The organism is Flagellimonas sediminis (assembly GCF_010500845.1).
Taxonomy (GTDB): Bacteria; Bacteroidota; Bacteroidia; order Flavobacteriales; family Flavobacteriaceae; genus Flagellimonas; species Flagellimonas sediminis.
Genome location: NZ_JAAAMI010000001.1, coordinates 1 through 57671, shown reverse-complemented (window position 1 = coordinate 57671; position 57671 = coordinate 1). Strand labels below are relative to the sequence as shown.

Here is a 57671-nt window from a genome sequence, read left to right as displayed (position 1 = left end):
TGATGCCCAAGGAAATGTAATTGCTTTGACCCAGTCCTTGGGCCCTATCATGGGGTCAAAAGTGGCCACAGAAGGACTTGGATTTGTATATGCCGCCACTTTGGGAGGCTATCTGGGCGATATGAAACCTGGCGAACGGGCAAGTTCGCACATTAGCCCATTCATCATTACCAAAAAAGGAAAACCATTTCTGGTATTGGGTGCTGCTGGCGGAAGCAGGATCGTGACTGCTGTGGCCCAGGTGACCAGTAGGGTTTTGGATCAAAAAATGCCCTTGAACAAGGCCTTGGGCGCCGCCCGCGTGCATACAGGAGATACATTGATATTGGCCGAAACCCATCCCGGTACGTGGACGTTGGATGATATCAAACAGTTTAAGGAAGATGGTTTCATGGTAGAAGAAGTGGATCAACCAGGTCGTTTCGGTAGGGTTCATGCCGTGATGATGGATACCCTTACCGGAAAATGGATCGGAGCTGCAGACCCGGATTGGGAGGGTACGGCAGAAAGTCCGACTACTTTGGGAAAAGTAGAATAAAGGACAATAGGGGGAAGCGGTTATTCTTCTTCCTTGATAATTATAAGACTGGCCTTGGATCCTGTGGAAAGGTTCCATCGGTTGTTGTGGATTACCTCTCCTTTATCATCCGTAACCACCACTTGGGCAGTATTGGGGCCTGATGAACCTTGGTTCAAGGCTTCAAACTCAATCCGGTTAAAACCTTGTGTCAAATCAATATTGATTCCTTTAAAAGCTCCTGTCAGCAGTAGGTTGTATTCCACCACTTCACCATTCAAATAGATTTTGATGCGGTCACCATCAACATATTCATGGTCTCTACAAACGATACCCACAAACTTGGCATTGGTCTTAAAATCGCCAAGATATTGGTCGCCAAAATGCTCCTTGGAACCCTTTTTTTCCTTTTCACCCACTTTCGGGTCAATATCCATGTCGTAACCAGCCTGTAACAACTCTTTATCCGGCAACATTTTAACACCGGGCTTATTGTTTTTGGAGGCAAAGTTCTCATCTATTACGGATGGCATCCGAAGGGAAGTGCCTTGATTGCTCGCCTTAATGTCTAAGTTGTTGTTCTTGCCAATCTCTAGTGGCTTTGTCGTGGGTAGGTCCGATTGTGCCCATAAAGTGGAAATCCCCAAAATGAATCCCATTAAAACAAAAACATACTTTTTCATGGCAAGATTGAGCTATTTACAAAAATAAAAGTAGCAAATACCTTGCCATGAAGTATATAAATTGAAGTTAAATCGTTAACCTGCAGGCGTTTTCTTCTTTCCCTTCAACCCAAATAAAGGATGTAGAAATGGAATCCTTAAAATAATAAGATCATAGATCAACCAACTGATTCCGAATGTGCCCACTATTAAAATGAAGGCTTTGGGCACAAATCCCCAATCGAGGTTCATGAGGTAATAACCAATTCCCACGGTTATAGTCTGGTGTAAAATATAAAAGGGATACACCGCACGGTTTGCATAGGCAATGCCCTTGCTAGGTCTGTTCAGGTATTGGGCAGCATAGGCGAAAAGGACCAAGATCCACGACCAAATGTTCACCACCTTGAGCATGGCTTCGGTAAAATGGATTACATAACCATCTTCAAAAAATAACCAGATGATCAATTGTCCCGTAAAGCCAATGATACCCAAGGCCAAGGCCTTGTATTTTATTCGGGCCAATGTTTCCCAAAAAGCCTCTCCTGTGGCAATCAACACAAAGCCATAGAAAAATAGGATGATACTAAAAATGAAGTTGAACCAATCATCCACCAAGGCATGGGTTATAGGAAAAAAAGGTTCCACCAAGGATTCCACAAAATATAAGGGAATCACAAACATGTAGATGCCCCAGGTTTTTTGGATCATTCTTTTGACCCAATCGATAAAACGGGTATTGTGTTTTCTGAGGTAGAAGAAAATGGGCGACAAGATCCATGAAAAAACCAACAAATAGGGCAAGAACCATAGATGGTGCCAGCTAATGTTCCCTTCAGGGTAGACACCTTTGAAAGCAATGGTGGTAAAGTATTGATAGTAGGATCCACTGAATTCGCCATCGGCCAATCGTTCAAAATAAACCTGTGGTGGAACGATCAAGATCATCCCGACAACCAATGGAATACCTAATCGGAGAAATCGCTCCAAAACGAATTTTCCCCAAGATCTTTTCCCGAGGGCATAGTACGTGCCCATTCCTGAAATTACAAATAGAATAGGAAGACGCCACTGGTTCAAGAACATCATCGGCCAACGGAGCCAGTCATAAATTACATTGTTTTTTACATGCCATCCCCAAGGCACAAAAAACATACCCACATGGTAAAAAATAAGTAAAGCAAAGACGATTACACGAAGCCAGTCTAGGTCATATCGGCGAATTGGTTTTTCCATCATTGAAAAGTTTTTGCCAAAATTGTAAAGAGCCTTTCAAAAACCGATATTTTTTGGAGAGGGAAACGTCCTGAATTACAATGTTGGAGAAATTAGAACCTTTTTGAGGTCTTTTTTTCTTTTACATAGGCGGATGGAGATTGCCCGACATGTTTTTTGAAGGCGTTGTAAAATGCTGATTTTGAATTAAATCCAACGGTTTGTCCAATGGCCTCCACGGTAAGATGGGAAAAATCATCATCCAATAACCGTTCTTTGGAAAGCAAGATCCTTTTTTGGTTGATGTAGTCGTTAAAATTCATTCCGGTGTTGGAATTGATCAATTTGGAAACCATATTGGCATTGGCATCCAATTTTTCGGCCACATTTTTTAAGGAAGCTTCTTGGTCCGCATAATACTGTGAGGAGTCCATAAAAGCTTCAATGGATTCAAATTGGAGAGAATCGGTGGCCATGGTCTCATATTTGTCCGAAATCCAGGATTTTTCAAAGAAACGGGATTCAGAAAGTATAAAAAAGGAGGTAATAAAAGTGGTAAGCGTCTCCAAAACGCCCAAATAGTGATCGCCTCCATCATCGTCAAAATTGGAAAAGACTATGAATAGGGCCAACCCTAATATCAAAAAAACGATAATGGTATGGCGTGAAAATTTATATCGGTCTACTTTAATATTCTTTGGGGAAACCAACCCCTTCTTACTAGCATGGTACACCAGTCGGGTGGTCAGAATAAAATAGAAGGTAAAGCTGGCCATTACCAACCAACGAAATCTATCCTTAATAAAATGGTAGGAATAGTTCAAGTCCTCGTGCACGTCCACAAAGCCCAAATTGTGGTGGTATGCGCCCAAATAGGCATTGAGTTTTACTGCTTCGGGACTAGTGTAATAATTGGTCTGGGAAATGAAATATAACACAGGTAACAACAAATGCGGCCAGTGTCTTTTGAGGGTAAATGCTTGCCTTTCCAACAAGGTGAACAGAAAAAAATAAAGACTTGGGGCAATCAAAAGCACCAAAAATTCGGTGGAATCATTTAAATGGATCACGTATTTCATCAATCCGGTATAGCAGAGATAAACATCTGCAAAAACAATGCACTGTATTAAAATGACCCAACCAAAAAGGTGTATAGCGGAGGTTCTTTTGGCCCGTAAAAAGATGACCAAAGTCAAAAACAATCCTTGAACAATCCCAAGCAGCATGATGTGTGATGCCCAATCGTAACGAATGGGAATTTGATCAATAATAACCTTTACATCATCCATACAAAGGGCTTAAGTTGTATCTTGGAGGCTAAGTGAAAATGAAATTACCATTCTTTTTTTAATCAACCGTTTACCCAAATGAAAAAGCGACAATTCTTGCAATATATGGGAACCGCTGCCATGGCCGCTCCCTTTTTTACTTTGCCCATGGAACCTGGTCAACCAAAGGTTGATATGCCATATCCGTCAGATAAGGATAGCGATGAATTTTGGGAACGGATTCGAGCCGATTTTAGGTTGAAACCGGATTACATCAACCTGGAAAGTGGTTATTACAATATTATGCCCACACCGATTCTTGAAAAATATGTGGAGCATATGAAAGAAGTAAATTATCAAGGATCCTACTACATGAGAACGGTTCAAGGGGAGAATAAAATGAAAGCCGCGGCAAGAGTGGCCAAATTGGTGAACTGTTCCGAAAAGGAGTTGGTCATTACTCGGAACACCACAGAGTCATTGGACTTGATCATTGGGGGCTATCCTTGGGAAAAAGGGGATGAAGCCATTTATGCCGTTCAGGATTATGGGGCAATGCAGGTCCATTTTGAGCAGATGGAAAAACGCTACGGCATTGTTTGTAAAAAGGTTTCCCTTCCCAATCATCCCAAGTCCGATGAGGAAATTGTTTCCCTATACGAATCGCGGATAACCCCAAAAACCAAATTGTTGATGGTTTGTCACATGGTAAATGTGACCGGACATATTCTACCTATCAAAAAAATATGCGACATGGCCCATTCGCATGGTGTTGAGGTGATGGTGGATGGTGCACATTGCGTGGGACATATTAAGGTGGACCTGGCCGAGTTGAACTGTGACTATTACGGTTCCAGTCTCCACAAATGGCTTTGTGTCCCTCTGGGTGCAGGCATGCTCTATGTAGCAGAAAAGCATATTCCAAAGATCTGGCCTCTGTTGGCAGAGCACGAGAACGATCTTGCCAAGATCAGAAGATTGAACCATACTGGTACCATTCCGGTACATACCGATTTAACCATCAACGATTCTGCAGATTACCTGGAAATGATTGGATTGGAACGCAAGGAAGAACGGATGCGTTACCTGCAACGGTACTGGAGCGATCAGTTAAGGGATGTAGAAAATGTGGTCATCAATACACCCATCGAGCCACACAGAAGTTGTGGGATTGCCAATGTGGGACTACAAAACATGAAACCTGGGGAAATGGCCAAAACCCTTTTGGATGAATTCAAGGTATGGACGGTGGCCATTGACTTTGAAAATGTGCATGGATGTAGGATCACCCCCAATGTTTTCACCACTACGTATGAACTGGATCAATTTGTGACGGCCATCAAAACCATGGCCAAACGGGCTTAAGGATTGATATAGTCTACCAATTTTTCAGGGCCTTCCAACAATACCCTTACAATTTGTAGCGTGCCATCGGGCTTGGTGGCAATGTGCCATTTGATCAAGGAGATTTCCCCGTTTTCGATTTCAATCCCGGTGATGCTTCGCGGGTGTACACAACTTCCGTCATTAAAAAGGGGAATCTCGCCCGGTTCTGGAAATCGTGGCCTGTGCGTATGCCCTACTATGGTGGGCAACAGGTTTTTACTTAAGATCCAACGTTTGGTCCGTTTTTCTATCCGGATGAGTTCCTTATAGTTTTTGGCCGGACTGGTCGGGTCGGCAATGCCTACCACCTGCAACGGTTTCCAAAGGACTCTTACCAAAAAACGACCAATGCGCCAGCAAACGTAATTCCACCAATCCGCTTGGTGGCCGTGGGTACAAAATATTTTCTGACCGGTTTCACTATGTTCCAAGATCAAGGCTTCATGATAGGTTATCCCTTTAAAAAGGGTCTTGTCCGATCCATCAATGGGTTCAAAATAGTGTGACAGGTGTTTTTTTACATAATCCTTATCCTTGTATACCATGTCATGGTTGCCCCAAAGCATGTACAACCGTTTTTCCAGATGAAACTGACGGAGCAATTGGAATACATTTTTATGGGCCTCGAAAATGGAATCAAAAGTGATATTTTCCCAAAGCTCATCACCATCTCCGAGTTCAAAGTAATGGAAACCTTCCCTATAGTAATGGTTCAGGGCATGGAAGTAAATATTCCGGTTATTGGCGAAATCGTCAGCAAAACTGTTGTCCCCTCTATGACAATCGCTGAAAAAGATGAACTTGGAGCTGTCATCAAAAGGGACGGTCTCGGCATTGGCATAGGCACGGTCTAGTCGGGTAGCTGAGGACATGTGTTTTGTTTGCTAAATATCCATAATAATGGCAATTTATCCATAAAGATATCCATAACAAAGCGCGCATTTCTACTTTTTGTAACTTTACCTATTCAATCTCGACTAATCCGTTCATGAAGCACAACTACGATAATGAATCCCCTATGATCCAATTGGTCAGTTTCAACAGTTTGTTGAAATATTATGATGGCCTTGTGGATAGCCCCAACACTTACTTGGCGGAACGTGCGAAGTTTGTTCTGGAGGCACAGGCCCCTTACCCAGAATTGAGGGAGGGTTTTTCAGATCTATCGCTTCTTGAAAAGCATAAGGATGTGATCAAGATCGTATTAGAGGATACGTTCGCTCCCGTGCTCACCCAAAACGAGATAAAAGCGGCTTCGACTCCATTTGAAAACTTGGTTTTCAATTCATCTGAGCGTTTTCAAAATATTTTGAAGGAGGCTGGTCAGGATTTTAATCTGGAAATCAGTAATATTCCTTCGGAGTTCAATTATATCATGCGGTGTACCGTGGTTTTGAAATTTCACTACGGGTACAACCTCGATTTTAAGCGACCTTTCTTTTACGATATTCCAGATGCCAATGGGGTAATGCACCGTTACCGCATTTTGTACAATGCGGATTTTATGGAAATCACGCCAACAGATAAGGCCAGGGAACTTACACAGGACGATGTGGACGAACTGCTGGACAATTTTGAAAATCCGGATATCTGGAAGGAGAAAATCCCACCCAATAGTTTTATCCTGAAAGGATTTGTGATTTCCAATATGTTCGATGTTACCGCGGAACATTCCATTTCGGAAATCAAGTCCACCCTGATTGGAAGGGCACAAAGGGGCAAGGATAATTTCATGGACAGTTTTGAGGATACCTTCAGGTCTTTGTTCAAATTGAGCGATATTCGGGTCGGTTTTGCAGGGTACGATGCCGGGGCCAACAACTTTTTTAGGATTTACGGAAAAGGTATGGAGAGCTTTATCCTCAATGGTAAGGAATTGGAATCCTGTGATACGATGCTCTGTGACCACTCACATTGTAAACTGTTCAATGAAGGAAAGTATTTTGCCATTTCCAACGTTGAAAAATATTTTAACAAGGTTGAAGGAAATGTACAACCTTATAAGAATTTACTGGAACAGGGCATTAAAAGTGCCATTTTGGCCCCTATTGCCGTGAATGGGAACCTATTGGGTGTGTTGGAATTGGTATCGGGGAAAGTCAACGAACTTAACAGCGTGAATGCCAATAAGCTCGATGATGTAATGCCATACTTGATTTCCGCGGTGCTCCGTACCATAGAGGAAGAAGAAAATTTGATCGATGCCGTGATCCAGCACGAGTGCACCTCAGTGCATCCATCGGTGTATTGGAAATTCCAGGAAGAGGCCAAGCGCTTTATGGCGGATGAACTGTCTGGCAACCAACCTGTGTTCCATGAGATTGTTTTCAAGGACGTTTATCCATTGTATGGACAAATCGATATTAAGGACTCTTCTAGGGAGAGGAATTTTTCCATCCAAAAGGATTTGATGATCCAGCTTTCAGAAATAAATGAAATCTTGGAAGTGGCCATCAAAAAATATGGCTTGCTGATTTATGAGGAATTGATGTTCCGTGTGGAAACCTATTTGGATGAGGTCAAGGAAGCTTTGTATACCCACACAGAACAAGCGGTATTTGACTTTGTAAAGGAGCAAGTGAACCCCGTTTTCCAACACCTTAAAAAAGAAGATGGGGAAATTGCAGCCCTGCTCCAAAGATATGAGGAGAAGATAGACCCTTCAACAGAATCCTATTACGATCATCGCAAGAATTACGATGAAAGCGTGATGGAAGCCAATATGCAATTGGCCTCGTTGTTGGACAAAAAGCAGGAAAAGGCACAAGAAATGTTTCCACACTATTTTGAAAGGTACAAGACCGATGGTGTGGAGCACAACATGTATATAGGGGCTTCCATTGTTAAAGACCGTGCGTTTGATCAGCTCTACCTAAGAAATTTGCGATTGTGGCAATTACAGGTCATGTGCGAGATGGAGAACAAATATTATGAATTAAAGTCCAAACTTCCGGTAAAACTGGATGTAGCTTCCCTCATTCTTGTCCATAGCAATTCTTTGGCCATCCGTTTCCGAATGGATGAAAAGAGATTTGATGTGGATGGCACCTACAATGCCAGATATGAAGTGATCAAAAAACGTATAGACAAGGCTTTTATCAAGGGCACCAATGAGCGACTAACCCAAAAAGGAAAACTTTCCATTGTATATAGCCAACGTAAGGACGAACGGGAATACCTTAGGTATATCCGATTCTTAAAGGCCAAAGGCTACTTTACGGATAACATTGAAATTGTGGAATTGGAAGGACTACAAGGGGTAACGGGATTAAAAGCGATAAGAGCCGAGATTCTTTACAAAAAGGATAAAAAATCCGAGCAGACCTACACTTACGATGATTTGATGGAAGAGCTAAGGTCTTGATCTAAAAAGGCACTCTGTCCGGTCCAAAAAAACGAAAGGCAATACCGAACGCTAGAACCGAAATGATCATACCCAGCATGAAAATGTTGTAAGTAATCCGCAGTATTTTGTATTTCTTGTTCAGTACCAAACCAAGGTAGTAAAGATCTTTAGTGAGCGATGCATAGACATAGTCCTTGTCCTTGGTTAGTTCGGACATGGCCCATTCATATTCTTCCAGTTTCATTTTATGAAAGTTGCCAAAGAACAACAGGTTCACCTTTTTTTGTTCCACATCTTCCTTGGTAAATTTTCCAGTGGTGATGTTGGGTCTAGTGGCAAGCACCGAAAGGATCATGGAAGTTATGCTGAAAAGGATCAAAATCAATGTTGGGTAAATCAGGTAGGTGTTGGACGGGTTGTCCAACTTGGTGAGCAAATTTGCCAATACCAATGATACAATGATGGCATTTACGGACAACAGGATATTGGCTTTTGTGTCCGCTATATCACTAAGTTTTAAATGGTTGTTCTGGGTTACCCGATAAAGTGTCTGAATGCTGCGATCTGGGCTGTCACTCTTGTATTTGGCCTTAAGGGCTTCTTTTTTGGCAATGGTTTTTTCGGTCTTCTTTTCCTTGAGCAGTTGGTTCAGGTTTTTCTCTTTGCCCTTTTCCCAATTTTCCTTGGCATAATCGGTATAAAATTTATGTTTGGTTCGAAACATTTGGATGTTCTTCTCACGCCATTCTTTTGAAGAATAATCCGCAATGCCCAATTCCTTCAGTTCATCCCTAAGGTAATCTGTGGTTTCCCAATAACTTTTTTGTGCAAAATGGGAAATATCGGCATCTTTCATAATCTGTTCTGGCAGGTTTTTCGGCTCATGGCTCATTTTGGTGGCCAAGATCAACTTGCAGACCTGTTGGATGTCGGATTCCCCATAACCATTTTCCTTTAGGAAGGTTGCCGCCATTTTTGCACTGGCCTCTTCGTGATCGGCTATTACTTCAACATATCCAATATCATGTAGCCATGCGGCGAGCAGTATTCGCTCATTTTCCGCAATGCCCATATCATAGAAGTTGAGCAATTCTTTAGTACTTTTAACAACGCGTTGGGTATGTCGTAGGTTGTGGTACAAAAACCTTGGATCAAGTTTTTCGGATAGTAGTTCAGTTACAAAACGTTCAGTTTTTTCAACAATTTCCGACATATCTGATATTTAAATATCCAAATTACAAAATTTTGGAGTCAACCTCATAGGATATGAAGAAACATTACTTTCTAGGTCTTTTACTTGTTTTGGGATATGGTTGTGCCACCTATGAGGCTAAGTATGCCGAATCCAATCCCGTCCAAATTACATCTTCTGAAAACAAGGAAGTTGATCATACCTTTTACTTGATTGGGGATGCTGGCATGTCCCCTGATGGAGGTCTGAATCCTACCCTACTAAAGTTCAAGTCAACCCTTGACAAAGCCGATAAAAATAGCACAGTCCTTTTTTTAGGCGACAATATTTATCCTGCCGGGTTTGTGGACAAGAATGATGATCCGGAAGCCAATGCACGTTCCAAACACTACTTGGATGCCCAATTGGCCACTTTGGAATCCTTTCAAGGCAAAGTCATGTTCATTCCTGGAAACCATGATTGGTATAGTAACGGTCTTGAAGGTTTGGAAAGGGAGGAAAAGTATCTTCAAAAAGCACTTGTTAATAAAAATGTTTTTAAACCTGAAAACGGCTGTCCAATCGAGGATATGGAAATCAATGATAATATTTTGGTTATCGCAATAGATACGGAATGGTACCTGACCAACTGGGACAAGCACCCGACCATGAACGATAAATGTGAGATCAAGGATCGGACAAGATTTTTTGAGGAGTTGGAGAGCTTGATCAAAAAGAACCTGGACAAGACCATCGTGATCGCCATGCACCACCCTATGTTCACTTATGGGGAGCATGGTGGGCAATTTTCATTTGAACAGGGGCTGTATCCAACAGGTGGTAAAATTCCGTTACCTATCTTGGGTTCTGCGGCAAACCTGTTGAGAAAGACCTCAGGGGCCTCTATTGAAGACCTATCCAACAAAAAATACAATGAGTTAAGAAAGCGTATCCTTACCCTTTCCCAATATTCGGACAAGGTAGTTTTTGTATCGGGCCACGAACATACCCTTCAATATATCGAAGAATCGGGAAAACCACAGATAGTAAGCGGGGCTGGGGCCAAAACAGGTTCCACACGACTGTTGAACGGTAGTAAGTTTTCCACAGGAAGAGGAGGTTATGCCATTTTAAAGGTATTAAGGGATGGTTCTTCCGAGGTGTCTTTTTATGGGGCGGATGCCACTTCCGAAGAACTTTTGTACCAAACCCAGGTATTGCCCCCGGATAGGTCAACAACGCAAGTTTCAATGGCCCGGGATTTTCCCCCCTTTAAAACGGCTTCCATTTACACCCAAGAGGAAATTTCCAAAAGCGGTTTTCATAAATGGCTTTGGGGAGAACGGTACCGCAAATATTATGGCACCGAGGTTAGGGCCCCCACCGTACTTTTGGATACCTTGTTCGGAGGTTTAAAAGTGGTTCGGAAGGGAGGTGGCAATCAGTCCAATTCCTTACGGTTGGCGGATAACAAAGGCAGGGAATATGTAATGCGGGACCTGAGAAAGAGTGCCGAGCGCTACCTTCAGGCCATTGCGTTCCAAGACCAATACATCATTGGACAATTTGAAGGAACCTACACCGAAAAACTTTTACTGGACCTGTATACCGGTGCCCATCCTTATGCGCCTTTTACGGTTAGTGAACTATCAGACGCCGTTGGCATATATCACACCAATCCTAAATTATATTATGTTCCAAAGCAATCGGTATTGGGCCAATATAATACTGATTTTGGCAATGGACTCTACATGATCGAGGAGCACGTTTCGGATGACCATGATGACTTGGCAAGTTTTGGCAAATCGAAAAAGATAGAAAGCACCTACGACCTGATCAATAAATTGAGGGAGGACGAGGAATACAGTATTGATCAAAAGGAATATGTGAAAGCACGGCTTTTTGATATTTTGTTGGGTGATTGGGACCGGCATGTGGACCAGTGGAGATGGGCAGAGTTCAAGACCGAGAGTGGCAAAAGAGTTTTCAAACCGATACCGAGGGATAGGGACCAAGTATTTTCGCAATGGGGAGATGGCCTTATCATGGGATTTGGTTCCAAAACCGTACCGGCTCTCCGTATTTTTGAAGGATTCCATGAAAAAATCAGAAGTGTAAAAGGCTTTACATCATCCCCAAGGACCTTTGCCCTAGATATGGCATTATTGTCCGAATCAGATCTGGATATGTGGATTGAGCAGGCGAAGTTCATCCAAGAACACATCAATGATCAGGTGATAGACGAAGCGTTTCTGAATTTCCCTGATGAAGTAAGGGATGGGACGGTTGATAAAATTAAGACGGTTTTGTTGGCCAGAAAGGACCATTTGGTGGAAACGGCCAAAACCTATTATGCCGTTCTAAATAGGTTCAGCGTGGTCACAGGTACAGACAAGGACGATTATTTTCAAATTGGTTCCCTTCCAAATGGTGGGGTCGAAGTGCGTGGTTATCGAATTAAGGGAGGGGAGAAAAAGGACCTTTTCTTCAAAAAAGAATACTATCCAGACATTACTAAAGAAGTTTGGATCTATGGTTTGGATGATGATGATGTTTTTGAGGCCAACACGGAAGCTTCAAAGGTCATTGTGCGATTGGTAGGAGGCCAGAACAATGATGTATACAAGATTTCTGAAAGGTCTAGGAACGTTTTTGCCTACGATTTCAAATCCAAGAAGAATACGTTGGATGAGGCCTATGGTGGAAACATTAACTTGGTCAATGATTATGATACCAATACCTACCAATTTTTAAAGATCAAGGCCAGTAACAATCAATTGTTGCCAACCATAGGGTTCAATCCGGATGATGGTTTCAGGATTGGCGTAACCGACACATATACCTTCAATGGTTTCAGACAAAATCCATTTACCCAACAACATGTGTTCAATGCCGCCTACTATTTTGCCACCAATGGTTTTGATTTGGGATACAAGGGGGAATTTGCCCATGTTTCCAATAAGGTCAATTTAGAGTTGAAAGCGAGGTTCACAAGCCCTAATTTCACCCTTAATTTCTTTGGTTTTGGTAATGAAACGATCAATGATGATGATGAACAGCCCCTTGGTTTGGATTATAACAGGGTTCGCATGAGGACCATCAGTTTGGCTCCATCTTTGATATGGAGGGGTTACTTGGGGTCTAAAGTTAGACTTGGCGTTTCTTATGAAAGCATTGAGGTAGAAGAAACCCAAGATCGCTTTATCAATCTATTTTATCTGGAAAATGGTGAGGAAAACCACCAGAGCTTTTTTGGAGTCGAAGGGGAGTACAGTTATTCGAATACCGATAATGAGGCATTTCCAACCTTGGGAATGGGTTTTGCCCTTAACGGGGGGTTCAAGACCAATGTGGAACAATCAGGGAGGTCTTTTGGATATTTGATACCTAGTTTTTCCATGGACCATAAACTAATGGCCAATGGCCGATTGGTGCTGGCAACCAAGGCAAAAGCACATTTTACCCTAGGCGATGAGTATGAATTTTACCAAGCAGCATCCATTGGTGGCAATAATGGATTGCGGGGTTACAGGTTCCAACGTTTTACGGGTAAAACAGCCTTTTACCAAAATACCGATCTACGATATAGTTTTAGGGGAAGACCTACAGGGGTGCTACCGGTTACGCCAGGGATCTATGGAGGGTTTGATTATGGTCGCGTTTGGTTTCCCGGGGATGCATCGGATAAGTGGCACAATTCATATGGTGGAGGATTTTTCTTGAACGGGGCAGATATACTCACTGCCAATTTTGGGCTTTTCAACAGTTCGGATGGTATGCGATTTGCCTTTCAGCTCGGTTTTGGATTCTAATCCAAGATGTACCGATACAATTGCCTTCCGCCAAATATATTCTGCTCATCTGCCACTAGCAAGGTTTTGTTATCCAAAAAACAAACGGATTCTATTTGGGTGGAACAAAACAGATCTATGACAATAATTTGTGCTTGGGCTAAAGTTGGAAGATCATATCCTGTCACCAAAAATACCTGGCCATAGCTTAACAGGGCAATGGTTTTTCCATCTGGTGAAATATCTGCGCTGGTAACGGAACAACGGTTTGGATCATCACAAAGAAAAAGGGAACCCAAAAATTCCGCCTCGTAAGAACCTTCCTTATCGAGAACTCTATAGACCAAGGTTTTACCGTCATACGGACGTGTTCGGTTTTTGGTGAAAATGTACAGGTGACCTTGCCAGTGAATGAGCCCTTCGGTATCAAAATATAGGCTGTCCTTTTCTGGTGGAAATCCCTGTTGTTCAGGATATCGGAAGGATATTTTTTCGGCCTTAGGTTCTTTTTTGCCCAGTTGTTTTTGTGAAATTTTATAAATGGTGAGGTCCTTTCTTAGATTACTGTTGTTGCCAAAATCCCCAATGTACAGATTACCATCAAGGTCGGTGGTCAAGTCTTCCCAATCCACATTTTTGGCGTGTGCAATTTTTTTGGATTGGATGGATTCTGCTTTTTGGTCCACCTCGTAGATTTTGTCCTCGTTCCCGCTGTCCTCAATTACCCAGAGATTTCCATTGGGGGTGGTTTCCATTCCTGATATTTCCTTGAGCTTGGATGAAAATTTCCCTAATGGTTGTAAATTACCATGGGGTTCCTTTTGTGCACATGCTTGTGAAATGATCAATAGGAATATTAGGGCTATTTTATTCATTGGACTCCTTTAAAGGCAGATATACTTCAGTCTTCCATTCCAGTTCATTGCCACCCATATTGGGATTGTTGTAGAAAACCTCAATCGGTTTTTCCTCTATAGGAATGTCATTCTTCTTGGCATGATCCAACAAAAAATACCAAGCTCTGTCCGATGTTATGTAGTTACCATTGTAAATGGTCTTCAAGGCCTTCTTTGGAAAAATACGCTTATAGGTAATACTTGGGTGATCTGGCAGTTTTTCGGAACGTATGATAGGATAACAGAAATTATAGGATAAACTATCTTTTTTCAGGTCCCAGTCCAATACTTCAACAAAAGGAGGACCGTTTAACTTTACTTCATTCTCGAACAAGATGGAATTCAAGAAAGGATAATTGGCCATGATTCCAGCGGCCTTTTGCTCAGGAGGGGTTTTTAGATTGACACAGGCACAAAAGGTGGTAAACGTTTCGGCTTGCACAACCTTGGAAAGCTTGAATTTTTTGAGGTGATCATTCAAAAAGTCATTGAACTTAATGAGTCTTTTCCTAGATCCCTTTTCAAAATCATTGTCGGAAAAGATTATGCCAATTTTGTTCTGAAGGGAATTTTGCTCATCCTTGATGTTCACGGTAACCCTGCTCAATGAATCATGAACTGGGGTTATTTCCCAATAGTATTGATGAACTGAATCATTTGCAAAGACTTTTTGGGTAAAATGTGTTGGACTTTCAAATTCTACAGGTGCAAAGCTATCCAAAGTCCGGTTCCAAGCTTTTACGCTTTCATATACGGTGCCAGGAAAGGTCCTTGCATTAAAACTGACTTGATAATCCTGCGGCTTTAAAAACAAGTACCAAATCATGGATACCAAAAAAAGCGCAATGATAATTGATAAAATCTTTCTCATACCAAAGGCCAAAAATAACCATTAGCCCTTTGTCATATCCAATTTGTCCACAATAAATTTTCCAAGGTTTCGGCCTTGTTTAATCCCTACCTCAATAGCTGCGCGGTAGTGGATACCACCATACATTCTGCTGATGGCTGCCTCATCCGCGGCCTGGTTGAAGGAGGTAAAGGAACGAACAGGTAGCCCGTAGGGAACCTCGGTATCGTCATCAAAGGCAAAGCCTTCACCAAAAACACTTGTCAACGCTGTGGAAGCAGCACCGGATACCACACTATGGCCACTGGTATATTCTGGAAATGGAGGTGTTTGAAGTACTGGCTCCCAACTGTCATCAATATACTCATTGATCACTGTTTCTGGGCGAATGAGGTTACTTCGGTATTTTTCGTCCCAACAACTGATAAAGGCATCTGCAATGGCGATGGACGTTTTGGTATAGGCATAAACGGTTTTGCTAAAATCGGCTTCTGTTTTTCGGCAAGCGATTTTGGCAATTCCGATCCAGTGCGCCCCCGGGGTTATTTTTTTGGTGGCAAACATCAAGTGGCCCCTGGTTACCGAAACATAAGGGTTACAATCCCAAAATTGGGCTATCGCAATCTCATCGGATTTATCCCCTTTGCCTACCATGGATTTTTTAACCTCGTACACTTCCATCACCTCTTTATAAAATTGGGAATCCTTGTCCATTGAAAAAGCAGGAGGTGGAATGGGCTTGAACTGTGCCGAGGAATCTATGGCAAAAGGGCGGATCTTGCTCCAGTGGGGTTCAATCCCGTTCATATAGGCCGGAGGGGTGGGTTGCCAACGAGTGGGATCATCGGAGTTTACGGTAAACTTGGGCATGGTACGTGTTTCCTTGTAGTTGTCCTTGTTCATCCAGTCGGCAATAAAACCCGCAACTTCCAAACCGTATTCCTTTGAGGCATTGAACTCCGTCTCGTTTTGGTTCATCCAAACATTGTACAGGCTGTCACGGTATGTTTCGATTCTTTCCTCGGAAAAAATCAGTCTTTTGCTCAGATCTATATGGGCAATGAGTGCTGCCAAATCGTAATTTACATTGTCCTTGTTTTTGGGATCGGGTATACTGGTCAACCCTGTAACTTGCCCTGCCAAGGATTTATAGGGGCCATCTTTTTTGGCAATGATTTCGTACGCGGCAATATTGGGATAGGCAAATATCCTACTAGCCACTGGTGGGGAGAAAATATCGTGGATCATCACTTCTACGACCTTGTCCACGGACTGATGAAATTCTTCCGAAGTGATCACAATGGGTTGTTCCTTCTTTTGACACGAGGTAAGTACCAATAGTACGAATGCGATTAAACTAACTTTTACTTTCATGGCCTCTTGATTAATTAATTTTATAGACTTGTGCTTTGTCGTTGTTGAATACTGCTAACAGATATTTTTGTCCATTCAGGGCAATGGTTTTTAGGTGACGTACGGATTTTTTAGTCAGATCCAGACCCAAAACATTACCAAGGACAACTTCTTTTTCATCCTTGATCAGGGCACCTGGAAAAGAGTCCAATCGTCCGTGATAGGGTTTCACACCAAAATAATTGCCCCCAACCAATGCTTCTTGTTTGCCATCCCCATCAAAATCGTCCACAAGGAACGCCATGATCGGCGCAACTTGAAGGTCATTTTTAAAGGGTACAAATACAAATGTACCGTTGTCATTTCTCAAATATCCAGACTGAAGGGTGTTGACCTCCAGTAAGGTTGAATTTTTCAGGACATCATTCCCAAAAAGGTCTTCCATGGTCTTTCCGGCAAAGGCTTTATAGCTATTGTATTTCTTTTTAAGGAAAACCAATTGCGAAGCAAGCCCGTCCAACGTCTCCAACGGATAGTATTTTCCATCCTTTTCCATGGCAGTTACGGTCTCGGTCTGGCCGTTCCCATCAAAATCATTGAAATAAAGCTTCATAGGGTATTCCTTTGATGCTTTGAACTTGGTATTCATTCCCCAATTACCCAGCAGGTAATCCATATCCCCATCCTGATCAATATCAAAAGCTTCGATAGTTTGCCAAAGCCCCTTTTGATTCATTTCGTTCACCAAAGAAAATTGGCCTTTGTTATTTTTAAGGAACTTGGGCGACATCCATTCCCCAATCAAAATAAGGTCTGTTTGGCCATCTTTGTCAAAATCGCTCCAAAGGGCATCTGTCACCATTCCTTGAGAATGTGCTTCAAATCCCTTAAAAATTTGGAAGGACCCCTTGACGTTTTCCAGAATATAGGATATTGCCGGGGCTCCGAACTTGCCAGTAATGGTGTATCCTCCCACAAAGACATCCAGGTCACCATCATTATCAAAATCAAAAGGTCGTACTACTGAAGAATTCTGGTAGAATTGTGGAAGGGCCAGAGAAACAAAGGTAGAGTCCTGCTGAACGAAAACATTGTCCAAAAGTGCATCCGATTTTCCGAAAAAGTCGCCCCCACCAGCAGTTACGAAGAGGTCGTTTTTACCATCTTTGTTGAAATCGGCAATGGTTGCGGAAATGTTTTCCTTAACCGAATCTTTTTGAATAACCGGGTAATTTTGCTGTACAAACATGGAATCCTGTTGTACGTAAATGCGTGACGGTTCAAATTTAGACCCTCCAAAATAAACATCTTCTTTTCCGTCTTGGTTGAGGTCGCCAATAGCCACGGCCGGACCTCTATCGGAAACTTGGTATGGGATGAGTTTTTCCCGGTTAAAGTCGGTATAGTTGTCCTCTACATGTGTAAAGTCCAATCCTAAATTGTTGGCAATAGGTGTAAAGCGTTGTTTTTTGGCTTTGTGCAGGGTGTTGTAGTCGAAAGGTTTGGCATTTTCAGGAGCTACGGTAAGGATTTGGTTCACTACAACATTTTTCATCACCTGGTAAGTTCTGTTGGGCCAAATAATTTTGATGGAATCTATTTTTTGGATGTTGCCGTAACCAAAATGGATCAAGGGTTCCGATGAGGCCTGAAATCCCCTGGTAGGGAACAATTCCTTGAACTGAAGCCCTCCATTTTGATAGGAGAAAACCTTGGTGCCAATACCCAAAGTGTTCTTTCCACTAAATTTGAACTTTAGTTCAAGATAGCTTCCCTTGTTATTTGCCTTGTTGATGTACAAAGATGCAGGTTGATTGATATTGTTGGTCACCAGGTCCATATCCCCATCACCATCCAAATCCGCCATGGCCGTGGCACCTGAAATCAGGGTGTCCTTCGTGATCCAGTTGCCGGACATGTCCTTGAAATTCAAATCCTCGTTTCCTCGGAACACATAATTGTGCACACTACCGGAAGGCATTAGGTCCAAGGCTTTTTCATCGACCAGTTTGGTATTGTCCAGTTTTTGTTGGATCTGATCATTGGAGGCAAAATTGATAAAGTCCAAATCGTTTGGCCTTTTTGGAATACCGTTGGATATGAAAACATCCTGAAGGCCATCCAGGTCATAATCTGCAAAAAGGGCACTCCAACTCCAATCAGTGGCTGCAATACCGCTCATCAAGGCGGTTTCCATGAAATTACCATCAGGTTGGTTCACAAAAAGCATGTTCCGTGTAAATTGGTAGTGGTAGCCAAATCGGTCGATCCGCATTTTTTGGGTTTGGATGTTATCGTCGCCTTCAGAAGATTTTAGCGCTACTTCATCTTCAGGGAGCATGTCCAGCGACATAAAATCTGGCCTACCATCGTTGTTGATATCGGCCACATCATTGCCCATGGAGAACCTGCTGGTGTGCCCGAAGTATTTTCTAAGACTTTCGGTAAAAGTTCCGTCCCCGTTGTTCAGATAATAGTAATCATCCTCATGAAAATCATTGCCGACATAAATATCGGGGTATCCATCTTGATTGAAATCGGCAATGGCCAATCCCAATCCGTATCCGTTGATACCACCATAAATTCCGGCCTGTTCGCTCACATCCACAAACTTGCCATCGTCATTTCGCATTAGCTTGTCACCGGTTTCATATCGGCGTTCGTACCTAAGGTCAAAGCGTCCGAAGGAGTTTTGGGTGTGCACTGCATGGTTGAGCAAGTAAAGGTCCAGGTCACCATCCAGATCGTAATCAAAAAAAGTGGCATTGGAGCTGTAGGAATCAAAATCGAGCCCATATTTGGCTGCACTTTCGGTAAACGTATTGTCGCCGTTGTTGATATAAAGTTCGTTGAAACCGTTAAATCCATTGATACCCACTACGGCACATACATAAATGTCCAAAAGGCCATCTCCGTTTACATCGGCCATTGTAGTGCCCGTGTTCCAAGTGCTGTTCCCCTCAATTCCGGCAGCGGTGGAAATATCCTCGAACTTTAAATTGCCTTTGTTGAGGTATAATTTGTTCTTGACCTGATTTCCGGTAAAAAAGATATCTGGAAGCCCATCGTTGTTGATGTCCCCGATGGAGACACCACCACCATTGTAAAAGTAGAGATAGTCCAAAATGCTTAGATTATCCGATGAGGTCAAGGTGTTGGTGAACTCGATACCTGTGTCCTTTGGTTTGGGATTTTCAAAAAGGCTACCTTCCTTTTTGCAGGAAACAAAAAGGAGTAGTATAAGTGATATGGACCAAAACCTATTCATTGATGGCAAAAATCTTTGGTTTGTTGTTATTGATGGCAGTAATAACAAAGGTTTTACCATTCTTGTCCTTGAACTGTTCCATATATTTTACCTCGTCCCTTATTTTGAATCCGCTGGTGTCATATTCCTGCCAGGTAAAGCCCAACTTGCCATCACCTAATAACAGATTGCCTTGGCCGGCATCCAATCTTGAAAATTGTGGTTTGAACTCGAAATTATTACCAGCCATGATCAAGTCCAGGTTACCATCATTGTTCACATCGGTACAGGTGATGTCACAAATGCAGGATAGTTGAACCCTTGGGGGCAAATTTTGAATTCGGAACTTTCCACCCCCTTCGTTGATAGCGATGACCGAAGCAGAGGTCTCCACTTTTTTCACGATGGATTTAGAAATTACTTCTTCAGGAAACAATTGATGTATAGTTCTGTTTGCGTAGTCCGAAGCTTTTAGGTTTTGTTTCTTGAGGGCCGGTAATTGTTCCGTTAACTCCCGTTTCTGATGTATGGGATAATCGCCACCATTGTCTTGAAGGGTAACGATCTGCTCAATGGTTCCGTTGTTATCATAATCATTGATCCACATTTTCATTGGGGCATACTCGGTTGGTTTGTAATGCAGGTTCAATCCTTGATTGCCCAGAATAAGGTCCAAGTCGCCATCACCATCCAGGTCTGCGGCCTCCACAGTGTTCCACCATCCGTATAAACTATCCAGGGAGCTGGTCATTTTGGTCAATCTTCGGCCTGTGTTCTTATAGATTTTTGGGGTGTCCCACTCGGCGGTCAGGACCAAATCTTTTTTGTTGTCCCCATCAACATCCACCCATTTGGAATCGGTTACCATTCCAGCGTTTTTAAGGTCGTAACCCAATCGTTCCGTAACATCCGTAAAGGTACCATCCCCCATATTTTCCAAAAGAAGATGGTCAGGTGATAGACCATAAACACCAACCACACTGCGTGATCCAATAAATACATCCATGTCCCCATCATTATCAAAATCATAGGGAGCAATGGTAGAGATGTTTTTGAAGGTGGATGGCAATTCATTCAGGGATTTGGTGAAGTTTCCTTTACCATCGTTCAAATATAAACGTGCCCGGTAAGTCCGTTGCTCTTGAACATTATTTCCTCCAGAGCCTACCATCAGATCTTGGTCTCCGTCACCATCCGCATCAAAAAAGGCAGCGGCCACATCCTCAAAATCTTTATCAACCTCAAACGCATCCAATTTTTTCAAAGCCACTTTGCCATTGCCGGAATGTACATAAAGCGTTCCAGGTTGCCCCTTGGCCCCGCCAATATAGAAATCCTCATTTCCATCTCCATTGATATCTGCAACGGCCAACGAAGGTCCCTCTTGGGAAAGTTTATTGTAGATAAGCCCTTCGTAGTCAAAATCATTGTAGTTGTCCTCCTGATGGGTTACAAAAGAACTGGATTCCAATTCCTTCAAATAAGATTTTACAGCATTTTCCTTTGGAAGTTTATATGTTTCCTTGGCATTTGCATGATCAAAAGTGATGACCTGGTTGGCCGGTACATTTTCCATTTTTTCGGTTAGGTCATCTGGCCAGACAACCCTAATGGAATCCAATTTTTCAGTTTTTCCTAAACCGATGGTCATTTCATAACCCATTGAGGATTGGAACCCACGGGAAGGAATCAGTTCTTGGTTCACGATATTCCCATCAAAATAGAATTTGGCCAAAGCTCCAATGGCAAAAACGTTGGTTTTGGGGCCTTTGAACTTCAATTGTATAAAGTTGTTGTGCAGTTGTGTTTCTGCATTGTTTTTATAGATAAAGGCAGGTGTGTTCACGTTGTTGATGACCAAATCAAGGTCTCCATCATTATCCAAATCGGCGTAAGCGGCCCCATTGGAACGGGAGGGGAGCTCAAAGCCCCACTCTTTGTTCGCATTTTTAAAGGAGATATCGCCGTTGTTCTTGTAGGCATAGTTGGGCTGTGGCTTTATGGGCATTTTGCTGATGATGGAATCGATGGATTCCTTTTTGCCGGTAAGCGCCATTTTTTGAACAATCTCATTGGCGAAAAAGTCCACAAAATCCAGATCGGTCAGGTCATGATTGATACCATTGGTAATGAAAATGTCCTTTAACCCATCGTTGTCCATATCAAAGATCAAACCTGCCCAACTCCAATCCGTGGCATCGATACCGCTATAGTAGGCGACTTCCGAAAAGGTGCCATTGCCATTATTGAGTTGGAGGGTATTCTGAATGTACTGCTGATAAAAATCCTTGCTTTGTTTTAGGTTGAAAACATTATAACCTTCAAACTCCATAACCGATTTTACCCTGTTTTCTTTCTCCGGGAGCATATCGGTAATGAAGATATCGTTATGGCCATCATTGTTGATATCGGCCACATCGATTCCCATGGCAGACAAGCTCAGGTGAGAGGTCCAATCTTTGATTTCTTCCTTAAATGTGCCATCTTTTTGGTTGATGTAGAGGTAATCCCGCTCATAAAAGTCATTGGAAACGTAAATATCCGGATAAAGATCTCCATTGAAATCTGTTACCAAAACGCCCAATCCAAACCCAATCAGACTTCCATAGATCCCCGCCTTTTCGCTGACATCCACAAATTTACCGTCATCATTTCGCAATAGCATGTCTCCCACACCTTTGAAGATATCCGGTACGCCTTCCCAATCCTGGGCACGTACCTCACGTTGTTCGGCGTAACCAAGACTACTGACAGGGATGTTGCTATTGTTCAATATGTAAACATCCAGGTCTCCATCCTTATCATAATCAAAAAAGGAGGCATGCGTGGTGAAACCTGTTTTAGCCAGGTTGTATTCCGCTGCTTTTTCGGTAAAGGTAAGATCACCGTTATTGATGTATAAATCATTGTCATGGTTGTTGCCTTCCATGTTACCGGCGTTACACACATAGATGTCCAACAGACCATCTTGGTTAATGTCTACCATCACCACTCCTGTAGACCATGGTTTGTTACCCATAATTCCCGCACTTTCCGAAATATCTTCGAACTGAAAATTGCCTTTGTTCAGATAAAGTCTGTTGGCAACCATATTCCCGGTGAGATAGATATCCTGCAAACCATCATTGTTGATGTCTCCAATGGCCACACCGCCGCCGTTATAAAAATTCCGGTATTTAAAAATGTTGAAGTTTTTTTGGTTCTCTACCTTGTTGACAAAGGCTACCCCGGTTTCTTCCGGGGTCAATAGGGTAAAAAGCGTTTCTTTTTGCTCTTCTTGGGTATTGTTATCTACCTCTTTGTTTTTACACGCTAGTGCAGCGAGTATCAAAAGGCATGGAACGGTATATTTCAGTTTCATTTATCTTGCAGTTTTTTTCACTAAAAAAATGGGGGCTTCATTGTTCAAGGCAATGATGAGAGATTGTTTCCCATTTACATTCATTTTTTTGATCCTTCTGGCAGCACCCGAAATTCCCAAGCTTTGCTTGTAGCCGATGTTGCCGCTTTCATCATTTTGCAATAATAACCCGTGTGAGGCGTCTAATCTACCAAGTTGGGTGCTTATCTCAAAATTATTGCCCACCATTAATATTTCGTTAATCATTTCTTTGTCATTTCTTTCCAGATAAATATCGTTCACTGAAGATGATTGAACCAACCATGGTAGTTCCTTGGATGTAAAGTTGCCATGTCCATCATTCACAAAATAGGTCGTGGCCAAAACGTAAACTTTTCGCTTGATGGATTCTTCCAGTTTCTCTTTTCCAAAAAGCTCTTCAAGGGAGGCTTTTGCAAAGTCTTTATAGAACAGAAATTTTTTATTTAGAAAAGGCATTTGTTTGGCCAGTTCATCTTTAGATGCAAACGCGGTTTCTTTATCTCCATGAAAATGGGTCACCACTGTTTCAATGGATCCATTCCCATCAAAATCATTGATGTACAGGGTGATTGGCTTTTCCATGGAAGCTTGAAATTTGGTATTCTGCCCCCAATTGCCGGCCAGGATATCAAGGTCTCCATCATTGTCCAAATCGGCAAGTTCAATACAATTCCACCAGCCGTTCGTGTTTTGAAGTCCGTTACTCTTCTGTTCCACTAATTTTTCCCCATTATTTAGAAAGACGGTAACAGGGGTCCAATGGCCAGCAACTACTAAATCTGGATAACCATTGTGGTCCAAATCAGACCAGACAAGGTCCTTTATATTGCCCAGATTCTGAAAATCTGGAGCAATTGAAGAAGTGATTTCCCTGAAATTTCCATTTCCATCATTTTCAAAAAGATACTGTCTGGATTTTTTTCCAAATTCCGTTGGCATTGAGTTGGAGGCAATGCAGACATCTAAGTCCCCGTCGGCATCGAAATCAACAGCGACTATTCTTGAAGCGTTTACAACTAACCCATCAAATGTGTCTTCATCTTGTTCCAGTGTACCGCTTTGATTTTTGTAGAATCGGGGTTGAAGGGGCTTTCCTTTGGTAAATTCGTTGCCTCCGCTAACAATTACCAGGTCAAGGTCCCCGTCATTATCGGCATCAAAGAAAACTTGGTCCACATCCTCACTGATGGCGTCCATTAGGAACATATCAGGTTGATACGTATTAAAATCTCCTTTTTCATCTTGAAGAAATAGTGCCGAAGGCTGGTTTTTACCACCACAGACAAAAAGATCATCGTGTCCATCATTGTTGAAATCCACAACGGCAATGGATGGCCCTTCATTGGAATAGGCGAACGGCACCAATGGATTTCGGTCAAAATCAAGTGAAGGGTATTCTTTGTGTACAAAATCTAGGGGATTGTCCAGTTTTACATATTCTGATGGTGATAAATCTGATTTGTTCCCATAAAAATTTCCTGACGCATTGGATACGGATACCTCAATGGTTTGGTTTGCTGAGATGTTCCGTAAAGTTTCAAAAGACCCTCCAGGCCAAATAATTTGTATGGAATCTATTATGGAATCTTGTCCCACTCCAAAGTTCAAGGTGTTGTCCTTGGCTGAAAGAAAGCCCCTTGTTACAATATTTTCTTGGACGGACTTTCCATCTTTGTGGTTGATAATTGCTTTTGCCCCAAGGCCTAAACGATTCTTTGGACTACCTTTAAATTTAATTTTAATGTAGTTGTTTTGGGATAATGTGTTTTCCATTACAAAGGCTTCCTGGTTCACATTGTTGACCACTACATCCAAATCGCCATCATTATCCAGGTCCGTATATACACAACCATTACTAAAGGATGCAATTTGAGGGGCCCAAGCTTGGGTTATATCGGTGAACGTTGCTCCGCCATTGTTCTTGTAAAAATAATTCTGGACTTTCTTTGTGGGCAAACGGTCAATTAGTTCCATGTCCTTGTCAGTGAGTCCTTTCTCGATTGTTTTTTGGATTTCTTCGTTGGAAATGTAATTGATATAGTCCATATCGTTGGTTACGCCCTTTATGCCATTTGATATGAAAAGGTCTTTAAAGCCATCGTTGTCAAAATCTGCGAAAAGGCCACTCCAGGACCATTCAGTGGCGTCTATACCGCTAAGGTTGGCAATTTCACCAAAGTTTTCCCCATCTAAGTTTAAATGCAGGGCATTTTGCATGAACTGGGGAGCAAAACCATTTTTCAAATATTGCTGATAAACCGGATAGGCATATTCAAGCCCTGATGTTTTATAAGTTTCCAGATCTTCTGGCAGCATGTCTAGGGAAAGGATGTCAGAAAGCCCATCATTGTTTATGTCGGCAATATCATTTCCCATTGAAAAATGGGTGGTATGGCCTAATTTTTTATCGTTCTCAGAGATGGTTTCATTAAAAGTTCCATTTTTTTGGTTGATGTAGAGATAATCGTTTTCAAAAAAATCATTCCCAATGTAAATATCGGGGTACCCATCATTGTTTATATCACTGATGGCCAAACCCAAACCGTAGCCTATGGTTCCCTGAAAAATACCAGCTTCTTTTGATACATTGGTATAGTGCCCGTCATCGTTTCTAAAAAGAATATCGCCTGACATGGAATCTACCATTTTTCTTTTGGTTCCCTTCCCATAGGACCTGTTCGGATTTACGGAATGGTTCATCAGATACAGGTCGAGGTCCCCATCAAGGTCATAATCAAAAAAAGCGGCCTGAGTGGCATAGCCGATAAAGTCAAGGCCATATTTGGCGGCTTCCTCTTTGAAAGTGGGGACTCCATTTTCATTGTTGCCTTGATTGATATATAACAAGTTTTGGCCTTGGATTTTTCCATGGTCGCCTACTTTGCAGATGTAAATGTCCAAGAGACCATCGTTGTTGATATCGGCATGGGTAACCCCGGTAGTCCACCCAGAATCGTTATTGATTTGTGCAGCAACGGTAATATCCTCAAACTTTAAATTGCCCTTGTTCAAGTACAGTTTATCAGCACCCTGATTGGAAGTAAAATAGAGGTCAACCAAGCTATCGCCATTAAAGTCGCCTGCGGCGACACCTGCCCCATTATAAAAATAGAGATAGTTTAATATGTTCAGTTCCGGGGTCTGCACCAATTCATTTTTAAACTTGATACCGGTCTCACGGGAATCTTTTAGTTCAAATAATGTTTTAGGTCCAGTTTTTTGACAACCGATCAAGGTGATGACCATCCCAAAAACCAGATAATAGGGTGCTCTCATTTTATCTTTCAATAGCGCGGTTCAAGATACTTATTTCCAAAGGGAATGGGAATAGCGCAGTTATTAATATTGATCAAAAAAAGGATTAATAAAGGACTAATGGGAAACTTTATAATAAAGAAAGGCCACCGATCGGTGGCCTTTCCATGTTTATAAAAACAGCTTAAACTTTGATAATGTTAGTATCCTGGGTTCTGAACCAAATTAGGATTAGAAATGATGGCTGTTGCAGGAATTGGATAAAGGTTTTTGGTTTCGTCACCAGATACCTCTTTGTACGACCATGGAGCGGTAAATTGTCCAAAACGAATCAAATCATTTCTTCTCCATTGCTCACCATATAGTTCCCTACCTCTTTCATCAATGATATCTTGTTCAGTGACACTTCCAATTGGGCTGGCCCCTCTTAAAGTCCTGAGCTCATTTATTAGGGCAGTGGCATCACCTCCGCTTCTGAATACAGCTTCTGCCTTCATCAAATGGGCATCGGCGTAACGGAAAACGATCTTGTGGTTGGCGAAAGCTCCATTGGCAGGGTTATATTTGATGACCCTGATACCTGTTCTTTCGTTGTTACCCAACAAGCCTGGTAATTCTTTGGTGAAAACCAAAGGAGCACCTGTTCTGTCTTTGTATGGATTACCGTTGGCATCATATTGCTGTCCGATCAAAAAGCCATTACCTACACCATAGTTGGTACCATCTGTGGGAACGAAACCTCTTCTTTCCTCTTGGCCTGAACCTGGTGTGTTCACGTTTGGATCTCCCTCGAACAAATCATAGAACTCTGCAATAGTCGTGAATCCGTTCCATCCACCGGCTTGGTCAGGAACAATTTGATTGTAGTGCAAGGTGTTCCAAATGTTGTTGCCCACACTGGAAGTTGTGAACCAAATGGTTTCATTGTTTACAGAATCCTCGAACAATTCAAAATAACCTGCTTGCAAGTCAAAGCCTTCAGCCTTTATATCGTCTACCAAATTAATAACTTGGGTCATATCAGATGCATCTGCAGAACCTGTACCGGTGAAAATGTGTTTGTTCAAATAAAACTTAGCCAATAGAAGCATGCCTGCTGCTTTTGAGGCACTTACCAAATCTTCACTTGGACCAACTGATGGAAGATCAGGAATAGCTTCTGTCAAATCCTTCACTGCAAAGTCAAAAGCCTCTGCACGCGTCATTACGGTAGGATTCACGTCTGGACCTTCATCTGGTGTCCTGAAGGGAACTTGACCGAACATATCTATCAACCAGAACATGCTATAAGCTCTTATGAATTTGGCTTCAGCAGCTTGTTGTGCAGTTGGGTTACTTCTACTATCAATAATGGTGGTAGCGTTGTAAACGTTCCTGTTCTGATCGTTCCATGTGTTTTTAACCCTTTGGTGGGTAGGACTCCAAGTGTGGGAGTGCAATGTTCTCCATACCCCATTGTCTCCCCAGTCGGTACCACGGGTTGGTACCACAAACTCATCGGAACTTACCTCGGTAAGTGCATACAAGTTTTCCTGGCTTTCGGTTTGGCCCCGCACAGCATTGTATAAATCTGTTAGGGTACCACCGGCATCCACTCCGGAAAATTCACCACTTAGGTCGGCGAAAATGGAGTCGGTCTGTTCAATCTCCAAATTGGTACAACCAACCATTGCCAGTGCGGTTGCCCAAATGTATATTTTATTTAGTTTCAAAGCTTTCATAGAAATTATTTTTTAAAAAGTTGCGCTAATACCCAATGTAACGGTTCTTGCTCTTGGGAAAGCCGTATAGTCAATTCCAAGTGAAGGGATGTTGTTCAAAGATTTTGGCACGTTGACCTCTGGGTCAAGACCTGAATAATCTGTGATGATGAACAAATTTTGACCGATCATGGACAAACGAAGACTCTTCAAAGCTCCTTGGCCACTTAAAGGAACGTTGTAGCTCAAAGAAGCATTTTGTAGCCTTAGGAAGTCACCTTTTTCTAGGAATCTGGTTGATACGTCAGCAGCGTTGGCATTGGATTCACCGTTGGTAAGTACATCTTTGGTGATGTTTTTACCTACCCCTATAATACCTGCAGTAAAGTAGGCGTTCTGGGTGTTGTTGTAAACATAGAAACCATATTGGCCGGAAAGGAATGCGTTGAAATCCCAGTTTTTGTAGGATACACTTGTATTGATACCCAAAGTAACTTTAGGCAATGCACTTTTACCAACAAATTCCTGAACGTCACCATTTGGATAAAGTGAAATACCATTTGCATCAAATCCACCGAACTCTCTTAGGTAATATGAAAAAAGTGGTTGACCACCTGCCAAAAGCTGCGCATAAGCACCTGTAAGACCATTACCATTGATTTCACCTGTTTGGATCAATCCGTCAAAATCCTCCACCATGTTATCATTGTACGCCGCATTGAAACCTAGGTTCCAGGTTACGTCTTCCATTTGGATGATGTCATAGCTCATAGATACTTCGACACCTTTGTTGATAACTTTGGCATCCAAATTTCCGAAATAGAAATCCTGAGGTGAAGGTTGGGCTGCTTCTTGTTGAAGCAAAAGATCGTTGGTTACTTTGTGGTAAACGTCTACGCTACCTGAGAACCTGTCATTTGCAAAACCAAAATCGATACCAATGTTGGCTTGGCTGGTTTCTTCCCATTTCAAATCATTATTGGTAAAGGATTGAATGGACAAACCTGGAGCGTTGATGTTTTGGTTTTGTTGGATTCCAATACCGGCAAAACGTTGTCTTAAGGCAAAGTTACCATAACCAAGTCCTTCCTGGTTACCGGTGATACCATAACCCAAACGTAATTTCAAGGTCGAGAATGCTTCACCAATAAAATCCTCCTCATTAAGCTTCCAAGCGAAAGCTCCTGAAGGGAAATAACCGTATTGATTGTTAGGTCCAAATCTTGAGGAACCATCCACCCTAAGTGTACCGGTCAAAATATATTTGTCAGCGATTGAATATTCTGCCCTTCCGAAGAATGATTGAAGCTCATCGGTGTTGTCATAATAATCACCGGCAACTGCACTAATGGGAACCCCTGTAGGAGAAGTAACCGATTCATTTTGGGATACGGTTGGGAACAAACGGTTCACGAAAGTTCCGTTGTTGTTAAAACCAAATTGCTGGTAAGAACCTGACAATTGGCTTTCAATAGCTGATGTGGCCGTCCCTAGATCTGAAATCATTTGGTTCAGGTCAGTTGTGCCAAACCCAAGAGCAGAAATGTTTTTACCTTCCCTTTGATAGCTCTGGAAAGAGTAACCTACCAAGGCAGTCAAATGAGAATTTTCGAACTCTTTGTCATAGGTAAAAGTTACATCAAGTAGTTTTCCTGTAACGTCCCTGGCACTTAAAGCTCCTTGCCCTTGACCTGGTGCATTTCCAATACCTGTGGAAAGTGAGGATTGTACTTGATATTTTTCGGAAGTTGATTTATCGTAACCTACCGCTACTTTACCTTTTAGTTCAGGAGTAATGCTGTATTCAGCAGACACATTACCTAAAAACCTATCGGTATGGGTAACATCGTCATAGTAGTTCAACAATTGCAACGGGTTGATTTCACTACCTCCCGTTGAAAAGGTAGTTCTGGCGGGCCATGTAGGGTTTGCAAAATAAGCGGCACCGATCAAATCCCCGGTAGAACCAGAGTTGTTGCTGATGGCACCACCATCATCATTTACCCTAGATACGGTCAATGTAGCATCCAATTTCAATTTATCTTCCAAGAATCGCTGAGAGGCGTTGATCCTGCCTGTTAGGCGTTCTTGTGCATAACCTTCAACAACACCAAATTGTTTTCCATAACCAAAAGAGGCTCGAACGTTTCCGCTTCCATAATTTTTGGAGTAGGAAAGGTTTTGGTTTTGAGAAGCTGTACTTCTTAATATGAGTTCTTGCCAGTCAGTGTCATAACCGAAATCCAAGGCATTTGGGTCACCACCATAATTTGGTAGTGCGGTCAAGAATTCATTTCTATCCAAAAGATCAAATCTTTTGGCAGGAGTGGAGTAACTCAAATTGGATGTAAACTCGAACAGGCCTTTACCGGTTTTACCACTTTTGGTTGTAATGATCACAACACCGTTGGCACCTCTTGAACCGTAAATGGCTGTTGCCGAAGCATCCTTAAGGATACTGATACTTTCAATATCGTTAGGGTTAAGGAAGTTCAAAGGGTTTTTGGCAGAACTGGTTCCAGTGCCAACATCGGCGCCACCCGCTGAGGTGTCCTCACCCGAAAGTGGCATACCATCCACAACGAATAGTGGGTTGTTGTTGGAACGAACAGAACTCGTACCCCTGATCCTTACGTTAATACCTGCACCAGGTTCACCGCTGCTCTGGGTAATCTGTACACCGGCAGTCTTACCTTGGATCAATTGCTCTGGAGAAGCAATCACACCTTGGTTGAAATCCTCTGCAGTTACAACAGCAACGGCTCCGGTCGCATCCTTAACCGTTGTTTGGCCGTAACCGATGATCACTACCTCGTCCAAAGCCTGTGCATCTTCTTCCAAGGTTACATCAATAGTTGATCGACCATTGACCGCAACTTCTTGGGTCTTGTAGCCGATGTAACTAAAAACTAAAGTAGCTGTACCATCTATGCCGTTGAGGGTGTAATTACCGTCAAAATCGGTCTGCGTACCATTGGTAGTACCTTTTACCAATACGCTTGCACCTGGCAGAGGTCCGTTTCCGTCAGAAACGGTACCTGATACTGTTTGGGCCTTTATCATGCCAAAGCATAGGAATGCCCCAAGCAACAAAAAGCTTTTTAGTAGCGTAATCTTCATAAATAATTAATTTTAAGTTTAGTTAATTTTAATTCAAGTGTTAAACATATATAAAAATAATGTTAATCAAAATTTAAGCATAATGCAAAGTATTACGAAAACGGTTTCGTGTTAATAACTTTGGAATTGTGAAGTGTTGGTAATTCTTTTTAAGCTGGTTTGTCTATATCTCAAAATAAGTGAATCGATTTAGTGAAATCCGTAATCAAACCACTAATATATGATTTTTATTTTTTGATTATGTTAACGTTTGCTGTCAAGTTTGTTTGGTGTTGTCTTTGATTTTTGTTAAAATGGAAGATTCGTCCGTCCCCTTTTTGCAATATTGAGTAATTTTCCGCGCCAATCCCGTCAGGAATAAATTTATACCACATTGAAACCAAAGATAACCTTAAAAGATATTGCCAGGGAGCTTGAAGTGTCCATTTCCACTGTTTCCAAAGCATTGAAGAACAGTGAGGAAATCAGTAGGGACACCAAGGAAAAGGTTCAGGCTTTTGCAAAGCTTTATAATTATAAGCCCAACAACATTGCAATTAGCCTAAAAAATAAAAGAACCAAGAATATCGGCGTGGTCATTCCAGACATCGTTCATCATTTTTTCACCACCGTGATCAGGGGAATTGAAAAATATGCGAACGCCAAAGGTTATAACGTAATTGTTTGCCTTTCTGAGGAATCGTTCGATAAGGAGGTCATCAATATGGAAATGCTTGCCAACGGAAGTATTGATGGGTTTATCATGTCCCTTTCTTCAGAAACACAGCAAAAAGGGGATTTTAACCATTTGAAGGAAGTGACCGATCAAGGTATCCCTGTTGTTCTTTTTGACAGGATCACCAATGAAATAGATTGTGATAAGGTCATCATTGATGATGAACTGGGGGCCTATATGGCCACGAAAAAATTCATTGAACAGGGCAAAAAGAATATAGCCCTTATCACCACAGATGATTATTTGAGCGTGAGCAAGGCCAGAACGCAAGGATATTTAAAGGCCCTCAAGGAAAGTGAATTGGGTGTGGACCAATCCAAGATCCTCAAATTGCCCTCAATGGAAATGGATGAAACGAGCATTAAAAAATTCATGGACAGCCAAGAATTGGATGCCGTTCTTTGTGTCAATGAGATCTTTGCGGTGTACAGTATGAGATTGGCCCAACAAAAAGGGCTAAAAATCCCTGAAGACATTTCATTCATTGGGTTTACGGACGGTCTACTGTCCAAGTACGCCAATCCGAGCCTCACGGTAGTGTCCCAGCACGGGGAAAAAATGGGGGAGGTCTCGGCCAAGATGCTCATCGATAAAGTGGAAAGCGAAGAAGAGGAAGAAACCTACCAAACCAAAATTTTAGAACCCACCCTTGTCATTAGGGATTCCATATTTCATTAAGTTTGCCCCATCCTATATTATTAGGATGCTTACATTAGCTCATCAAGATTTTAGATATCAATGAATCAGGATTATATAAAAGCCGATTCTTGGTCCATTATTGAAGAGGGTTTTGACCATGAAAGGGTCAAATCCTCCGAAAGCCTATTCAGTATAGGCAATGGGGCCATGGGACAACGTGCCAATTTTGAAGAATACTATACCGGGGAAACTTTCCAGGGCAGCTACATAGCAGGGGTTTATTATCCAGACAAAACAAGAGTTGGGTGGTGGAAAAACGGTTATCCCGAATATTTTGCAAAGGTGTTAAATGCACCCAATTGGATTGGGATCAACATTTCTATCAACCAAGAGCCTTTAGATCTGAACACCTGTAAAAAGGTAGAGAACTTCCGTCGTGAACTCAATATGAAGGAAGGTTGGTACAAACGCAGCTTTGTGGCCACTGCGCCCAACGGATTGGAAGTGGCTGTGGAGGTGGTCCGGTTTCTGAGCCTCGCTTTGGATGAAATGGGTGCCATACAGTACCATCTTCAAATTTTGAATGCCGATGTAGAGGTATCACTTACACCTTATGTTGATGGCGGTATCAAAAACATGGACAGCAACTGGGCCGATAAATTTTGGAACATTACCAATATTGCCTCTGAAGGAAATAGAGCCTATGTGAATTCCCACACCATGAAGACCGATTTTTCGGTGTGTACCTTTATGCAGGCCAATGTGTTTGTGGATGGAGAGAAAATAGAGGAAGCCCCAAAAGTAGAGCAGACCAAAACTCTGGTGGGACATACCTATTCCGTTAAAGCTGCGAAAAACGAAACCATCACCCTGATAAAATTTGGGGGGTATACGGTAGATAGGAACCATCCGAAGGATAAACTGATAGAAGCGGCCAACAAGGTATTGGACAAGGCTTCCAGCTTGGGCTTTGATGCATTGCTTCAAAAACAAAAAGAGAGCTGGGCCCAAATCTGGGAGATGAGCGATATCACCATTGAAGGGGACGTGAAGGCCCAACAAGGTATCCGCTTTAACATATTCCAACTCAATCAAACCTATTTGGGCAAGGATTCCCGATTGAATATTGGGCCCAAAGGCTTTACAGGGGAAAAATACGGAGGGAGTACCTATTGGGATACCGAGGCCTATTGTTTGCCATTCTACATGGCCACCAAAAACCAGCAAGTGGCCCGGAACCTACTTCAATATCGATACAACCATTTGCCCAAGGCCATTGAAAATGCTGAAAAGCTGGGATTTTCCAACGGGGCCGCACTATACCCCATGGTAACCATGAACGGGGAAGAATGCCACAACGAATGGGAGATTACTTTTGAGGAAATCCACCGAAACGGGGCCATCGCCTTTGCCATCTATAATTACTATCGATTTACGGGGGATTACAGTTATATTCCCAAGATGGGATTGGAAGTGCTGATCGGGATTGCCCGGTTCTGGCACCAACGTGTCAATTTTTCGGAAGAGAAACAGCAATATGTCATGTTGGGCGTCACGGGTCCAAACGAATACGAAAATAACGTAAACAATAACTGGTACACCAATTACCTCGCCAAGTGGTGCATTGAGTATGCCATAGAACAAATTGGGGAGGTGGCAGAAAACTATGCCGATGACCATGAGCGGATCATGGCCAAAACCAAACTTACCGAAGCGGAGATCAAGGATTGGGCCAAGGTTGCCGCTAATATGTACTTCCCTTATTCGGAAAAGCACCAAGTGTTCTTGCAGCAAGATGGGTTTTTGGACAAAGAGATGATCAAGGTTCAGGATTTGGGCAAGACACAAAGGCCCATCAACCAAAGATGGAGTTGGGACCGTATCCTGCGGTCACCATATATAAAACAGGCCGATGTGCTCCAAGGATTCTATTTTTTTGAAGATCACTTCAGCAAGGAAGAATTGGAGCGCCATTTCGATTTCTACGAACCCTTTACGGTACATGAATCTTCCTTGTCTCCCTGTGTCCATAGCATACAGGCGGCCAAATTGGGCAGGATGGAGCAGGCATATACCTTCTATTTAAGAACTTCTCGTTTAGATCTTGATGATTACAACAAAGAAGTAGAGGAAGGACTGCACATTACCTCCATGGCAGGAACTTGGATGAGCATTGTGGAAGGTTTTGGGGGTATGAGGGTGTTGGATGATACCTTGAACTTTGAACCACAGATACCGGAACAATGGACCTCATTTTCCTTTAAAATCAATTTCAGGGAGCAAATTGTCACCATAACGGCTTCCAAGGAAGGGACTTTTTTCGAGCTCACAGGAAATGATACCTTGACCATAAAGGTCAAAGGGAAGTTTGTTGAATTGATTCCAGGAAAAAGAATTACCGCATGAAAACCAATCGCTTCATCACTTTTCTGGTAGTGCTTGGAGCCGTGTCTTCATGCAAACAGGAAACCTACCAGAAACAAGTTGAGTTGCCGATGAAAAAGAAAGCCGTTGTATACCAAGTGTTCACCCGATTGTTCGGGAATACCAATACCACCAATAAACCTTGGGGAACCATTGAAGAAAATGGAGTGGGCAAGTTTGCCGATTTCGATGACAAAGCCTTAAAGGAAATCAAGGATCTTGGGGTTACGCATATTTGGTATACCGGGGTACCCCATCATGCCCTGATCAATGATTATGCTGCCTTTGGCATCTCTAATGACGATCCGGATGTGGTGAAAGGTCGAGCAGGGTCTCCCTACGCGGTAAAGGATTACTATAATGTGAACCCCGATTTGGCCATAGATCCCGCAAAGCGTTTGGAAGAATTCAAGGAACTTGTTGATCGAACGCATAAAACAGGCATGAAGGTGATCATCGATATTGTTCCCAATCATGTGGCTCGCAACTATGAAGGGAAGACCAACCCCGAAGGAGTGAAAGATTTTGGGGCGACAGATGATACCTCTAAGGAGTATGATGTCAACAATAACTTTTATTATATCCCGGGGCAAGCCTTTAAGGTGCCAGAATGGAAAGAGGGGTACTTGCCTTTGGGAGGTGATAAAAATGCATTGGCCGATTCCAAGTTTGAGGAAAATCCGGCCAAATGGACAGGCAACGGTTCCCGACTGGCCCAGCCTGATTTTTACGACTGGTATGAAACGGTAAAGATCAATTATGGGGTGAAACCCGACGGAGCCAAGGATTTTGTGGAATTGCCCGACGATTTTGGTGGCAAGGACTATCAGGCCCATTTTGACTTTTGGAAAGACAAGACCTTGCCCGATTCTTGGCACAAGTTCAAGGACATTGTCTTGTACTGGTTGGATTTTGGAGTGGATGGATTCCGTTTTGACATGGCTGAAATGGTGCCCGTGGAATTTTGGAGTTATCTCAATTCCAATATCAAAATGAAGAATCCCGATGCCTTTTTGTTGGCCGAAGTGTATAATCCCAGTTTATACCGGGATTATATTTTTAAGGGCAAGATGGATTACCTCTATGACAAGGTGGAGCTTTATGATAGTATCAAGCACATCATGAAGGGGTATGGTTGGACAGACCATATTCCTGTGGTACAAAAGGGAATGGCCGATATTGAACACCACATGCTCCACTTTTTGGAAAACCATGATGAACAGCGTATAGCAAGCACCGAGTTTGTGGGCAAGGCAGAGATTGCCAAACCTGCCATGGTGGTTTCGGCCACGATCAGCACCTCACCGACCATGGTCTATTTCGGTCAGGAAGTAGGGGAGCCGGGAGCCGAAGATGCAGGGTTTGGAAAACCTTCCCGCACATCCATTTTTGATTACATCGGGGTGCCGCATCATCAGCGATGGATGAACAACAAAAAGTTTGATGGCGGCCAGCTTTCTGATAAAGAAAAGGACCTGCGGGATTTTTACAAACGCTTGTTGAACTTCACCATCCAAAGTGATGCTTTGATGGGAGAATACCAAGAAATCCATTTTTACAACAAGGAGCATACGGAGAATTACGATCATCGAGTACTGTCTTATGTACGATGGAGCGAAAATGAAAAGCTCATCATTGTGACTAATTTTGATTCGGAAAAAAATTATGCATTCAACTTAAAGATTCCAAGGGATGTAGTGGACAAATGGCAGTTGAAGGATGGAAATTATGTACTGCACGAAGCCTTGTACGGAATTGTTAATGCTGAACTCAAGGTTGAAAAAGGTATAGGAAACGTTTCGGTTCAAATGGAGCCGCTGCAATCCTATATCTTCGGTTTGAAACAATAAAAAGGCAGATTGTCATCAATCCGCCTTTTTAGGATTGGTTGTCGTATTTTATTCTTTGGATGCTGTTTTTTGGTATACGAAGGCGATAATTGCCCCTAAGATTCCATAGAAGACAATTTCAAGGACAGCTTCGGCCATATAGCCTGTCAAATCCATGAGTTCTGTAGTGCCATAGTTTAACAATCCCAGACCTAAACCTGTAAAAACACCGATCCATGCGCCGAATTGGAATCCTTGACTCAATGAGTGGTGGCCCCTTGCCCATTTGCCGTATAGGGTACTCAATGCAAAAACGGCGATAAGGTTGGATAGGGCTATCATTCCCATATCCGGAACTTCTTTCATCGTGTTGATGATAGAGTGCTCCTCAAAAAAGTCTACAGTGGCAATACCCCAAATGAGGTATCCCAAGAAAAACATAACAATAGTTCCCACCAGAGTGGCCAGTAAATTGGATTTTGAAAACATAATAGTTGTTTTAATTGGTTATAGATATGTTAAATGTATCAAATAAATATTCACATATAATTAAAATATCATTTAAAAAATTATTCAATAGTCATTATGGCCTAATTTTTTTTGCCATATTCTAAAGTTAAAAGCAACTTTCATTTCACTATCAAGTTGTATTTTTAAAAACCAAAACGAACCAAAAGATGAATAAAAAAGTAATGGTGGCATTAATGGCCATATTTATTTTCAACAGTTGTCATATGAATAATTCAAAACCATTGGTGATCGGGCACAGGGGGGCCATGGGCCATGAGACCGAAAACACTTTGGCATCCATTAAAAAGGCCATGGAGTTGGGAGTGGATATGATAGAAATAGATGTCTTTAAAATTGAAAGTGGTGAAATCGTGGTATTTCATGATGAGACTGTGGATAGACTCGCTAATAGTACCGGAAAATTGGAAGAGTTCAACATCATGGAAGTAAAGGAACTTACCTTGGAAGGTAACCATAAAATACCTGAACTTCAGAATGTTCTGAATTTAATAAAGAACCAGGTCGCCCTCAATATTGAGTTAAAAGGATCCGATACCGCTAATCGGGTAAACCATATCGTAAGCTATTACATACAAAGCAAAGGATGGTCCGCCGATAATATCATAATCTCCAGTTTTAAATGGGACGAACTCCGTACCCTTCGGCAATTGAACGACAGTATTCAGATTGCCGTTCTAACGGACCAGGATCCTTTGAAGGCTATAGATGTTGCAAAGGAATTAAAGGCTGTGGCCATAAACCCCCATTTTAAAAGTTTAACGCTCGAGAATACTTCTAAAATACAAGATGAAGGTTTTAAAGTATATACTTGGACGGTTAATGAACCCGAAGACATCCAACTCATGGAATCCTTCGGGGTGGACGGTATTATCACCAATTATCCGGAACGAGTGAACTAATGTTCGATGTCATAATCGTTGGGGGCGGCGCAGCAGGATTTTATGCAGCCATTCACATTGCAGAAAAGGCTCCCTATCTCAAAATCGCAATATTTGAACGTGGAAAAAGCGTACTCGCCAAGGTAAAGGTTTCCGGTGGCGGTCGTTGCAATGTTACCCATGGTGAGTTTTCGCCCAAAGAACTGACCACCAATTATCCACGTGGGGAAAAGGAGCTTTTGGGGCCTTTTCACAGATATGCCCCCATGGATGTCATGGCTTTTTTTGAAGACCGCGGGGTTGATCTTAAGATAGAGGAAGATGGTCGCGTATTCCCGGTAAGTGATTCATCCCAGACCATTATCGATTGCTTTCTTGGAGAGTCGAACAAATTGGGGGTACAAGTGTTGAAAAACAGCTCTGTGAAGGCTTTCAAGAAAGTGGAAAAAGGATGGCAGGTGACCACCATGAACAAGCATTATTTCACCAAAAAACTATTGTTGGCCACGGGAAGTAATCCTAAAATTTGGGACCAGTTGAAGGCTATGGGCCATCATATAGTACCACCAACTCCTTCCTTGTTCACCTTCAATATAAATGATGAAAGACTAAGCGGAATTCAAGGAGTGAGCACCCATGCTGCCCTGGAAGTATCGCCCAAAAAACGCTTTTCCAACTCGATGGATGAACTCGGACTAAAAAGTTTGTCCAGGGAAGAACCCGTTCTGTTGTCCGAGGGCCCTGTACTGGTTACCCATTGGGGATTGAGCGGCCCGGCGGTGTTAAGGTTAAGCGCCTGGGGGGCCAACATCCTTCATGATTACAATTATACTTTTAGATTAAAGGTGAATTGGGCTCCCGAGTATTCCACGGAATCCATGGAGGCTTATTTAAGAAAATTGAAGGAACTGGAGGCAAAAAAAACAGTTATACGTACCTATGCGGTCGAAATCCCAAAACGGTTGTGGGCCAAGTTGGTTCAGGCAGCCCAAATTCAACAGGATGATAGATGGGCCGATTTGACCAAGGAAAAACTTTGGAACCTTGCGGGGCAATTGACGGCTTGTTCCTTCAAGGTGGAAGGGAAAAGCACTTTTAAGGAAGAATTCGTGACCGCAGGAGGTGTGGATCTCAAAGAAATCAACTTCAAGACATACGAGAGCCGGATACACCCTACCCTTTATTTTGCAGGTGAAATAATCAATGTGGATGCCATCACGGGCGGTTTCAACTTCCAAAATGCTTGGACAGGGGCTTATTTGGCTGCCCAGGCCATTGCATCCCCTGAATGATTTATTGCAGCACCATGGCCATTACGGCTGCCAATGTAGCACCTAAAATGGGTCCGACTACAGGAATCCAAGAATAGCCCCAACCATTACTTCCCTTGTTTTTAATGGGTACCAAAGCATGAATGATCCGTGGGCCCATATCCCTAGCTGGATTAATCGCGTAACCCGTGGTACCTCCCAATGAAAGACCGATTCCCCAAACAATCAAGGCAACCGGCAATGCACCCAACGACCCTAACCCAATAATGGTGTTGTCCGTTGAAATTACCGCATCGGTAAAATAAAGCACGGCAAAAACCAAAACAAAAGTGCCCAATATCTCGGTCAAAAGATTTAGAAAAGTATTGGGAATCGCCGGTGCATTGCAGAAGACACCTCTTTTGGCATTGCCATCCTCAGTCGCATCAAAATGGTCTTTGTTCATGAGCCAAACCGAAAAAGCGCCGAGCATGGCCCCTGCAAACTGGGCCAAAATATAACTGGGTACGGTATTCCATGGAAATTCCCCTGCCACGGCCAACCCCACGGTAACCGCAGGGTTCAGGTGGGCACCACTGTGGGGGCCGGCAACCACAACCCCCGTGTAGACCGCAAAGGCCCACCCTGTAGTGATCACGATCCACCCAGAACCGTTGCCGTAGGTTTTTTGTAAAGAAACGTTGGCGTTAACGCCGCATCCCAAAAGTATGAGCAAGAATGTGCCCACAATCTCTGAAACAAATGGAGTCATATGTTTGTTTGTTTTTTAGTGGTTGATGATTCAAGGATTTTCGGTCCAATATTCCAAAGCTTTAATGGCCCGGTACCAACCTTGGATCCCTTTTTCAATGGTTTCCCTATCGGTTGATGGATTAAAATGTGCATCGGTTTGCCAGATGTCCTGAATTTCTTCGGGACTTTCCCAGTAACCTACAGCCAAACCGGCCAAATATGCGGCACCCATAACCGTGGTCTCCACAATCTTTGGTCGTACCGTTATCGTATTCAATACATCGGCCTGAAATTGCATGAGCATATCATTGACCGTAGCGCCCCCATCCACGCGGAGTTCTTTGATCGAAATCCCTGAATCTGCTTCCATGGCCTTTAAAATATCCATGGTCTGGTAGGCGATGGATTCCAAGGCGGCTCGGGCAATATGGGCATCAGTGCTACCACGGGTAAGACCAAAAAGCGTACCCTGGGCATGTTGGTTCCAGTGTGGGGCGCCGAGACCTGCAAAGGCAGGCACAAAGTACACGCCTTCGGAACTATCCACGGAACTGGCCAATTTTTCAATCTCCGAGGAAGTCTTGATGATCTTTAGACTATCACGGAGCCATTGTACCACGGCACCTGCAATAAAAATGCTTCCTTCGAGAGCGTATTGCGCCTTCCCGTTGATTTTCCAAGCCACGGTGGTCAGGAGATTGTTCTTGGACACAATAGGTTGTTCACCAATGTTCATCAACATAAAACATCCGGTGCCATAAGTATTCTTGACCATCCCTTTTTTGGTGCACATTTGGCCGAACAAAGCTGCCTGTTGATCCCCTGCAATCCCCGCAATGGGAATTTTGGAAGCAAAGAAATTGGGGCAGGTATATCCGTATACCTCACTGGATTGTTTCACGTCGGGGAGCATGTTTTTGGGAATGGTCAATAGTTCCAAAAGCTCATCGTCCCAATCCATCGTATTGATGTTGAACAACAAAGTACGGGATGCATTGGTCACATCGGTAATATGAAGATTGCCGTCTGTCATTTTCCAAATGAGCCATGTGTCGATGGTGCCCATGGCAAGTTCCCCGGCTTCAGCTTTTTCCCTGGCGCCTTCCACATGATCCAATATCCACTTGACCTTGGTTCCTGAGAAATAGGAATCGATGACCAATCCGGTCTTTTCACGGATCATATCCGATTTCCCTTGTCGTTTCAAATCATCACAATAGGAAGCGGTGCGTTTGTCTTGCCAAACGATGGCGTTGTAAATGGGTTCGTGGGTCTTTCTGTCCCAGACCACAACGGTTTCTCGTTGGTTGGTAATACCGATTGCGGCCATCTGTTCCGCTTTAAGGCCTTTTTTGCTGACAGCTTCGGCTGCCATTCCGGCTTGGGTGGACCAAATTTCGTCGGGATCGTGTTCTACCCATCCGGGTTTGGGGAATATTTGGGTAAATTCTTTTTGTGCTACGGATATAATGGTTCCCTCTTGATCGAAGACCACGGCCCGGGAACTTGTGGTACCTTGGTCCAAAGCAAGGATATATTTGCTCATTTTGTTAATTTAAATGCGCTTGAATTTACTAAAATTACTTCTAGAAACGAATCCAAAATAGCATGAATACCTATATAACCTTGTTGAGGGGCATTAACGTAAGTGGTCAAAAGAGTATAAAAATGGCCGATCTTCGGGAATCCTTGGAGCACATCGGATTCCAAAATGTGCAGACCTACATCCAAAGTGGCAATGTGATTTTTGATACCGATATTGAAGGGAAGGAAAAAATTCAGGATGTTGTCCACGCTGTTATTCTAAAGGATTTCGGATTTAATGTTCCAACTTTAGCGGTTACGCGGGAAGCGGTTGAATCAATTTTAGAAGCCAATCCGTTTACAGGCGAAGAAGAGAACAAACTGTATTTTGTGCTCTTGAAAAGTCCGCCAGAAAAAAGTTTGGTGGACCAGTTCAATGAAATGCAGTTTGAAAACGAGGATTTTCACATCACAAATGACTGTGTCTACCTGCTCTGCAAAAAAGGATACGGGAATTCCAAGCTCAGCAATAACCTTATCGAACGGAAATTGAAGGTAGAGGCCACTACACGGAACCTAAAAACTATGGAAAAACTTTTGGAAATGACCACTAGGGATTGAGTTCCCAAATTTTATAGTTGAGTGCGGATGCAAAAGCGACCCAAAGCAAATAGGGGACCAACAGCAGAGCCGCAGGCTTGCTGATGACCCTGAACCACCGTATCGTAAGCATGATCAAGGTCAACAGGATCAAAATGACCACCAATCCCAATAATGGGTTTTTGAGACCAAAAAAGACAATGCTCCACAGGGCGTTGAACAACAATTGGAACACAAAATGGTAAAGGGCCGTTTTTACCCAAATATGATGGTACCCTTTGGACCATACGATACCCGCCGAAACACCCATCAGAATATAAAGCACTGTCCAGACCGGAGCAAATAAGGAGTTGGGTGGGGTAAAGCCGGGTTTGTTCAAGGTCACATACCAATCGTTTACCGAACTCTGTGTGGCAATGCTCGATAAAAACCCTATTAAAAGGCAAACGGCAACACTAATGGTTATGTAAAGGATTCTTTTTTTCATGGTCGGTGCAAGTGCAACTAAAATAAGAATTTATTTGAATCCGAGTCCCAGTAAGTGCACGGCACCTTATATTTGCCCAAACTTGGTTTCATGACGGAAAAAGATTTTCTGCCCAAAAACTATGAGAATTTGCCCATCAAAGGCAAGACCACTTGGAAAGCCCCCAGTAATATTGCCTTGGTGAAATATTGGGGAAAAAAACCGGTGCAGATCCCAGCCAACCCCTCCATCAGTTTTACGTTGGATGCTTGTGCGACTACCACTTCCATATCTTTTGAAAAAAGGCAAAAAGGGAATGATTTTTCTTTTGAGCTTTTTTTTGAAGGGAAGCCAAAGGAAGATTTTAAGCCCAAGGTCAATACTTTTTTCGAGCGGGTAGAAGCTTATTTGCCCTTTTTGAAGGACTATCATTTTACCATAGAAACTTCCAATAGCTTTCCACATAGCAGCGGTATTGCCAGTTCTGCAAGTGGTATGGCGGCCCTTTCCCTGTGTTTGATGGACATCGAAAAAATGTTGGTGCCTGATATGGATTTATCATCCTTTAAAGCCAAAGCTTCATTTTTGGCCCGGTTGGGGTCAGGAAGTGCTTGCAGGAGTATTGAAGGCCTATTGATCGAGTTCGGGATGCATGACCATATTCCTGGAAGTTCCGATCTGTTCGGAATTCCCTATCCGTTTGAGGTGGATGAGGTCTTTAAAACATTCCAAGACACCATTTTGTTGGTCCATAAGGGAGAAAAGCAAGTGAGCAGCACGGTGGGCCACCAATTGATGCACGGACATCCGTATGCCGAAAACCGGTTTCAACAGGCTCTACAAAATATGGACGCCTTAAAGCCTATTTTTGCCAATGGGGATTTGGATGGGTTCATCAAATTGGTCGAGAGCGAGGCACTGACACTTCATGCCATGATGATGACCAGCATGCCTTATTTTATGTTGATGAAACCCGATACGTTGGCCATCATCCACAAAATCTGGAGATTTAGGGAGGCCTCCAAAGTGCCTGTATGTTTCACTTTGGACGCAGGGGCCAACGTGCATTTGATTTACCCCGAGCATGTAATGGAAACAGTCCATCAATTTATTGATGACCAATTGGCCAAGCACTGTGAAAATGGACATTACATCCACGACGGGGTAGGCCTCGGTGCCCAAAAAATAAATAGCTAAAACTGAGACGGTAAGCACTTTTTTTACGTTCTTTGCGTTGCTTTTTGTGAAAGAGTACAATTAGAAAGAGCAAATCATTTTGTTTATCGTATTTTTTAAAAAATTAAACAAAATATTTGTATCTTAGTATTAGCATATGAAAGGTCCACTGTTCTATTCAAAAATTTTGCTTTTCGGGGAGTACGGTATCATCAAAGATTCCAAAGGACTTTCCATTCCCTATAATTTTTTCAAAGGTGCCTTAAAATGGGACAGCAATCCCTCTGAGATGGCCCAAAAATCCAATGCAAGTCTGAAAGCTTTCGCAGGATATTTGAAAAATTTGGAAAAGCAGGACAAGGATTTGGTTTCCTTTAATATGGAAGCCTTGGATACTGATATTGCCAATGGCATGTATTTTGACAGTTCCATTCCGCAAGGGTATGGAATTGGAAGTAGCGGGGCCTTGGTTGCCGCCATTTATGACCGTTATGCCAAGGACAAGATTACCGTTCTTGAAAATTTGACCCGGGACAAATTGCTGCAGTTGAAAAGGATTTTCGGAAAAATGGAATCCTTTTTCCACGGAAAATCTTCAGGGTTGGATCCCTTGAACAGCTACTTGAGCTTGCCCATTTTGATCAATTCACAGGACAACATCGAATCCACTAGTATACCTTCCCAAAATACAAACGGTAAGGGTGCCGTGTTTTTGTTGGATAGCGGAATTACTGGGGAAACAGCTCCCATGGTGCAGATTTTCATGGAAAAAATGAAGCAGGAAGGTTTCCGTAACATGGTGAAGAACCAGTTCATCAAACATACCGATGCCTGTGTTGAGGATTTCTTGAACGGAAATGTAAAATCCCTTTTCGGGAACCTGAAGCAACTTTCCCACGTGGTCTTGGATCACTTCAAACCTATGATTCCAGCCAAGTTCCACCAACTTTGGCAACAGGGCATCGAAACCAATGATTACTACCTAAAACTCTGCGGATCAGGAGGTGGAGGTTACATTTTGGGCTTCACCGAAGATTTGGAAAAGGCCAAAAAAGCACTGAAAGATTATAATCTAGAGGTGGTATACAATTTCTAAAAGCAATTCCATGCTTAGTAGAAAAAACAAACTCCTGCTTTTTAAGCTATTGAGTCTGTTTTCCGTGGTTCGGGGGTACAACATTTTGGTCATCACTATAGCCCAATATTTGGCATCCATTTACATTTTGGCACCGGAAATACCCTTGCGAAAGGTAATCTTCGACCTTAATCTTTTTTTGATCGTTACCGCTTCGGCCCTCGTCATAGCAAGTGGCTATATCATCAACAATTTTTACGATGCGGAAAAAGATCTGATCAATAAGCCCACCAAAAGTATGCTGGACCGTTTGGTGAGCCAGAATTTTAAGCTTACTACGTATTTTATCCTGAATTTTTTGGCAGTATTTGCGGCCAGTTATATCTCGTTTAGGGCGGTGCTCTTCTTTTCAGCCTATATTTTTGGTATTTGGTACTACTCGCACAAGCTCAAACGCATACCTTTTTTGGGCAACTTGGTTTCTGCCACGTTGGCCATTGCGCCCTTTTTTGTGGTGTTCGTGTATTACCACAATTTTAAAACGGTCATTTTTGTCCACGCCCTGTTTCTGTTCCTATTGATATTGGCTCGGGAAATGATCAAGGATATGGAAAGCATGGTAGGAGACATGGCCCAAAATTATAGGACCATTCCCATTATTTATGGCCCCAAAACATCAAAAAGGTTGATTACCCTATTGGTACTTTTGACCTTGGTACCGGCCTTTTTGTTGATCAAGATTTTTGACGTGGGTTACATGTACCTCTACTTTGTGGCCAGCATTATTTTATTGATCGTTTTCTTAGTGTTGCTCTGGAAGGCCGAGGGCAAAAAACACTACGTTTGGTTGCACAATATTCTAAAATTCATCATCGTGGCCGGTGTGGTCAGTATTCTATTGATCAATGTGGATGTGGTGCTCAACCGAATCCTGTAATTATTTGTCCACGAGGTTTTTTGGAGCCGAAAAAGGTTACATTTGCAAAAAATTGATGACTGATGATGAGATCAGACAATAACCGCAAAGGTAAGCCTACAAGAAGTGGCCGTGAGGGAGGCAATTCTCCAAAGCCATATGGCAAAAAATTTGCTTCACAACCCAAAAAAAGTGCAGCTCCACAGAAAAAATCCAATCCCGACGAAATCCGCTTGAACCGATATATTGCCAATGCCGGTATTTGTTCCCGAAGGGAAGCGGACACTTATATCGCCGCCGGTAATGTGACCGTAAACGGTAAGCCGGTCACCGAAATGGGTTACAAGGTAAAACGTTCCGATGATGTGCGTTTTGATGGCAAAAGGCTCAGCATGGAGAAGAAGGAATACATTCTGCTCAACAAACCCAAAAACTTTATCACCACCACCAGCGATGAAAAGGGAAGACGCACCGTAATGGAACTGATTTCCAGTGCCAGTAGTGCCCGTTTACTGCCTGTAGGAAGGTTGGATAGGAACACCATGGGGCTGTTGCTTTTTACCAATGATGGTGAGCTGACCAAAAAACTTACCCATCCCAAACACGGGGTACGTAAGATCTACCATGTGCATTTGGACAAAAGTTTGAGTGTTGCCGATCTTCATAAAATAGAAGCAGGCCTGGAGTTGGAAGACGGCCCCATAGAAGTGGATAGCATCAGTTTTGTACAAGGGGCTCCCAAAAGGGAACTGGGGATTGAAATACACAGTGGTCGTAACAGAATCGTACGCCGAATCTTTGAACATTTGGGTTACGAAGTAACCAAACTGGACCGCGTGATCTTTGCCGGACTTACCAAAAAAGATTTACCTAGAGGTCATTGGCGCCATTTGACCGAGCAAGAGGTGATTAATTTGAAGAATATAAAGTAATTCCAAAGGAAGATTATTTGGGATGCATTTATCGGTATCGTATACGAGCCGTAGCGGATTTTCACTCAAAAACTTTCGGTTCAGTGTACCTCAATTACAAAAAAAGCCATAGACGAAGTTCAAATTCCGCTATGGCCTATGCTATTGTTACGGGCAGTGTTTATTTCAATGGATGATAGTTGGTGAAAGGTTAAAATCCATATATTCCACCTGAGGCAGCAATTTTTTGTCCATTTATCCAACCTGCTTCTTCAGAAGCAAGAAAAACCGCAACTTTAGCTATGTCTTGGGGTTGACCAATTCTGCCAAATGGTGTTTTCTCAATTAACATCTTTTCCAGATCGCTACCTGTAATTCCCGCTGTTATAGTTCCTTCGGTTTTTACACCACCTGGTAAAAGAGAATTGATACGAATATTTCTACCACTAAATTCCTTGGATAGCGAAACTGTTATTGCATCTAGTGCTGCCTTGGTAGCTGAGTATTCCGAAATGCCTGCCATTGGAGAATTACTTACTTCTGAACTCACATTGATAATTACTCCACCTTTTGTACCGAATGCTTTTACCGTTTCTCTTATAGTCAATAAGGAACCTAGGACATTAATGTTAAATAGCTTACGAAATGTATCCTCTGTTACTTCTTCAATTGGCGCAGAGGGATATATACCTGCATTATTTACCAAAATATCCAGAGAGCCATAATTCTTTAACGTTTCTTCAAAAAGATGTAATACCTCATTTGTTTTTGAAACATCCGCCTTTATTGCCAATGCATGACCTCCCTTCCCAATAATTGCTTTTACAACTTTATCAGCACCGATTTTATCGGATGCATAATTAACAACAACCTTTGCACCTTCTGTTGCATAGTGTTCGGCGATGGCCGCACCAATTCCTTTGGATGCCCCGGTAACTATTGCTACTTTGTTTTTTAATCTATTCATTTTTTAATCTCCTTTAAATTTGAGGTACAAAAGTAAATTAGAATTATTTACTTTAGTAACTTTGTAACTAAAAGTAACAGTAACTAAAAAGTAACAATGTAACTTATGGCCGAAAATAGTTGTTTGCGGAATCAAAAAAATATGATGGCCATTCAGGATTCAATGGATGTGCTGAGTGGAAAATGGAAAATCTCGATCATCTCATCTATTTGTTTTTATGAAAAGCGAAGATTCTCCGATATATTGAAGGATGTTGTAGGGATTTCCAACAAAATGTTGAGTCAAGAATTAAAAGGTTTGGAAATGAACAAACTCGTTAAAAGAACCGTTCTGGACACTCAGCCACCTCAGGTTCTGTATGAACTTACAGCACATGGAAAGAGTCTCCAAACAATAATCAATAATCTAATCGATTGGGGCAAAGCCCATAGAAAGAAAATTATTGGGAAGTAATTCATCTTATAATCAAACGGTCAGTCTCTGCGAGGTCTGTCCTAACATTGTCTATAGCGTTAATGATATGGACTGATACTGAATCAAGTTCAGCACAGGTAAATGAAGTTCGTATTTTTTCCGGTTAAGTTCCATTGGCAATTCCCCGATACCTAATTTGGGCTTAGGATAAAAAATTAGTCCAGAGGACATTGGCACCATTTGACCGAACAGGAAATCATCCATTTGAAGATGATTCTGTATAATGGACATATTCCAAAATATCTCCAGGTTGACAGTCCAGGGCCTTACAAATAGCTTCCAACGTACTAAATCGAATGGCCTTCGCCTTTCCCGTCTTTAAAATGGAAAGGTTGGACAATGTTAAACCCACAATTTCTGACAGTTCGTTCAATGACATTTTTCGCTTTGCCATCATCACATCAACGTTTACAACAATTGGCATAGCTTATATGGTTAGGTCGTTTTCAGATTTCATATCAATGGCATTTTGCAGGATCTTTTCAAGGACCGCCACTAGGGTGGCAACCACAACACAAATAAAGATGGTTATGGTGCAGAGCATAAGAAAGCCTGCAGGATCGTCATCTTCATGGTGGAAAAATCGTATGTAAAGCGCTGCCAACCCAATTAGGCCACTTAAACTGATCGCACAATACTTGATGCTTTTCAAAATGCGGATGGAGTCCATCGTAAACAATTTGTTGTGAGCAATATACCCGAGTAATTTGAAGGCTTTAAATAAGGATATAAAAAAGGCAATCGAAGAAACGTAGCCGTACAAAATAAAGGGGTCGGTATAAATGCTGAAAAGGTCCAAGTTTTGGGCCCTTCCTTCCATTAATGGAAACCGAACCAGAATAATAAGGGCCACTATTGCAATGAGTGCCAGTACCAACTGAAGAAATCGAATGGAGGTTGTTTTCATGATGACAACTTTGAACAAGAGATTTTAAAAATATAAAAATTTATTGAAAAACAATAAAAAAACATTATATATTGATAAATATCTGCCTTTTTACGTAACATCTATGCCTAATACCTTCAATGGCTGCGGAAGACAGGTATTATGCCACAAAAAACGGTTCGGGTTTTTACCCGAACCGTCTTTCATTTTTCCGCTGATTTTTTTAGATAAAGCTAATTCCTTGTTTACCACAGATTTCGGCCACCTTGGCAAAATCCGGTGCGCCTTCTGGTAGTGCTGCCAACTCTTTGAACATATGCTCGATTCCGGCCGGAAATGCCGCGGTGATCATTTTGGCCTTTTGTGTGCCCACCACAGTCCAGGCATGTACAATATCCCTTGGAGCAAAAGCCAGATCCCCTGCCTTTAAAAGTGTTGTTTTACCTCCCACCATAATTTCTACCTCTCCTTCGATCACCCTAAAAATTTCATCCTCTTTCGTGTGTATGTGAGGTGGAATACCAACACCCGGATCTACATGGCTCACCCATTCCACAATTTGGTTGCCTGTATCGCTTCCGGATAATTTATGTGTTTGAATATCACCCAAAACATTCAGCACAATACCATCCTCTCCTTTGATGATTTTGGGCTCAATGGGATTTGCGGAACTAGTGTTTGGCGAACTAATTTGTCCCCTGACCAATCCCGGCATTAGGGCAAGACCCAAGCCTGCCCCCGAGGTTTTGATGAATTTCTTTCTGTCCATAATTTAAGTTTGTCACAAATTATGTCCGTCCAAAGAATTCGGCAATGTGAAAATCACGGTTTTATCCTAGATTTTGGGAGCAATTAACCGTTTCTTAGGGTAGAAGGGGTGATTCCGGTATGGGTCTTGAAAAAATAGCTGAAATAATCGGGAGAAGTAAAGCCCAGTTCAAAACTGATTTCCTTTATGGTCTTACTTGAAAATTTTAGGGCATGCCTGGACCGCATCAACAATTGCTCAATAATGATGCTTTTAGAACCCACATTAAGGACATCCTTTACACATTCATTCAAATATTTTGGAGAAATATTGAGTAAATCGGCATATTCTGCCACCTCATGATATTCAACTACGTGCTTGTCCACCAATGTTTTAAAATTATACACCACATTGGTCTTGGAATCGATGTTGGAGGCCACCGATTTAATATTGCATTGTCCATCGCAATGCACAAAAAAAGTGTTCAACAGGGAAAATATGGCGTCGTCCTTATGGTTCAAATGGGAGCCCAAAAGTTCATCGATCATCTCCAAAATGGCCTGGGTTCTTTTCTCGATCCCAGGACTCAGTTTGAAGAGCGGGATTTCACCTGCATTAAAAATCCGGACCTGATTGATGTGCAAATTGCTCAATAGGGGATAGTTCAAGACCTGATTGTCCAAGTATAAAGTGTAACCGCAAGATGTTGAACCATCTTTCTTTTTGATTTTCCACTGTGTTTTGGGATCAAGGAAGTAAATGGAATTGGACACATTTTTATACCGAACGTGGTTGATCTCTATCCACTTCACCTCGTTTTTGATCCAACAGACGGTATAATGACTATCCTTCTCTTTTAAAGTGGTTTCATGGATGATTTGTGTGATGTGGACTGAATCGGGCTTCATTTTTCAATATTGACGAAGTTGGTCAATGATGTTTATCCAAACTATAGATCTTACAATGCCTTCTCAATATCGAAAAAAAGAAGGATTTAACAAAACAGCACCCTTTTCTAGCTTATCGATTGAACCAATAGGTCATCTTCAATGTGAGGGACCAAACCTTTCCTTCCAGTGGTGACAACTGCTCATTGCTGTTAAAAACCAAAAAGAGGTCCGATGCCGGGGCATATCGCCATTGAAATCTCGAATTTAGGCTAAAGTTTCGGCTTTGTTCATTGTATTGGAACAGGGTGGACCAGAACAATTTGTTGGTAAAAGTGATATCGGCCTCCGAGCCTACCAACCAAAAATCCGTAGTGTACCAAGGACTGGGCAGATCCAAGTTGTTGTAACTCAATGTGGCGGCCAAACTTACATAAGGTTGAAATCGGTACCCCAATTGTGCGTTCAGATTGGTGCGGTATCCACTGGAAAAATAGCGGCCCAGGCGACTCGAAAGCATATAAGTGAACAGACTTTTGGGTTTTGAACTGTACTCCATGTATACACCGTTCCAATGGTGTCGTGTCCCAGTGGCCAACTCCGGTTGATCGGTATTGGTAGGATCAAAGGGAGCCAAAAGCTCTACATATTCATTAAAAAGATTGATATTGAATGCACTTCGGTTTATAAAATTCACCTGATAGCCCAAAATGCTCACGTAGTCCGTGGAGTGCATGCTGGGATTAAAAAAGTATTGTCCTCTAAATGTAGGGCCATGGCTCACTACCGTTTCGCTTGCCGGTAAGAAAAGATATCCCGCCGATCCATTGAACTTGATATAGTTGTTCCTAGGTACAAAGCCTACCTCCGAAACGTAATTTTTAGAGATGTACTCTTGTTGTACACGCCAGTTCCATTGCCGGCTGCTATACTCCAAATGGGCTCCTTGGGCAAATCCATTTTCCGTGGATTCAGGCCCGAATGATTTGAGCATGAACAGTTTTCCTGAATACTTGTTGTCGCTGGAGGCCAAGTTGTATTCCAAACCCAGGTTTCGGTTGAACTTCGTATAAGTGGTCTTTAGGCTATCAGCTAGGGCATCATAATCCATGGATTCTTTGTTGACGAACATTAGGCCGATGTTGGAACGTGAAAACACCTTTTGCTGCAAGGACAGCACCGCAAAATTCTGACTGGGCAATCCGGTTTCGTCCACTTTTTCCGTCTGCATGTCCATAAGGCCCAACCGAAGGTTTCGGTTGAGGTTGCCACTTATCCGTGCCCCTGCAATGATAGGTACACCCAAACCGATACGGCGTGAGAAGAATGGGCGGATGGTCTCATACCCAAAACTGGAAAACAGGTCGGCATTTTCGAGGAAAAATTGCCTTCTTTCGGGGAAAAAGAGCTCAAAACGTGTCAAATTGGCCACTTGGCGGTCCACATCTACCTGCGAAAAATCCGGGTTGATGGTCAGGTCCAGGTTCAAAGAGGAGGAAAGTCCCAGCTTCACATCGCCACCCACCTTAAATTCGTTGTCATAGGCAATGCCATCGATGCTAGAATCACCAACCGTTCCCAACACATAAGGAATCAGGGAATAGTTGAGTCCTTGATCCGGGGGAGGATTGTCCCAAACCAGGTTTCCAGTAAACGCCAAAGACGCCGTTGGAAATTGCCTGGAAATAGGTGTCCAGCTCGATTTTTCGTTGGTACTGAGGTCCAATCGGGAGAAGTTGATGCCCCATTCCTTTACCCCTTTCTCATAGCGGATGGATTTGAAGGGAATGGCCATTTCCACCACCCATTTGTCGTCATAATTCTGTACTTCCGAGACCCATTTACTGTCCCAGTTCAGATCTACACTGCCCCCGTTGGACATGGTACCGTCCCATTGCGCGCCATAAGCGTTGGCCCCAAAACTAAATCCGGTGGTCTGGTTGTTGAAGGGGTCCATGAACAACAGAAAATTATCGTTCCCTCCAAAACTGAAGTCCCTCCGTAGCGACTCCACCACGTAGGTATTTCCAGGGGTTTTGAAAAAAGTGGCCAAAAGGTACAGATGTTTGTCATCGTAAGCCATTTTCACTTCCGAAGGTTGGGTGGCCTTGCGATCATCCATTGGGAGTACCATAAAAAAGTCGTTCGCAGGCTCGGCTGTTTGCCAAGTGGCTTCGTCTCCCTTGCCGTCTATGGTAAAGGTTTCCTCGGTTTTTTGGATATGGATGTTATAGACTGCATTTTTCTTTTGGGCAAAGGAGTAGACACCAAAAAGCAGCAAGGCCAATAGGAGTACAGGGGATTTCAAGTATGGGTTGGTCATTTTTAGTTTGTGCGCTAAAAATAAGAAATTACTCGGTTTTATGGTGATAAATCAAGAAGAGTATATTTTTTTTGGTTTTGGATTGAGAGAATGGCAAAAAGGGGTTGGTTTGAGCAAGGGGTAGAAGTAAATGAAACTTATGAAGTTTGCGTAAACTAGTCTTGGGAAAGGGAAATAAGTCATTTTGAGCCAAAAAAATAATTTCCGACGTTGTAGATTCTTTTATAGAGGCTTAAAAATTGTTTCGGGATTTTCAGATGTTAGTCGACCATAAAAGTTAATTGCATATTTATTGGTCATGCCAGCAATGAAATCACAAATAATTCTGGGTTTTTCCTTCTCTTTCACCTCAAGATAAATTTCTTGATAGTCTTTAGGTAAAAGCAGGTATCCATTATCATTTGAAATTGTATCAAAAATCTTTTTTACGATTTCTTTTCCTCTAAGTTCAGCAATCTTTAATTTTGGCGAGAGTATCTGAGATTCATAAATAAGAGTTTTTAATACTTCAATTTCTACTTTTGTTTCATCATCAATATAGGCGTTAGAAAGTATTGGATTTTCTTTGTTAAGCTGCAATGATACTTTTCTTATGAACTTTCCAACAAGACGTGACGTGAACTGAGTTCTAAAAGAACCATTGGATGCAATGTTCTGAGAACTTCTATAGGCATTACCAACGTGGAAATATATTATTTCATCTTTATTATCTTTAGTAATCTTTATTTTATCAATTTCTTCTGTTGAATTTAAAATACCACCAAATAATGAAATTAAAACCTCACTTATTGCGTCTGCATTAAGATTTAAACTAGTTCTTTCATTAACTGATTTTACAACTCTTTCCAATAATGCAGGGCTAGGATAAAGAAGGTCAATTGGAGTTAAAAAATTAGCTTTAAATGAATCTTCTAAGTCATAGTTACAATAAGAGATATCATCTGCAATATCCATAATTGAACACTCTAAAGTTTTAAATTTAGAGATGTTATCCTTCCCAAGTAATTTCTTTTTGAGTTCTTTTATAATCCGTTCTTCAGATTTGTAATATCCCTTGACCGGTTTAATATTCTCGCCTTTTAATTTATGGAACTTATGCCTTTGCTCTATAGAAAACGGGATTACGTTATCATATTTAAGAATAGACGCTATGGACCTATATGTTAAGTTTAAACCTTTGCGAATATCATTGGATTTATCATCGATACCAGTTAGGAATCGCTCGTCTATAAGCTTTTTCTCAATTTTAGTTATAATGCGTAAAGTCTGAGCGTTTCCTTCAAAACCTCCATAATCAAGCATACATTCATCTAAAGCTTCTTCTCCCTGATGGCCAAATGGAGGATGGCCTAAATCATGCGCAAGTGATGAAAATGAAATGAGATCTTCATCTATGTTTAATTTGTGCTCGTGATTTAATTTTCTTGCAATCGATTTTGCAATTTGTGCAACTTCTAATGAATGTGTTAGACGATTTCTGAAAAAATCTGATTCGTTGTGAGGAAAAAGTTGTGTTTTCCCGGTTAGTCTTCTAAAACTTGGGCTATGAAGTAATCTAGCATAGTCACGCCAAAAATGAGACCTATATGGTTCAGGATCTAGAGTGGATTCGTTTTCCTTGCCGAATCTGAGATAATCATTTTCCGTGTAGAGATTCAACTAAGTATATTATTTTCCTTTGGATAACCTAGTTCCAGCAGATGTAGGCCTTGTTTGAACGTGAGCTCTTAATTTAGTAGGCACATAAATAGTTTTTGATGTGACTCTATTGGATTGGGCAATTATCTTGCCTGTGGCAGAATTTCTTGCGTGTTTGGACATATGTAAATATAGTAATTAATTTCTAAAAAATTTAAATTCAAATTTCCTGTAAATATTGTTAAGAAAAATTCCGGAAATTATTGGTTTAAACAGGACGAAAAGATTATCTAAAACAAAAATCCCCAACACCTGCTGTGTGGGGAATCCTTTTTTCAAACAAAACTCAGATACTCAACTTTGCTTAGGTTCTTGGGTTTCCGGTTTTTGGCCGTATTGTTCCAAGAATTTCTTTTGCATGTCCATCATGCGTTTCTGGATCTCGTCCAGATCCATAAAGTCCTTGCCAATGGGACTTTCAAAGAAATCTTCCTTAAAAAACCGTTGGGTGAACAGGGAATCATCGGCAAAAAAGCTGTGAAAATCTTCCTCATTGAACGGGGAAAAGCTGCCCGAAAATCTTGAGGTGAAGGACTGCAACAAACTGTCCTTGTCCATGCGGTCCAATTTATCGGCATAATCCGAAGAGGACCAGGTGTAAATGGAGTCGTACCGGATCAGGTTACCGTCCTTGTCAAATTCCCGGTTTACCTTCCAGTCGCCCTTGGGCTGTTCCATGGTAACTTTGTCCTTGTTTTCCGTTGTTTGATCTGTTTTGTGTTCTTGACCATGGCAGCTTACCATCAAGAGCATGGCGGGTACCAACATCAATGTACTTTTCATGTTGCTCAAATTTTAGGTTATACACCAGTTATTTTGGTGGCTTTCCTGTGTCAAGTGGCGCCAAGAAAACCACTTTAAATGTCAAACATGACACTGCAAAATAAATACCAAAGCGAGGGTTTTGTTCACTGAATAGCGAACCTTAATACATTTTTAAGAGCTAAGCAGGTCTAGTGTAAATGAATCGTTAAAGTGTTGGATGTCAGGATGTCATCATTTGATGACAACGCCTTTAGGGTTTCCCCATGTCTTGGAACAAGGTCCATTGGTTGGGATCCAACACCACGGAATCAGGTTTCTCTTTGGTATTGATCTCGAAGCTTTGGGACCGTTCTTTCATTTCGATGGTTTCCACAGTGGTCTGCCCGTCCTTTACCAAACCGATTTCCAAAGGAAATTGAAATACATGATGCTCCTGTGTTTGCTCCAAATGGAGAATGACCTTCCCTTTTTTGTGTTCCCAGTCCCATTTTAATTGGGGGTGCCCTTTGGTGAAGAGCCATTGCTGGAAGAAGGCTTCCAGATTTTGCCCTGATACCTCTTCCATCACATTGCGGAAATCGTCGGTAAGGGCATTGCTGTTTTGGTAGGTAGCATAATATTTTTGAATGCCTTCCCAAAAGGTGTGGTTGCCCAACTTATGGCGGAGCATGTTCAACACCCAACCGCCTTTTTGGTAGGTGTTGGTGCTCAATACTTTCATCGGGTCCTGAATGGTAAGGTCCACGATCGGGGATGGATTTTTGAGGTGATAGTCAAAGATTTCGTTCTTGTCAATGGCCAGTTCCTCTTTTCTTCGCTCATCGCCATACACACTTTCCAAATAAAGAATGCAGAAATAGGTGGCAAACCCTTCGCTGAGCCACACGTGGTTCCAGCTTTTCTCGGTGGCCGAATTCCCGAACCATTGGTGAGCAATTTCATGGGCGATCAAGGGTTCCACGGTCTTGTTACCGGTCACGGAGTTTTCAAAATAGGCAATGGTACCTGCATTTTCCAGTCCGCCCCATTGCGTCTTGGCCTGCATATTGGCCAATTTGGCATAGGAATACGGCCCGATGTGATTGATAAAATATTCCAGAACATCCTTCGCCACGGTATAATCACCAAAGCCTTCCAAACGGTTTTGTGGGTATACCCATGCGGAAACCTCAATGTTGTCTACTTCGCCCACCACCCTTGATGCAAATTCGGTCACTCCAATGGTCATCACCTTTGTGGCCACGGGGGCGGGTTCTTGGTAAATGGTCAGTTTATATCCGTTCTCCAGATTGCTCTCTTCCTGTTTTTTGCCGGTCGCCACCACATCGTAATGATCGGGAGCAGTTATTCGGAACTCCACACTGGCTTTATCGTATGGATGGTCCACGGAGGGAAGCCAGTGCCGCGCCAAATTGGGCCAATTGTCCCCAAAAAAGGAACGCTTTCCAAATTTGGTCGTGGAAATGACGAGACCCCGCTCAGGAATGCCCTGATATTTTACAGTATAGGTTTGTGTGGTTCCTGCTGAGCTAGCTGGAATGATGTTGATCTTGTTATCTTCATAGGAATAATTGGCAGATGCCGCCCCTTCCAAAACCTCTGTGACTTCCATACCAAATTCCCCCGATTTTTGAATGAGGTCTAATGAAAAGGGCACTGGTTCGGACGTAAAGGAAACCGTAATCTCGGCCTCTCCCTTGATTTCGTTGTTTTCATCGTTCAGACTAAGTCCGAAAATATAGTTTTGGACATCCACGGATTGGTTTTTGGGGTACAGGTCTTGGGCATTTCCTAAGAGGGAAACCAAGGCAAAAGCCAGAAGGGAGGTCAGAATTCTTTGTTGCATAACGAAACCACTACAATTGATGGTTCAAGATACAATTTTGGAAAAGAGCTTTGGTAATTTTTTGAATGGAACTGAAAGAGTTGGGATTTTACAATTTCACTTATCGTGTTTGGCTATGGTTTCGTTGCGTGAAAATCCGCGCGGATTTTCCGCCGTAAACCGAAGATAGCAAATTTGCAAGGACTTTCCGAAAGGAAAGTCAGAAGCAATGAACTATAGCCGGTGTTGTGT

General features: G+C 42.3%; 41 protein-coding genes (1 of these 41 running past the window's edge). 15 read left to right on the top strand and 26 right to left on the bottom strand.

What is annotated here, in order from left to right; genetic code table 11:
• On the top strand, positions 1–538 hold the 3' end of the coding sequence (locus GTK07_RS00205) for a gamma-glutamyltransferase family protein (RefSeq protein WP_163631567.1). The gene continues 1133 nt to the left of window position 1, outside the view; the window shows 538 of its 1671 coding nt (coding positions 1134–1671); its start codon lies beyond the left edge, outside the window; its stop codon occupies positions 536–538.
• A 20-nt stretch (positions 539–558) separates the two neighbouring features.
• Here the strand turns inward: GTK07_RS00205 and GTK07_RS00200 are convergent, their stop codons facing one another.
• The 3 genes from GTK07_RS00200 to GTK07_RS00190 form a co-directional block, all read right to left on the bottom strand.
• A complete protein-coding gene (locus GTK07_RS00200; protein WP_163631564.1) occupies positions 559–1200 on the bottom strand; it encodes a hypothetical protein in 642 nt (213 codons plus the stop codon).
• A 75-nt stretch (positions 1201–1275) separates the two neighbouring features.
• The gene (locus tag GTK07_RS00195) at positions 1276–2418 is read right to left on the bottom strand and encodes an acyltransferase family protein (RefSeq protein ID WP_235932394.1); all 1143 of its coding nucleotides are present in this window, start codon (positions 2416–2418) and stop codon (positions 1276–1278) included.
• Positions 2419–2507: 89 nt separating this feature from the next.
• Positions 2508–3683, bottom strand: a complete 1176-nt coding sequence (locus GTK07_RS00190; protein ID WP_163631561.1) for a helix-turn-helix domain-containing protein — start codon at positions 3681–3683, stop codon at positions 2508–2510.
• A gap of 78 nt (positions 3684–3761) precedes the next feature.
• Between GTK07_RS00190 and GTK07_RS00185 the strand changes: the two genes are divergently transcribed.
• Complete coding sequence (locus tag GTK07_RS00185) at positions 3762–5027, top strand: aminotransferase class V-fold PLP-dependent enzyme (RefSeq protein WP_163631558.1); 1266 nt, start codon at positions 3762–3764, stop codon at positions 5025–5027.
• Here the strand turns inward: GTK07_RS00185 and GTK07_RS00180 are convergent.
• Positions 5024–5920, bottom strand: coding sequence for a metallophosphoesterase (locus tag GTK07_RS00180; RefSeq protein ID WP_163631555.1), 897 nt, complete (start codon positions 5918–5920; stop codon positions 5024–5026). The genes GTK07_RS00185 and GTK07_RS00180 overlap by 4 nt on opposite strands.
• Before the next feature lie 116 nt (positions 5921–6036).
• Here GTK07_RS00180 and GTK07_RS00175 point away from each other — a divergent pair, with 116 nt between their 5' ends.
• Entirely contained in the window at positions 6037–8412 is a 2376-nt protein-coding gene (locus GTK07_RS00175) for a GAF domain-containing protein (protein ID WP_163631552.1), read from the top strand.
• A gap of 1 nt (position 8413) precedes the next feature.
• Here GTK07_RS00175 and GTK07_RS00170 read toward each other — a convergent pair whose 3' ends face one another.
• Positions 8414–9607 (bottom strand): Pycsar system effector family protein, encoded by a 1194-nt coding sequence (locus tag GTK07_RS00170; RefSeq protein WP_163631549.1) that lies wholly within the window; start codon positions 9605–9607, stop codon positions 8414–8416.
• A gap of 53 nt (positions 9608–9660) precedes the next feature.
• On the opposite strand from GTK07_RS00170, the gene GTK07_RS00165 reads away from it, so the two are divergent.
• Entirely contained in the window at positions 9661–13377 is a 3717-nt protein-coding gene (locus GTK07_RS00165) for a metallophosphoesterase (protein ID WP_163631547.1), read from the top strand.
• Here GTK07_RS00165 and GTK07_RS00160 read toward each other — a convergent pair.
• From GTK07_RS00160 to GTK07_RS00125, 8 genes are all read right to left on the bottom strand, one after another.
• The gene (locus GTK07_RS00160; protein ID WP_163631544.1) at positions 13374–14231 is read right to left on the bottom strand and encodes an NHL repeat-containing protein; all 858 of its coding nucleotides are present in this window, start codon (positions 14229–14231) and stop codon (positions 13374–13376) included. The two genes, GTK07_RS00165 and GTK07_RS00160, sit on opposite strands and share 4 nt — an antisense overlap.
• On the bottom strand, positions 14224–15123 hold the full coding sequence (locus tag GTK07_RS00155) for a GyrI-like domain-containing protein (protein ID WP_163631541.1): 900 nt from the start codon (positions 15121–15123) through the stop codon (positions 14224–14226). The genes GTK07_RS00160 and GTK07_RS00155 overlap by 8 nt, the downstream gene beginning before the upstream one ends.
• A 21-nt stretch (positions 15124–15144) precedes the next feature.
• Complete coding sequence (locus GTK07_RS00150; protein WP_163631538.1) at positions 15145–16476, bottom strand: vanadium-dependent haloperoxidase; 1332 nt, start codon at positions 16474–16476, stop codon at positions 15145–15147.
• Positions 16477–16486: 10 nt separating this feature from the next.
• Positions 16487–19723 carry a VCBS repeat-containing protein gene (locus GTK07_RS00145; RefSeq protein ID WP_163631535.1) on the bottom strand — a complete coding sequence of 1079 codons (3237 nt, stop codon included), beginning with the start codon at positions 19721–19723 and terminating at the stop codon, positions 16487–16489.
• Positions 19716–23063, bottom strand: coding sequence for a VCBS repeat-containing protein (locus tag GTK07_RS00140; RefSeq protein ID WP_163631532.1), 3348 nt, complete (start codon positions 23061–23063; stop codon positions 19716–19718). The genes GTK07_RS00145 and GTK07_RS00140 overlap by 8 nt, the downstream gene beginning before the upstream one ends.
• Positions 23064–26360 carry a VCBS repeat-containing protein gene (locus GTK07_RS00135; protein ID WP_163631529.1) on the bottom strand — a complete coding sequence of 1099 codons (3297 nt, stop codon included), beginning with the start codon at positions 26358–26360 and terminating at the stop codon, positions 23064–23066.
• 179 nt (positions 26361–26539) lie between these two features.
• Positions 26540–28060, bottom strand: coding sequence for a RagB/SusD family nutrient uptake outer membrane protein (locus GTK07_RS00130; protein WP_163631526.1), 1521 nt, complete (start codon positions 28058–28060; stop codon positions 26540–26542).
• A 12-nt stretch (positions 28061–28072) separates the two neighbouring features.
• Positions 28073–31159, bottom strand: a complete 3087-nt coding sequence (locus tag GTK07_RS00125) for a SusC/RagA family TonB-linked outer membrane protein (protein WP_163631523.1) — start codon at positions 31157–31159, stop codon at positions 28073–28075.
• 373 nt (positions 31160–31532) lie between these two features.
• Here GTK07_RS00125 and GTK07_RS00120 point away from each other — a divergent pair, with 373 nt between their 5' ends.
• The 3 genes from GTK07_RS00120 to GTK07_RS00110 are packed head-to-tail and all read left to right on the top strand — an operon-like array spanning position 31533 to position 36787.
• A complete protein-coding gene (locus GTK07_RS00120; RefSeq protein WP_163631520.1) occupies positions 31533–32552 on the top strand; it encodes a LacI family DNA-binding transcriptional regulator in 1020 nt (339 codons plus the stop codon).
• A gap of 60 nt (positions 32553–32612) precedes the next feature.
• Positions 32613–34919 carry a glycoside hydrolase family 65 protein gene (locus tag GTK07_RS00115; RefSeq protein WP_163631517.1) on the top strand — a complete coding sequence of 769 codons (2307 nt, stop codon included), beginning with the start codon at positions 32613–32615 and terminating at the stop codon, positions 34917–34919.
• Positions 34916–36787 carry an alpha-amylase family protein gene (locus tag GTK07_RS00110; protein WP_163631514.1) on the top strand — a complete coding sequence of 624 codons (1872 nt, stop codon included), beginning with the start codon at positions 34916–34918 and terminating at the stop codon, positions 36785–36787. Before GTK07_RS00115 ends, GTK07_RS00110 begins: the two co-directional genes overlap by 4 nt.
• Positions 36788–36835: 48 nt before the next feature.
• On the opposite strand, the gene GTK07_RS00105 is transcribed toward GTK07_RS00110, so the two are convergent.
• Positions 36836–37255 (bottom strand): hypothetical protein, encoded by a 420-nt coding sequence (locus tag GTK07_RS00105; protein ID WP_163631511.1) that lies wholly within the window; start codon positions 37253–37255, stop codon positions 36836–36838.
• 188 nt (positions 37256–37443) lie between these two features.
• Here GTK07_RS00105 and GTK07_RS00100 point away from each other — a divergent pair, with 188 nt between their 5' ends.
• Together GTK07_RS00100 and GTK07_RS00095 are read left to right on the top strand one after the other, a co-directional pair.
• Entirely contained in the window at positions 37444–38196 is a 753-nt protein-coding gene (locus GTK07_RS00100; RefSeq protein ID WP_235932393.1) for a glycerophosphodiester phosphodiesterase, read from the top strand.
• Positions 38196–39467: a BaiN/RdsA family NAD(P)/FAD-dependent oxidoreductase gene (locus GTK07_RS00095; protein ID WP_163631505.1), complete on the top strand. Its 1272-nt coding sequence runs from the start codon at positions 38196–38198 to the stop codon at positions 39465–39467. The genes GTK07_RS00100 and GTK07_RS00095 overlap by 1 nt, the downstream gene beginning before the upstream one ends.
• Before the next feature lies 1 nt (position 39468).
• Here GTK07_RS00095 and GTK07_RS00090 read toward each other — a convergent pair whose 3' ends face one another.
• A complete protein-coding gene (locus tag GTK07_RS00090; protein ID WP_163631502.1) occupies positions 39469–40197 on the bottom strand; it encodes an MIP/aquaporin family protein in 729 nt (242 codons plus the stop codon).
• A 30-nt stretch (positions 40198–40227) separates the two neighbouring features.
• Positions 40228–41724 (bottom strand): glycerol kinase GlpK, encoded by a 1497-nt coding sequence (glpK, locus tag GTK07_RS00085; RefSeq protein ID WP_163631497.1) that lies wholly within the window; start codon positions 41722–41724, stop codon positions 40228–40230.
• A 62-nt stretch (positions 41725–41786) separates the two neighbouring features.
• Between glpK and GTK07_RS00080 the strand changes: the two genes are divergently transcribed.
• The gene (locus tag GTK07_RS00080; protein ID WP_163631494.1) at positions 41787–42323 is read left to right on the top strand and encodes a DUF1697 domain-containing protein; all 537 of its coding nucleotides are present in this window, start codon (positions 41787–41789) and stop codon (positions 42321–42323) included.
• Here the strand turns inward: GTK07_RS00080 and GTK07_RS00075 are convergent.
• A complete protein-coding gene (locus GTK07_RS00075) occupies positions 42313–42789 on the bottom strand; it encodes a TspO/MBR family protein (RefSeq protein ID WP_163631491.1) in 477 nt (158 codons plus the stop codon). The two genes, GTK07_RS00080 and GTK07_RS00075, sit on opposite strands and share 11 nt — an antisense overlap.
• Positions 42790–42879: 90 nt before the next feature.
• Here GTK07_RS00075 and GTK07_RS00070 point away from each other — a divergent pair, with 90 nt between their 5' ends.
• The 4 genes from GTK07_RS00070 (at position 42880) to GTK07_RS00055 (ending at position 46867) form a co-directional block, all read left to right on the top strand.
• Complete coding sequence (locus GTK07_RS00070; protein WP_163631488.1) at positions 42880–43965, top strand: diphosphomevalonate decarboxylase; 1086 nt, start codon at positions 42880–42882, stop codon at positions 43963–43965.
• Between the two features lie 136 nt (positions 43966–44101).
• Positions 44102–45040: a mevalonate kinase family protein gene (locus GTK07_RS00065; RefSeq protein ID WP_163631485.1), complete on the top strand. Its 939-nt coding sequence runs from the start codon at positions 44102–44104 to the stop codon at positions 45038–45040.
• 10 nt (positions 45041–45050) lie between these two features.
• Positions 45051–45956 carry a geranylgeranylglycerol-phosphate geranylgeranyltransferase gene (locus GTK07_RS00060; RefSeq protein WP_163631482.1) on the top strand — a complete coding sequence of 302 codons (906 nt, stop codon included), beginning with the start codon at positions 45051–45053 and terminating at the stop codon, positions 45954–45956.
• 62 nt (positions 45957–46018) lie between these two features.
• Positions 46019–46867, top strand: a complete 849-nt coding sequence (locus tag GTK07_RS00055) for a pseudouridine synthase (protein WP_163631479.1) — start codon at positions 46019–46021, stop codon at positions 46865–46867.
• A 190-nt stretch (positions 46868–47057) separates the two neighbouring features.
• Here the strand turns inward: GTK07_RS00055 and GTK07_RS00050 are convergent, their stop codons facing one another.
• Positions 47058–47813: an SDR family NAD(P)-dependent oxidoreductase gene (locus tag GTK07_RS00050; protein ID WP_163631475.1), complete on the bottom strand. Its 756-nt coding sequence runs from the start codon at positions 47811–47813 to the stop codon at positions 47058–47060.
• 141 nt (positions 47814–47954) lie between these two features.
• On the opposite strand from GTK07_RS00050, the gene GTK07_RS00045 reads away from it, so the two are divergent.
• Positions 47955–48266, top strand: coding sequence for a winged helix-turn-helix transcriptional regulator (locus GTK07_RS00045; protein ID WP_163631471.1), 312 nt, complete (start codon positions 47955–47957; stop codon positions 48264–48266).
• A gap of 217 nt (positions 48267–48483) precedes the next feature.
• Here GTK07_RS00045 and GTK07_RS00040 read toward each other — a convergent pair whose 3' ends face one another.
• The 8 genes from GTK07_RS00040 to GTK07_RS00005 form a co-directional block, all read right to left on the bottom strand.
• Complete coding sequence (locus tag GTK07_RS00040) at positions 48484–48711, bottom strand: helix-turn-helix domain-containing protein (protein ID WP_163631468.1); 228 nt, start codon at positions 48709–48711, stop codon at positions 48484–48486.
• A 3-nt stretch (positions 48712–48714) separates the two neighbouring features.
• A complete protein-coding gene (locus GTK07_RS00035) occupies positions 48715–49194 on the bottom strand; it encodes a DUF2975 domain-containing protein (RefSeq protein WP_163631465.1) in 480 nt (159 codons plus the stop codon).
• A gap of 202 nt (positions 49195–49396) precedes the next feature.
• The gene (locus GTK07_RS00030) at positions 49397–49942 is read right to left on the bottom strand and encodes a cupin domain-containing protein (RefSeq protein ID WP_163631462.1); all 546 of its coding nucleotides are present in this window, start codon (positions 49940–49942) and stop codon (positions 49397–49399) included.
• 83 nt (positions 49943–50025) lie between these two features.
• A complete protein-coding gene (locus GTK07_RS00025; RefSeq protein ID WP_163631459.1) occupies positions 50026–50829 on the bottom strand; it encodes a helix-turn-helix domain-containing protein in 804 nt (267 codons plus the stop codon).
• Between the two features lie 112 nt (positions 50830–50941).
• A complete protein-coding gene (locus GTK07_RS00020; protein WP_163631456.1) occupies positions 50942–53131 on the bottom strand; it encodes a DUF5916 domain-containing protein in 2190 nt (729 codons plus the stop codon).
• Positions 53132–53353: 222 nt separating this feature from the next.
• Complete coding sequence (gene dgt / locus GTK07_RS00015; RefSeq protein WP_163631453.1) at positions 53354–54790, bottom strand: dGTP triphosphohydrolase; 1437 nt, start codon at positions 54788–54790, stop codon at positions 53354–53356.
• Between the two features lie 333 nt (positions 54791–55123).
• Positions 55124–55612 carry a hypothetical protein gene (locus GTK07_RS00010; protein ID WP_163631449.1) on the bottom strand — a complete coding sequence of 163 codons (489 nt, stop codon included), beginning with the start codon at positions 55610–55612 and terminating at the stop codon, positions 55124–55126.
• Positions 55613–55844: 232 nt separating this feature from the next.
• Positions 55845–57440, bottom strand: a complete 1596-nt coding sequence (locus GTK07_RS00005; RefSeq protein WP_163631446.1) for a M1 family metallopeptidase — start codon at positions 57438–57440, stop codon at positions 55845–55847.
• Positions 57441–57671: the final 231 nt, after the last annotated feature.

Bases quoted from the DNA above. Each gene is read 5' to 3' on its own strand.
- GTK07_RS00200 (WP_163631564.1), bottom strand. From the start codon at position 1,200: ATGAAAAAGTATGTTTTTGTTTTAATGGGATTCATTTTGGGGATTTCC.
- GTK07_RS00195 (WP_235932394.1), bottom strand. From the start codon at position 2,418: ATGATGGAAAAACCAATTCGCCGATATGACCTAGACTGGCTTCGTGTA.
- GTK07_RS00190 (WP_163631561.1), bottom strand. From the start codon at position 3,683: ATGGATGATGTAAAGGTTATTATTGATCAAATTCCCATTCGTTACGAT.
- GTK07_RS00185 (WP_163631558.1), top strand. From the start codon at position 3,762: ATGAAAAAGCGACAATTCTTGCAATATATGGGAACCGCTGCCATGGCC.
- GTK07_RS00180 (WP_163631555.1), bottom strand. From the start codon at position 5,920: ATGTCCTCAGCTACCCGACTAGACCGTGCCTATGCCAATGCCGAGACC.
- GTK07_RS00175 (WP_163631552.1), top strand. From the start codon at position 6,037: ATGAAGCACAACTACGATAATGAATCCCCTATGATCCAATTGGTCAGT.
- GTK07_RS00170 (WP_163631549.1), bottom strand. From the start codon at position 9,607: ATGTCGGAAATTGTTGAAAAAACTGAACGTTTTGTAACTGAACTACTA.
- GTK07_RS00165 (WP_163631547.1), top strand. From the start codon at position 9,661: ATGAAGAAACATTACTTTCTAGGTCTTTTACTTGTTTTGGGATATGGT.
- GTK07_RS00160 (WP_163631544.1), bottom strand. From the start codon at position 14,231: ATGAATAAAATAGCCCTAATATTCCTATTGATCATTTCACAAGCATGT.
- GTK07_RS00155 (WP_163631541.1), bottom strand. From the start codon at position 15,123: ATGAGAAAGATTTTATCAATTATCATTGCGCTTTTTTTGGTATCCATG.
- GTK07_RS00150 (WP_163631538.1), bottom strand. From the start codon at position 16,476: ATGAAAGTAAAAGTTAGTTTAATCGCATTCGTACTATTGGTACTTACC.
- GTK07_RS00145 (WP_163631535.1), bottom strand. From the start codon at position 19,723: ATGAATAGGTTTTGGTCCATATCACTTATACTACTCCTTTTTGTTTCC.
- GTK07_RS00140 (WP_163631532.1), bottom strand. From the start codon at position 23,063: ATGAAACTGAAATATACCGTTCCATGCCTTTTGATACTCGCTGCACTA.
- GTK07_RS00135 (WP_163631529.1), bottom strand. From the start codon at position 26,360: ATGAGAGCACCCTATTATCTGGTTTTTGGGATGGTCATCACCTTGATC.
- GTK07_RS00130 (WP_163631526.1), bottom strand. From the start codon at position 28,060: ATGAAAGCTTTGAAACTAAATAAAATATACATTTGGGCAACCGCACTG.
- GTK07_RS00125 (WP_163631523.1), bottom strand. From the start codon at position 31,159: ATGAAGATTACGCTACTAAAAAGCTTTTTGTTGCTTGGGGCATTCCTA.
- GTK07_RS00115 (WP_163631517.1), top strand. From the start codon at position 32,613: ATGAATCAGGATTATATAAAAGCCGATTCTTGGTCCATTATTGAAGAG.
- GTK07_RS00110 (WP_163631514.1), top strand. From the start codon at position 34,916: ATGAAAACCAATCGCTTCATCACTTTTCTGGTAGTGCTTGGAGCCGTG.
- GTK07_RS00105 (WP_163631511.1), bottom strand. From the start codon at position 37,255: ATGTTTTCAAAATCCAATTTACTGGCCACTCTGGTGGGAACTATTGTT.
- GTK07_RS00100 (WP_235932393.1), top strand. From the start codon at position 37,444: ATGAATAAAAAAGTAATGGTGGCATTAATGGCCATATTTATTTTCAAC.
- GTK07_RS00095 (WP_163631505.1), top strand. From the start codon at position 38,196: ATGTTCGATGTCATAATCGTTGGGGGCGGCGCAGCAGGATTTTATGCA.
- GTK07_RS00090 (WP_163631502.1), bottom strand. From the start codon at position 40,197: ATGACTCCATTTGTTTCAGAGATTGTGGGCACATTCTTGCTCATACTT.
- glpK (WP_163631497.1), bottom strand. From the start codon at position 41,724: ATGAGCAAATATATCCTTGCTTTGGACCAAGGTACCACAAGTTCCCGG.
- GTK07_RS00080 (WP_163631494.1), top strand. From the start codon at position 41,787: ATGAATACCTATATAACCTTGTTGAGGGGCATTAACGTAAGTGGTCAA.
- GTK07_RS00075 (WP_163631491.1), bottom strand. From the start codon at position 42,789: ATGAAAAAAAGAATCCTTTACATAACCATTAGTGTTGCCGTTTGCCTT.
- GTK07_RS00070 (WP_163631488.1), top strand. From the start codon at position 42,880: ATGACGGAAAAAGATTTTCTGCCCAAAAACTATGAGAATTTGCCCATC.
- GTK07_RS00065 (WP_163631485.1), top strand. From the start codon at position 44,102: ATGAAAGGTCCACTGTTCTATTCAAAAATTTTGCTTTTCGGGGAGTAC.
- GTK07_RS00060 (WP_163631482.1), top strand. From the start codon at position 45,051: ATGCTTAGTAGAAAAAACAAACTCCTGCTTTTTAAGCTATTGAGTCTG.
- GTK07_RS00055 (WP_163631479.1), top strand. From the start codon at position 46,019: ATGATGAGATCAGACAATAACCGCAAAGGTAAGCCTACAAGAAGTGGC.
- GTK07_RS00050 (WP_163631475.1), bottom strand. From the start codon at position 47,813: ATGAATAGATTAAAAAACAAAGTAGCAATAGTTACCGGGGCATCCAAA.
- GTK07_RS00045 (WP_163631471.1), top strand. From the start codon at position 47,955: ATGATGGCCATTCAGGATTCAATGGATGTGCTGAGTGGAAAATGGAAA.
- GTK07_RS00040 (WP_163631468.1), bottom strand. From the start codon at position 48,711: ATGCCAATTGTTGTAAACGTTGATGTGATGATGGCAAAGCGAAAAATG.
- GTK07_RS00035 (WP_163631465.1), bottom strand. From the start codon at position 49,194: ATGAAAACAACCTCCATTCGATTTCTTCAGTTGGTACTGGCACTCATT.
- GTK07_RS00030 (WP_163631462.1), bottom strand. From the start codon at position 49,942: ATGGACAGAAAGAAATTCATCAAAACCTCGGGGGCAGGCTTGGGTCTT.
- GTK07_RS00025 (WP_163631459.1), bottom strand. From the start codon at position 50,829: ATGAAGCCCGATTCAGTCCACATCACACAAATCATCCATGAAACCACT.
- GTK07_RS00020 (WP_163631456.1), bottom strand. From the start codon at position 53,131: ATGACCAACCCATACTTGAAATCCCCTGTACTCCTATTGGCCTTGCTG.
- GTK07_RS00010 (WP_163631449.1), bottom strand. From the start codon at position 55,612: ATGAAAAGTACATTGATGTTGGTACCCGCCATGCTCTTGATGGTAAGC.
- GTK07_RS00005 (WP_163631446.1), bottom strand. From the start codon at position 57,440: ATGCAACAAAGAATTCTGACCTCCCTTCTGGCTTTTGCCTTGGTTTCC.